51 protein-coding genes, 2 tRNA genes, 1 CRISPR repeat array and 2 riboswitches are annotated in these 57,671 nt (G+C 33.7%); of the genes, 46 read left to right on the top strand and 7 right to left on the bottom strand.

Annotated features, from left to right (window positions below):
• Positions 1-2 precede the first annotated feature (2 nt).
• Positions 3-632: direct repeats of the CRISPR family, unit length 30 nt; unit sequence GTTTAAATCGGACCATATTGGAATTGAAAC.
• 162 nt (positions 633-794) lie between these two features.
• Together A3M9_RS0107260 and A3M9_RS14980 are read left to right on the top strand one after the other, a co-directional pair.
• On the top strand, positions 795-1,967 hold the full coding sequence (locus A3M9_RS0107260; RefSeq protein ID WP_027308638.1) for a peptidase U34: 1,173 nt from the start codon (positions 795-797) through the stop codon (positions 1,965-1,967).
• Positions 1,968-2,033: 66 nt separating this feature from the next.
• Positions 2,034-2,156 (top strand): hypothetical protein, encoded by a 123-nt coding sequence (locus tag A3M9_RS14980; RefSeq protein WP_256379677.1) that lies wholly within the window; start codon positions 2,034-2,036, stop codon positions 2,154-2,156.
• Between the two features lie 89 nt (positions 2,157-2,245).
• Here the strand turns inward: A3M9_RS14980 and A3M9_RS14200 are convergent, their stop codons facing one another.
• Genes A3M9_RS14200 through A3M9_RS14620 form a run of 3 tightly spaced genes read right to left on the bottom strand, consistent with a single transcriptional unit; the run spans position 2,246 to position 2,869 of the window.
• Complete coding sequence (locus A3M9_RS14200) at positions 2,246-2,542, bottom strand: DNA-3-methyladenine glycosylase (protein WP_156897882.1); 297 nt, start codon at positions 2,540-2,542, stop codon at positions 2,246-2,248.
• A complete protein-coding gene (locus tag A3M9_RS14425) occupies positions 2,535-2,705 on the bottom strand; it encodes a hypothetical protein (RefSeq protein WP_084424679.1) in 171 nt (56 codons plus the stop codon). Before A3M9_RS14425 ends, A3M9_RS14200 begins: the two co-directional genes overlap by 8 nt.
• Positions 2,706-2,728: 23 nt before the next feature.
• On the bottom strand, positions 2,729-2,869 hold the full coding sequence (locus A3M9_RS14620; protein WP_156897881.1) for a hypothetical protein: 141 nt from the start codon (positions 2,867-2,869) through the stop codon (positions 2,729-2,731).
• A 283-nt stretch (positions 2,870-3,152) separates the two neighbouring features.
• Positions 3,153-3,252: riboswitch (purine riboswitch) on the top strand.
• 95 nt (positions 3,253-3,347) lie between these two features.
• Between A3M9_RS14620 and guaB the strand changes: the two genes are divergently transcribed.
• From guaB to A3M9_RS0107235, 3 genes are all read left to right on the top strand, one after another.
• Positions 3,348-4,802, top strand: a complete 1,455-nt coding sequence (gene guaB, locus A3M9_RS0107245; protein ID WP_198011948.1) for an IMP dehydrogenase — start codon at positions 3,348-3,350, stop codon at positions 4,800-4,802.
• Between the two features lie 9 nt (positions 4,803-4,811).
• Complete coding sequence (gene guaA, locus A3M9_RS0107240) at positions 4,812-6,344, top strand: glutamine-hydrolyzing GMP synthase (protein WP_027308636.1); 1,533 nt, start codon at positions 4,812-4,814, stop codon at positions 6,342-6,344.
• Positions 6,345-6,509: 165 nt separating this feature from the next.
• Positions 6,510-7,574 carry a S66 peptidase family protein gene (locus tag A3M9_RS0107235; RefSeq protein WP_027308635.1) on the top strand — a complete coding sequence of 355 codons (1,065 nt, stop codon included), beginning with the start codon at positions 6,510-6,512 and terminating at the stop codon, positions 7,572-7,574.
• 19 nt (positions 7,575-7,593) lie between these two features.
• Here the strand turns inward: A3M9_RS0107235 and A3M9_RS0107230 are convergent, their stop codons facing one another.
• On the bottom strand, positions 7,594-8,454 hold the full coding sequence (locus tag A3M9_RS0107230; protein WP_027308634.1) for a transposase: 861 nt from the start codon (positions 8,452-8,454) through the stop codon (positions 7,594-7,596).
• 176 nt (positions 8,455-8,630) lie between these two features.
• On the opposite strand from A3M9_RS0107230, the gene A3M9_RS0107225 reads away from it, so the two are divergent.
• The 15 genes from A3M9_RS0107225 (at position 8,631) to purD (ending at position 27,148) form a co-directional block, all read left to right on the top strand.
• Complete coding sequence (locus tag A3M9_RS0107225) at positions 8,631-9,071, top strand: MarR family winged helix-turn-helix transcriptional regulator (protein WP_027308633.1); 441 nt, start codon at positions 8,631-8,633, stop codon at positions 9,069-9,071.
• Between the two features lie 76 nt (positions 9,072-9,147).
• Positions 9,148-10,875 carry an ABC transporter ATP-binding protein gene (locus A3M9_RS0107220; protein ID WP_027308632.1) on the top strand — a complete coding sequence of 576 codons (1,728 nt, stop codon included), beginning with the start codon at positions 9,148-9,150 and terminating at the stop codon, positions 10,873-10,875.
• Positions 10,876-12,293: 1,418 nt separating this feature from the next.
• Positions 12,294-14,150, top strand: coding sequence for an ABC transporter ATP-binding protein (locus tag A3M9_RS13405; protein ID WP_242826190.1), 1,857 nt, complete (start codon positions 12,294-12,296; stop codon positions 14,148-14,150).
• A 243-nt stretch (positions 14,151-14,393) separates the two neighbouring features.
• Positions 14,394-14,495: riboswitch (purine riboswitch) on the top strand.
• 78 nt (positions 14,496-14,573) lie between these two features.
• The gene (locus A3M9_RS0107210; protein ID WP_035166088.1) at positions 14,574-15,998 is read left to right on the top strand and encodes an NCS2 family permease; all 1,425 of its coding nucleotides are present in this window, start codon (positions 14,574-14,576) and stop codon (positions 15,996-15,998) included.
• Between the two features lie 58 nt (positions 15,999-16,056).
• The gene (gene purC / locus A3M9_RS0107205; protein ID WP_027308630.1) at positions 16,057-16,767 is read left to right on the top strand and encodes a phosphoribosylaminoimidazolesuccinocarboxamide synthase; all 711 of its coding nucleotides are present in this window, start codon (positions 16,057-16,059) and stop codon (positions 16,765-16,767) included.
• Complete coding sequence (gene purS / locus A3M9_RS0107200; RefSeq protein WP_027308629.1) at positions 16,764-17,012, top strand: phosphoribosylformylglycinamidine synthase subunit PurS; 249 nt, start codon at positions 16,764-16,766, stop codon at positions 17,010-17,012. The genes purC and purS overlap by 4 nt, the downstream gene beginning before the upstream one ends.
• Complete coding sequence (purQ, locus tag A3M9_RS0107195) at positions 17,009-17,671, top strand: phosphoribosylformylglycinamidine synthase subunit PurQ (protein WP_027308628.1); 663 nt, start codon at positions 17,009-17,011, stop codon at positions 17,669-17,671. The genes purS and purQ overlap by 4 nt, the downstream gene beginning before the upstream one ends.
• Position 17,672: 1 nt before the next feature.
• The gene (locus A3M9_RS0107190) at positions 17,673-18,785 is read left to right on the top strand and encodes a 5-(carboxyamino)imidazole ribonucleotide synthase (protein WP_027308627.1); all 1,113 of its coding nucleotides are present in this window, start codon (positions 17,673-17,675) and stop codon (positions 18,783-18,785) included.
• 1 nt (position 18,786) lies between these two features.
• A complete protein-coding gene (purE, locus tag A3M9_RS0107185; protein WP_027308626.1) occupies positions 18,787-19,281 on the top strand; it encodes a 5-(carboxyamino)imidazole ribonucleotide mutase in 495 nt (164 codons plus the stop codon).
• Positions 19,274-21,463 (top strand): phosphoribosylformylglycinamidine synthase subunit PurL, encoded by a 2,190-nt coding sequence (gene purL, locus A3M9_RS0107180; protein ID WP_027308625.1) that lies wholly within the window; start codon positions 19,274-19,276, stop codon positions 21,461-21,463. The genes purE and purL overlap by 8 nt, the downstream gene beginning before the upstream one ends.
• Positions 21,448-22,854, top strand: a complete 1,407-nt coding sequence (gene purF, locus A3M9_RS0107175) for an amidophosphoribosyltransferase (RefSeq protein WP_051350647.1) — start codon at positions 21,448-21,450, stop codon at positions 22,852-22,854. Before purL ends, purF begins: the two co-directional genes overlap by 16 nt.
• Position 22,855: 1 nt before the next feature.
• Complete coding sequence (gene purM / locus A3M9_RS0107170) at positions 22,856-23,848, top strand: phosphoribosylformylglycinamidine cyclo-ligase (protein WP_027308623.1); 993 nt, start codon at positions 22,856-22,858, stop codon at positions 23,846-23,848.
• Positions 23,836-24,429, top strand: coding sequence for a phosphoribosylglycinamide formyltransferase (purN, locus tag A3M9_RS0107165; protein ID WP_027308622.1), 594 nt, complete (start codon positions 23,836-23,838; stop codon positions 24,427-24,429). Before purM ends, purN begins: the two co-directional genes overlap by 13 nt.
• Positions 24,404-25,897: a bifunctional phosphoribosylaminoimidazolecarboxamide formyltransferase/IMP cyclohydrolase gene (purH, locus tag A3M9_RS0107160; protein ID WP_027308621.1), complete on the top strand. Its 1,494-nt coding sequence runs from the start codon at positions 24,404-24,406 to the stop codon at positions 25,895-25,897. The genes purN and purH overlap by 26 nt, the downstream gene beginning before the upstream one ends.
• A gap of 9 nt (positions 25,898-25,906) precedes the next feature.
• Positions 25,907-27,148 (top strand): phosphoribosylamine--glycine ligase, encoded by a 1,242-nt coding sequence (gene purD, locus A3M9_RS0107155; RefSeq protein ID WP_027308620.1) that lies wholly within the window; start codon positions 25,907-25,909, stop codon positions 27,146-27,148.
• 323 nt (positions 27,149-27,471) lie between these two features.
• Here the strand turns inward: purD and A3M9_RS0107150 are convergent, their stop codons facing one another.
• On the bottom strand, positions 27,472-28,845 hold the full coding sequence (locus A3M9_RS0107150) for an alpha-amylase family glycosyl hydrolase (RefSeq protein ID WP_027308619.1): 1,374 nt from the start codon (positions 28,843-28,845) through the stop codon (positions 27,472-27,474).
• Positions 28,846-29,027: 182 nt separating this feature from the next.
• Between A3M9_RS0107150 and A3M9_RS13400 the strand changes: the two genes are divergently transcribed.
• From A3M9_RS13400 to A3M9_RS0107125, 5 genes are all read left to right on the top strand, one after another.
• Positions 29,028-29,936: a CPBP family intramembrane glutamic endopeptidase gene (locus A3M9_RS13400; RefSeq protein WP_051350646.1), complete on the top strand. Its 909-nt coding sequence runs from the start codon at positions 29,028-29,030 to the stop codon at positions 29,934-29,936.
• Positions 29,937-29,971: 35 nt separating this feature from the next.
• Positions 29,972-30,592, top strand: coding sequence for an ATP-binding cassette domain-containing protein (locus A3M9_RS0107140; RefSeq protein ID WP_084424675.1), 621 nt, complete (start codon positions 29,972-29,974; stop codon positions 30,590-30,592).
• Between the two features lie 18 nt (positions 30,593-30,610).
• Positions 30,611-33,085, top strand: a complete 2,475-nt coding sequence (locus A3M9_RS0107135) for an FtsX-like permease family protein (protein ID WP_027308617.1) — start codon at positions 30,611-30,613, stop codon at positions 33,083-33,085.
• Between the two features lie 29 nt (positions 33,086-33,114).
• Entirely contained in the window at positions 33,115-33,783 is a 669-nt protein-coding gene (locus A3M9_RS0107130) for an ABC transporter ATP-binding protein (protein WP_027308616.1), read from the top strand.
• A gap of 339 nt (positions 33,784-34,122) precedes the next feature.
• Positions 34,123-35,286: a membrane protein gene (locus A3M9_RS0107125; RefSeq protein ID WP_035166084.1), complete on the top strand. Its 1,164-nt coding sequence runs from the start codon at positions 34,123-34,125 to the stop codon at positions 35,284-35,286.
• 350 nt (positions 35,287-35,636) lie between these two features.
• Here A3M9_RS0107125 and A3M9_RS0107120 read toward each other — a convergent pair whose 3' ends face one another.
• On the bottom strand, positions 35,637-35,822 hold the full coding sequence (locus tag A3M9_RS0107120) for a hypothetical protein (RefSeq protein ID WP_027308614.1): 186 nt from the start codon (positions 35,820-35,822) through the stop codon (positions 35,637-35,639).
• Positions 35,823-35,978: 156 nt separating this feature from the next.
• Between A3M9_RS0107120 and A3M9_RS14975 the strand changes: the two genes are divergently transcribed.
• From A3M9_RS14975 to A3M9_RS0107045, 15 genes are all read left to right on the top strand, one after another.
• The gene (locus A3M9_RS14975; protein ID WP_051350645.1) at positions 35,979-36,593 is read left to right on the top strand and encodes a lytic transglycosylase domain-containing protein; all 615 of its coding nucleotides are present in this window, start codon (positions 35,979-35,981) and stop codon (positions 36,591-36,593) included.
• An 11-nt stretch (positions 36,594-36,604) separates the two neighbouring features.
• On the top strand, positions 36,605-37,936 hold the full coding sequence (locus A3M9_RS14195; protein ID WP_051350644.1) for a patatin-like phospholipase family protein: 1,332 nt from the start codon (positions 36,605-36,607) through the stop codon (positions 37,934-37,936).
• Between the two features lies 1 nt (position 37,937).
• A complete protein-coding gene (locus A3M9_RS0107105) occupies positions 37,938-38,666 on the top strand; it encodes a pseudouridine synthase (RefSeq protein WP_027308612.1) in 729 nt (242 codons plus the stop codon).
• 63 nt (positions 38,667-38,729) lie between these two features.
• Positions 38,730-39,029, top strand: coding sequence for a YerC/YecD family TrpR-related protein (locus A3M9_RS0107100; protein ID WP_027308611.1), 300 nt, complete (start codon positions 38,730-38,732; stop codon positions 39,027-39,029).
• A gap of 101 nt (positions 39,030-39,130) precedes the next feature.
• On the top strand, positions 39,131-41,335 hold the full coding sequence (pcrA, locus tag A3M9_RS0107095; protein WP_035166080.1) for a DNA helicase PcrA: 2,205 nt from the start codon (positions 39,131-39,133) through the stop codon (positions 41,333-41,335).
• 12 nt (positions 41,336-41,347) lie between these two features.
• Entirely contained in the window at positions 41,348-43,342 is a 1,995-nt protein-coding gene (gene ligA, locus A3M9_RS0107090; RefSeq protein ID WP_027308609.1) for an NAD-dependent DNA ligase LigA, read from the top strand.
• Positions 43,339-43,605 carry a hypothetical protein gene (locus A3M9_RS0107085; protein WP_027308608.1) on the top strand — a complete coding sequence of 89 codons (267 nt, stop codon included), beginning with the start codon at positions 43,339-43,341 and terminating at the stop codon, positions 43,603-43,605. Before ligA ends, A3M9_RS0107085 begins: the two co-directional genes overlap by 4 nt.
• A gap of 17 nt (positions 43,606-43,622) precedes the next feature.
• Entirely contained in the window at positions 43,623-43,910 is a 288-nt protein-coding gene (gene gatC / locus A3M9_RS0107080; RefSeq protein ID WP_027308607.1) for an Asp-tRNA(Asn)/Glu-tRNA(Gln) amidotransferase subunit GatC, read from the top strand.
• Between the two features lie 11 nt (positions 43,911-43,921).
• Positions 43,922-45,373 carry an Asp-tRNA(Asn)/Glu-tRNA(Gln) amidotransferase subunit GatA gene (gatA, locus tag A3M9_RS0107075; protein ID WP_027308606.1) on the top strand — a complete coding sequence of 484 codons (1,452 nt, stop codon included), beginning with the start codon at positions 43,922-43,924 and terminating at the stop codon, positions 45,371-45,373.
• A 14-nt stretch (positions 45,374-45,387) separates the two neighbouring features.
• Entirely contained in the window at positions 45,388-46,815 is a 1,428-nt protein-coding gene (gene gatB, locus A3M9_RS0107070; protein WP_027308605.1) for an Asp-tRNA(Asn)/Glu-tRNA(Gln) amidotransferase subunit GatB, read from the top strand.
• Positions 46,816-47,264: 449 nt separating this feature from the next.
• On the top strand, positions 47,265-48,185 hold the full coding sequence (locus A3M9_RS0107065; protein WP_027308604.1) for an ABC transporter permease: 921 nt from the start codon (positions 47,265-47,267) through the stop codon (positions 48,183-48,185).
• A gap of 12 nt (positions 48,186-48,197) precedes the next feature.
• A complete protein-coding gene (locus A3M9_RS0107060; RefSeq protein WP_198011947.1) occupies positions 48,198-49,136 on the top strand; it encodes an ABC transporter permease in 939 nt (312 codons plus the stop codon).
• 15 nt (positions 49,137-49,151) lie between these two features.
• Positions 49,152-50,162 carry an ABC transporter ATP-binding protein gene (locus A3M9_RS0107055; protein ID WP_027308602.1) on the top strand — a complete coding sequence of 337 codons (1,011 nt, stop codon included), beginning with the start codon at positions 49,152-49,154 and terminating at the stop codon, positions 50,160-50,162.
• Entirely contained in the window at positions 50,162-51,133 is a 972-nt protein-coding gene (locus tag A3M9_RS0107050; RefSeq protein WP_198011946.1) for a dipeptide ABC transporter ATP-binding protein, read from the top strand. Before A3M9_RS0107055 ends, A3M9_RS0107050 begins: the two co-directional genes overlap by 1 nt.
• 73 nt (positions 51,134-51,206) lie before the next feature.
• On the top strand, positions 51,207-52,859 hold the full coding sequence (locus tag A3M9_RS0107045; protein WP_027308600.1) for a peptide ABC transporter substrate-binding protein: 1,653 nt from the start codon (positions 51,207-51,209) through the stop codon (positions 52,857-52,859).
• Positions 52,860-53,082: 223 nt separating this feature from the next.
• Here the strand turns inward: A3M9_RS0107045 and A3M9_RS0107035 are convergent, their stop codons facing one another.
• Complete coding sequence (locus A3M9_RS0107035) at positions 53,083-54,456, bottom strand: hypothetical protein (protein ID WP_027308598.1); 1,374 nt, start codon at positions 54,454-54,456, stop codon at positions 53,083-53,085.
• A 137-nt stretch (positions 54,457-54,593) separates the two neighbouring features.
• On the opposite strand from A3M9_RS0107035, the gene A3M9_RS0107030 reads away from it, so the two are divergent.
• The 6 genes from A3M9_RS0107030 to A3M9_RS0107005 all read left to right on the top strand — a co-directional run bounded on the left by A3M9_RS0107030 (position 54,594) and on the right by A3M9_RS0107005 (position 57,652).
• Positions 54,594-55,589 (top strand): AIR synthase family protein, encoded by a 996-nt coding sequence (locus A3M9_RS0107030; RefSeq protein ID WP_027308597.1) that lies wholly within the window; start codon positions 54,594-54,596, stop codon positions 55,587-55,589.
• A complete protein-coding gene (rph, locus tag A3M9_RS0107025) occupies positions 55,586-56,371 on the top strand; it encodes a ribonuclease PH (RefSeq protein WP_027308596.1) in 786 nt (261 codons plus the stop codon). Before A3M9_RS0107030 ends, rph begins: the two co-directional genes overlap by 4 nt.
• On the top strand, positions 56,337-56,939 hold the full coding sequence (locus tag A3M9_RS0107020; RefSeq protein ID WP_035166078.1) for an XTP/dITP diphosphatase: 603 nt from the start codon (positions 56,337-56,339) through the stop codon (positions 56,937-56,939). Before rph ends, A3M9_RS0107020 begins: the two co-directional genes overlap by 35 nt.
• A gap of 12 nt (positions 56,940-56,951) precedes the next feature.
• Entirely contained in the window at positions 56,952-57,434 is a 483-nt protein-coding gene (locus tag A3M9_RS0107015) for a metallophosphoesterase (RefSeq protein ID WP_027308594.1), read from the top strand.
• A 65-nt stretch (positions 57,435-57,499) separates the two neighbouring features.
• Positions 57,500-57,575 (top strand) — tRNA-Pro (locus A3M9_RS0107010).
• 3 nt (positions 57,576-57,578) lie between these two features.
• Positions 57,579-57,652: transfer RNA gene (locus A3M9_RS0107005), tRNA-Gly, on the top strand.
• Positions 57,653-57,671: the final 19 nt, after the last annotated feature.

Below are 57,671 nucleotides of genomic sequence, written 5' to 3'. Positions count from 1 at the left end.
GGGTTTAAATCGGACCATATTGGAATTGAAACTAATATCCTCTCCTTTAATGTAGTGTTATGTATATCCGGTTTAAATCGGACCATATTGGAATTGAAACGATGAAATTAAAAATGAACTTGTTATAGTGTTATTAGTGTTTAAATCGGACCATATTGGAATTGAAACAAAAGTATCTTTAAGTTTAGTCTTCAACTCTTTAGGGTTTAAATCGGACCATATTGGAATTGAAACATATATCGCTTGCTTTTAACAATTCTACTATTTTCTGTTTAAATCGGACCATATTGGAATTGAAACTGAGGTCTTAATAAAAATCTTAAAAGGGAAAATAAGTTTAAATCGGACCATATTGGAATTGAAACATATTAAAAAAGTCGCTCTAAAGCGATTTAAAGTGGGGTTTAAATCGGACCATATTGGAATTGAAACCAATATTATAGTGTTTATCCTTCAATATCAATTTTTCGTTTAAATCGGACCATATTGGAATTGAAACTTTACTGCAACTATGGAAAACTTCTTCTCCCTTAACGTTTAAATCGGACCATATTGGAATTGAAACAACAAATCAGCAATTTCAAATGGATTATTAGTTTTATGTTTAAATCGGACCATATTGGAATTGATAATAAAACTGCGTAGTTTTATAAAACATTTCATTAATTAAGAATTCTTGTGTAATTAATATGAAAAAAATTAATGCGAACAGGTGGGTTCTGCATTAATTTTTTAATATTAACTAAATTTGAAATCATAATAATTTAATTTATATTTTATGGGTGGGGATAAATATGTGTGATACACTTGTTGCATTGAAAAATTCAACTAAAAATGGTTCTGTGATTTTTGGAAAAAACAGCGATAGAGAAAAGAACGAACCTCATATAATAATAAGAACTGATAGAAGGAAGTATAAAAAGGGTGAAACAGTAAAGTGTACTTATATTGAAATACCACAGGCAGAGGAAACCTATGAGTGTATTTTATTTAAGCCCTCTTGGATATGGGGAGCAGAAATGGGGGTTAATGAATTTGGTGTTGTCATAGGTAATGAGGCAGTGTTTACAAAACAAAAACAAGGCCCTCCTGCACTTCTTGGAATGGACATTTTGAGGCTATCGCTTGAAAGAAGCAAAACAGCAGTAGAAGCGCTCGGATATATTGTTTATTTTATTAAAACTTATGGACAAGGTGGAAAATGTGGGTATACAAAGAACTTAAAATACCATAACAGTTTTATAGTTGCAGATTTCAATTCTGCCTATAAAATAGAAACTGCTGGGTATATATGGGCTATCAAAAAAATTGAAGATGTAGACAGTATATCTAATTCTATAAGTATAACTAATGATTATGATATGTTAAGTAATGATGTTGAGGATAATTTTATATACAAAAGAATATTGGGAAGAGAAAATTTCAATTTTAAAGAAAGGTATGAAAACAGATTAGTTGCAAAGGTTGCAGAGGGTGATTTTAGAAGAAACATAACCTATTCTTATTTAAAAAGCAAACAGGGAAGTTTGACAGTAGATGACTTTAAAAGCATTTTGAGACACCACGAAAAGGAAGATGGAAACAGACTAAATGGTTCAATGAAGAATATTTGTATGCACGATGGTAGTTTAATATCAAGTGAAACAACAGGGAGTATGATTGTTGAACTTATAAATGGAGAAATAAATATTTTGGCAACAGGTTCATCGCTTCCCTGCCTTTCAACCTATAAACCAATGTGGTTTGTAGACAGCGATGTGTTCTTCAAAGAAGAGGATTCAGACAGAGCGGTAGAATACTGGAAAAGTGAGAGGGAAAAGATTAGAGAGGTTGAGGAAGGAAGGGTAGATAAAGATAGATTTATAAAAAACAGGGATGAGTTTGAAAATAATTTGAGCAAGTTAGTATCTGCAGCCAAAACAGAGAAGGACAAAATAGAAATAATGAAATATGCGTGGACATCCTAAAAGTGCCACCCAGGTGAAATGTGACATTATTCATATTATGCAAAATAAAACTAAGGAGGGATATATATGGCATCAAAAACAAGACTTAAGGGTAACGTACATATAGCTTTACCTGCAAAGAAAGGAAAGAAAAAAGAAGGTGAAAAAAAGGTTGAAAGTAATCTAAAAGAAGTAAAAAATGATGACTAACTTTTATTATCAAAAACGTCCATATATTTTGTCTTTATGGACGTTTTTAGTTTTGAGAAGAAAGTTAATTTAAACTTAATATATTTGCATCACTTTATTATGACTTTATTTGTTCCGCCCCAAAGACAAAGAGTAACAACAGTTCTATAGAGCTTAAAATTATCACTAAAATTTATGACAAATTCTCTATTTGGTAGTTCAGGAATTATATAAAGCCCCTGAACTGCTTTTTTTATACCCAAATTTTGAAGAGAAAATACATCCATTCTTCCGAGTGAAAATATAAGAAACATTTCCGCGGTCCATTTACCAATTCCTTTAACCTTAATTAGTTCTTTAATAATTTCTTCGTCAGTAAGACTATCGATATTATCTATATTAACCACACCATCTTTTATTTTTTTGAGCAAGATCTTTAATATATACAACCTTACTTTTAGAAAGCCCAACAGAACGTGATGCTTCTTCTTGGCATTTAAGTATGTTATCGAATCTAACCTCATCCAATAAAGTTAATAGCTTATTACAGACAGAATAAGCTGCCTTCATTGATAATTTTGCACTACAATATTTTAAACTAATGATAAAAAGTAGTTTTTATCAAGATTTATTTGTATTTCTTCAACTTCTTTTATCAGTTCCTTTATTTTAAAATCTTTATTTATAACTTTGATAAAAATCTGATTATCTTGAGTTAAAATTAAACTATTCAATTAATCACTCCCTAAATACGTAATACAATTTTAACATACCAGTGAATTGTGTCTAAGCTTATATATTACTAACAATTAATGGATAATGTCACATTTCACCTGGGTGGGAGACCTCCGAAAAAATCAAATTATTTTTAAAAACATACTATATATAGTTGCGCATATTATCTTTTATTCACTATATATAGTGGTGACAATTTTTAAGGTATCATTTTTTCGGAGCTCTTGGTGGCACTTTTTGTCTTGACAAACTACTTCAAAACCTATATAATACTAAAAAATAAATAAAGAATACATGCCTACTCATATAATCCCGATAATATGGTTCGGGAGTCTCTACCGGGGGCCGTAAACCTCCGACTATGAGTGAGGTTGCTTTGCGTTTGCATATTGCACTTCACTCATTTCTTTTTTTGGGGAGCAATATGCTTTTTTGTTTCCCCTAAAGGGCATGTTAAAGGGGAGGAGGATTCTAAAAATGAAAATTTTAAAGCAAGCCTATACCTTTGATGACGTTTTATTAGTTCCACAAAAGTCAGATGTATTACCTAAGGATGTAGAGGTTTCAACATATCTTACAAAAAAAATAAAGCTTAACATCCCACTTATAAGTGCAGGAATGGATACAGTAACAGAGTCAAAAATGGCAATAGCAATGGCTCGTGAGGGTGGAATAGGAATTATTCATAAGAACATGTCTATTGAGGAGCAGGCCTTAGAGGTAGATAAGGTAAAAAGATCAGAACACGGAGTCATAACAGATCCCTTCTTTTTATCTCCAGAACATACAATAGAAGATGCCGATAGATTAATGGCAAGGTACAGAATATCAGGTGTCCCAATTGTTGAAGGTGGAAGATTAGTTGGAATTATAACAAACCGCGACATAAGATTTGAAAAGGACTATTCAAGAAGAATAAGCGAAGTTATGACGAAGGATAATTTAATAACAGCACCAGTTGGAACAAGCCTTAAGGAGGCAGAAGAAATACTAAGACGCCACAAGATAGAAAAGCTTCCACTTGTTGATGAAAACTATGCCCTAAAGGGACTTATAACAATAAAGGATATTGAAAAGGCAGTTAAGTTCCCAAATTCAGCAAAGGATGAAAAGGGAAGACTTTTGGTAGGTGCTGCAGTTGGAGTAACTGTAGATACAATGGATAGAGTAAAGGCACTATATGAAGCGGGTGTGGATGTAATAGTTGTGGATACTGCCCACGGCCATTCAAAGGGTGTTATAGATATGGTATATAGAATAAAAAATGCATATCCAGAGCTTCAGGTAATAGGAGGTAACGTTGCAACTATAGAGGCAACGAGGGATTTAATACTTGCTGGTGCCGACTGTGTTAAGGTTGGCATAGGACCTGGTTCAATCTGCACAACAAGAGTTGTAGCAGGAGTTGGAGTGCCTCAACTTACAGCAGTTATGGATTGTGCAGAAGAGGCAGATAAATACGGTATTCCAATAATAGCAGATGGAGGAATTAAATATTCTGGAGATATAGTTAAAGCCCTTGCAGCAGGTGCATCTGTTGTAATGATGGGTTCACTTCTTGCAGGATGTGAGGAGAGTCCAGGAGAAGAAGAAATATATCAAGGAAGAAGATTTAAGGTGTATAGAGGAATGGGCTCAATTGCAGCAATGCAAAAGGGAAGCAAGGATAGATATTTCCAACAGGATAATAAAAAACTTGTTCCAGAAGGAGTTGAAGGAAGAGTTGCCTACAAAGGACCTGTTGCAGACACGCTTTATCAGTTAGTTGGAGGACTTAGAGCTGGTATGGGATACTGCGGTGCAAGGAACATAGAGGAACTAAAACAGAAGGCTGTCTTTGTTGTTCAAACATCAGCAGGTTTAAGGGAGAGCCACCCACACGATATATACATTACAAAGGAAGCACCAAACTATACAACAGATGCAAAGTAGGAGGGCAATATGAATAGAGAACTTGTTTTGATAATAGATTTTGGAGGACAGTATAACCAGCTTATTGCAAGGCGTGTTAGAGAGTGTGGGGTGTACTCAGAGATAGTACCATACACAGTTTCAATAGAAGAAATAAAAAGAAAGAGCCCAAGTGCAATAATCTTCACAGGTGGACCAAATAGCGTATATGAAGAGGGAGCACCAAGGGTAGATAGGGAAATATTTGAGATGAATATCCCTATACTTGGAATATGCTATGGAATGCAGCTTACCGCATTTATGTTGGGGGGAGAAGTTAAAAAGGCAGATAAAAGGGAGTATGGAAACACAAGTGTTGTTGTAGAAAATGACTGTGCCCTATTTTCAAACCTTCCTAAAGAGAGCATAATGTGGATGAGCCATACTGACTATGTTGCAGAACTTCCAGATGGATTTATAAATATAGCCTATACAGACTCCTGCAAAAATGCGGCAATGGCAAATAAAGAAAAGAGGATATATGGCGTTCAATTCCATCCAGAGGTTAAACATTCACAGTTTGGTTTTGATGTTATTAAAAATTTCTTGTTTAATGTATGCAGCCTCAAGGGGGATTGGACGATGTCCTCCTTTATTGATGAAAAGATAGAGGAAATAAGAAGGACTGTTGGAGACAAAAAGGCAATATGTGCCCTATCAGGTGGAGTTGACTCTTCTGTTGCAGCCTTAATGGTACACAGGGCAATAGGTAAAAATTTAACCTGTATATTTGTTGACCACGGCCTTTTAAGAAAGGGAGAGGCAGAAGAGGTTTATAATACCTTTAAAGAAAAGTTCGATATGAACCTTATTATGGTTGATGCAAAGGATAGATTTTTAGGAAAGCTAAAGGGAGTTACTGATCCTGAGAGGAAAAGAAAGATAATTGGTGAGGAGTTTATAAGGGTATTTGAAGACGAGGCATTAAAAATAGAAGGGGCAGAGTTTTTGGTTCAAGGGACAATATACCCAGACGTTGTTGAAAGTGGAACAGGAACATCTGCAGTTATAAAGAGCCATCACAACGTAGGGGGACTTCCTGAGGACATTAAATTTAAGTTAGTTGAACCACTTAGGGAACTATTTAAGGATGAAGTTCGAGAAGTTGGAAGACAGCTTGGACTTGCAGAAGAATTAGTATCAAGACAGCCATTCCCAGGACCAGGTCTTGCGATAAGGGTACTTGGTGAGGTTACAGAGGAAAAGCTTTCTATATTAAAGGAAGCAGATTTTATAGTAAGGGAAGAAATAAAAAAAGCAGGCCTTGATAAAAAGATATGGCAGTACTTTGCTGTACTTCCTGATGTAAAAAGTGTTGGCGTAATGGGAGATGAGAGAACATATTCTCACCTTATTGCAATAAGGGCTGTGGAAAGTGTGGATGGAATGACATCAGATTGGTTTAAAGTGCCCTACGAAGTTTTAGATAAAATATCAAGAAGGATTGTAAATGAAGTTAAGGGTGTAAATAGAATTGTATATGATATAACAAGTAAACCTCCTGCAACAATTGAATGGGAATAATTTAATAACTGGCAGCCATATCACTTATAACTTTTGATATGGCTGCTTTTTATTGCTGAAGCTTAACCACTTTTTTAAAAACAAATCAATTTAATACTTGCTAAAATATGGTTAATATGGTATCTTAAATATTAAATTTCAATAGATTCAATTGGGGGTATGAATATGTTAAAACCAAAGCCATTAAAAAGGGGAGATAAAGTAGCAATTGTAAGTTTATCAAGCGGTGTATTAGGAGAAGATTTTGCAAGACATCAGCTTGAATTAGGAGTTAAAAGATTAAAGGAGTTTGGATTAGAGCCTATCTTTATGCCAAACTCTCTAAAGGGGATTGAATATGTTAAAAATCACCCTGAAGATAGAGCAAAGGATTTAAAGCAGGCCTTTTGTGATGATACAATAAAGGGGATTATCTGTTCAATTGGAGGAGAAGATACATATAAGACTTTGCCATATCTTTTAGGGGATAGGGAGTTTGTTGATGCAGTTAAAAACAATCCGAAGATTTTTACAGGATTTTCAGATACTACTATTAACCATTTAATGTTTTATAAATTAGGACTGGTAACCTTCTATGGCCCAAGTTTTCTAACAGACATAGCCGAATTAGATAATGAAATGCTTCCATATACTAAAAGGGAATTTTTAAAGTATTTTGAAGAAAAAGATGAGTTTATTATTGAGTCAAGTGATGTTTGGTATGAGGAAAGAAGGGATTTTTCTAAAAATCAATTAGGCATAAGTAGAACTAAACATACAGAAAAACGAGGATATGAGGTGCTTCAAGGCAGAGGAAAGGTTAGAGGTAGATTTTTAGGAGGTTGTTTAGAAAGTATATATGATATATTGACTAAAGATGCATATAAAGAAGTATGCGATAAATACGAGTTATTCCCTAATTTAGAAGAATGGAAAGATAAAATATTGTTTATTGAAACCTGTGAGGAAAAACCAAACCCAGAGTTCTTTGAAAAGGAACTTCTTGCATTAAAGAATAAAGGTGTTTTTGATGTGATTAGTGGTATTATTGTTGGAAAGCCACAAGATGAAACCTATTATGATGAGTATAAAGAAGTTTTTTATAAAGTTATAGATAACAAGGATTTGCCTATCTTATATAACGTTAACTTTGGACACGCATATCCAAGATGTATAATACCTTATGGTGTTGAAGCAGAGATAGATTTAGATAGGAAAATGATAAAGTACTGGCAGCCATATCACATATAACTTGTGATATGGCTTAAATTTATTTGTTACTTGACCTATATAATATATTTGAAATAGCTGTTTGACTAACGTTAAGGAATGAAGCAATTTCTGTTAGAGTATACTTTTCATTTATTGCCTTTTTAATAAGTTCAAGTTTGATAGGAGTTAAATTTCTTCTTCGGCTTCCTGATTTTAATAATATAATATCTTCATCAGGTAATTTAAATGAATCTAGTATTTCTTGAAGAGAAGGTCGCCTTGGGATTTCAAATTTTATATCTTCATGAACATTTTCAGGTTTAAAAAAACTAAAGTTTTTACTTATAAATTTGAAGTCATCATCTAGTGTTTTTTCATTGCCATTTATATTCATAAGATTTAAATAGAGTTCAATAGATTTACTTTTATTACTGTTAAGTAAAGATAATGGAAAGGTAACGTTTACAAAATTTGAATATCCCTTTACATAGAAAAAATGACTACTCCATTTATAACTACTTACATTTGAACAAATACCTGCTCTAATAGGATTTCTATGTATATATCTTATTAACCAAAGGAAATATTCATCTGTTTCAACAAGTTTACTATTATATCTACCTTTAAATATGTGACCAGTATAGCCTAAATAGTCTCTAATAAATTTACTTGTTACATTGTTAATGTGAAACATCACTTCACCTATATTGTTATTAAATGTTTGTATTAACAGGTGGTAATGATTATCCATTATTACATAAGCAAATAGGTTATAGTCAAATTTCTTCTTATATTCTTTTAATTGTTTTATAAAAAATTGTTTTACTTTTGGATCTTTGAAAATATATTCGTTATTATTCCCCTTCTGCCATACGTGGTGAATGGCACCTTCAAAATATCCTCTTTCTCTATTTGACATACAACTCACCTCATATAGATTTTTGCCAAAATAAAACATTCTAAACATAATAAGTTATAAGTGATATGGCTGCCAGTTAAATTTCTCTTGACAGTTAGACGTCTAACTATTATTATAATAATTGTTAGACGTCTAAATAATTTTATAATGTATACAAAGGTGAAAGGAGAATTGTAATGGACTTTTGCAATATTGAAGGCCTTTATCAATCCTTCATAAAGGTTATTAAGGTACACCACCAGTACCTACATAACATACTTGAAAAACTTGATCTATACCCTGGTCAGCCGCCACTACTTTTTACACTATATAAAAATGATGGTCAGAGCCAAAGGGAGATTGCGGATAAACTCCACATAAAGCCTGCTACAATTACTGTAATGCTAAATAGAATGGAAAAGGCAGGGTTAGTTACAAGAAGGCAGGATGTAGAGGATCAGAGAATATCAAGGGTTTATTTGACTGAAAAGGGAAGAGAAAAGTGCGAGCAGTTAAAAAATATTATGGTTGACTTAAATGAGCATTGCTTTGGAAACTTCACAGAGGAGGAAAAGGAGGTTTTCAAAACCCTTTTAGAAAAGATGGCAGAAAACATAGAAAAGGTAAAGGAAAAGTGATTTTATAATTATGCATCGATAGGAAATCATTAAATTTATACTTAAAAACAATTTATTTGTTAGGAGATGATAGGCTGTGTTAAGACTTTATAAGTTTCTAAAACCATATGCTCTAATGATTGTTGGAGTGTTCTTCTTTGTAACACTACAATCCTTAGGGGATTTATATCTTCCAACCCTTATGTCAAACATAATAAACGAAGGAGTTATGCAGGGAGATACTAAGAGAATACTTCAAATTGGTGGAGTTATGCTTTTAGTAGCAGGTGTTGGAGTTATCTGCTCTGTTATTGCAAGCTTTTTATCAGCAAAGGTTGCAGCAAATTTAGGTACAATATTAAGAAGCAAAGTTTTCAAAAGAGTCGAAAGTTACTCACTTAATGAATTTGATAAGTTTGGAACTGCAACATTAATTACAAGAACAACAAATGACATTACACAAATACAAACAGTTACAATAATGATTATGCGTATGATGATAAGTGCACCTATTATGGCAATAGGCGGTTTAATTTTAGCTCTAAGAAAGGATAGACCGCTTACACTTGTTCTTGCTGTTGCAATACCTGTGCTTGCAATCGTTGTTGCAACAATTGCATCAAAGGTTATACCTTTATTTAAGCTTGTTCAAGTAAAGATTGATAAGATAAACCTTGTGCTTCGTGAAAAGTTAACAGGAATTAGGGTAATTAGGGCCTTCAATACAGTTGAACTTGAGAGAAGAAGATTTGACGAGGCAAATGTTGACCTTACAGAAACGTATATAAAAGTAAACAGAATAATGGCCTTTATGATGCCTTCTATTATGCTTGTTATGAACTTTACTTCACTTGCAATTCTATGGTTTGGAGGAATACGTATAAGCAAGGGAAGTATGGATTTAGGTGCCCTTGCAGCCTTTACTCAGTATGCAATGCAGATTATGTTTTCAATGCTAATGCTTGCAATGATGTTCATAATGGTACCTCGTGCACAGGCAGCAGCAACAAGAATAAACGAAGTTTTAGATACAATGCCAGAGATAAAGGATGCAGAAAAAACTGTAGATACATTTACAGGTAGGGGATATTTAGAATTTAGAGATGTAACCTTCAGCTATGAAGGTGCAGAAGAGCCTGCACTTAAAAATATTTCCTTTAAAGCAAACCCAGGGGAAGTTACAGCCATCATAGGAAGTACAGGTTCGGGTAAATCCACATTGGTAAATCTAATTCCAAGATTTTATGATGTGGATAGCGGAAGTATCTTAATTGATGGTGTTGATATAAGAGAGATGAGTCAAGAAACATTAAGAAATAAGATAGGATTTGTTCCACAAAAGGCCATCCTTTTCTCAGGAACAATTGCAGATAATATAAGATTTGGTAAAGAGGATGCAACAGATGAAGAAATAAGGCACGCAGCAGAGGTGGCACAGGCACTTGAGTTTATTGAAAATATGGATGGTGGATTTAATCACGAAATTTCACAGGGTGGTACGAATGTATCTGGAGGACAAAAGCAGCGTCTTTCAATTGCCCGTGCCCTTGTTAGAAAGCCTGAAATATACATCTTTGATGATAGCTTTTCAGCACTTGATTTTAAAACAGATGCAAAATTAAGGGCTGCACTTAAAAAGGAAACAAAGGATTCAACAGTAATTATCGTAGCACAAAGAGTCGCAACTATTATGGATGCAGACAGAATAATTGTTTTAGATGAAGGTAAAATAGTTGGAATTGGAACCCATAGAGAACTTTTAGAGCAGTGTGATGTATATAGAGAGATCGTTTCATCACAGCTATCGGAGGAGGAAATAGCATGAGCCAAAATAGAGGAATGAATAGACCGATGGGAAGAGGCGGCGGACCTGCTGGACTTGGTCGTCCTGTGGAAAAGCCGAAGGATTTTAAGGGGACCTTTAAAAGACTTTTAGGCTATCTAAAACCCCACAGACTAAATTTAATAATAGTGCTTATATTAGCCATTGCAAGTACAACTTTTACTATAGTTACTCCTAAAATATCAAGTAAGGCATTAAATAAACTACAGGATGCCTATATGGCTCGTAAAATGTTAAGTGAAATGGCAAAGGGGCAAGAGGAAGCAGTAAAGCAGTTAAATGAAAAGATGGGTGACGTTCAAGAGGAAGTTGTCGATAAAATTATAAATAATATGCAGGATGGACAAAAGAAGGCTGTAGAGCAGATAACTAATAATATGGCGGATGCACAAAAGAAGGCAGTAGATGAAATGTACAAGGGTGTAGCCATTCAACTACATCAGGGTGTTGTAAGTGGACAAAAGGCTGCAGTAGATAATATAACTTTGCAAATGGGTAAGGCTCAAAGGAATTTAGTTTTAAGTATGCAGCAGCAGAGTGGTATGCAGCAAATTCCACAGGGTGGACAGATGCCATCAATGGATCCTAAAATGCTTGAGGCTATGCAAAAACTTATAAAACTTCCAATGATTGATACAATAACCGATAGACAAAGGAAGATTGAAGTAACTCTTGAGTTTATTGATATTCTTCAAAGTATGCCACAGAATCAGCAAATAGATGCAAAAACTCTTTTATCAACAAAGGAGATACTAAGTCTTCCACTACTTGAAAATGTAAAAAATCCAAATGAAAAGATAAATATAATTAAAAAGTTTTTAAGTCTATCAAAGAATATGCCATCTCAAGGGCAAGGTATGTCAATGCAACTTGACGAAAATACTTTAAATAAAGCACTTGCAAAAATACCAGAGATTAAAAATTTCAATACAAATTCAAGCACTACAACAAATAAAATGGACAAAAAGACAATGGAGGCAGCCCAAAAACTTTTAAAGCTTCCATTGATAAGTGAAATAAAGGATCCTGTAGAAAAGAAAAAGACTTTAATTGATTTGCTTGACATATTTCAAAGTATGCCAAATACTTCAGGGGCAGGAACAGGTAATATAAAAGCTTCAGATTTTAATACACTCAAAGAGCTTCTCTCCTTACCTGATATAAGCAGCATACAGGATAAAGAAGAGAAGAAGAGGACAACTATTAAGCTTATAGATGTTTACAGTAAAATGCCAAATATGAATAGTGATGGCACAGCATCAAATGATATGATGGACAGCGAACAGTTAAAAAATGTAAAAGAGCTTCTTGAACTTCCAATGTTAAATTCAATAAAAGATGCCGATGAAAAGGCAAAGGTTTTAAATAGAATGCTTGATATATTTGGCAAAATGCCAGATATGAAGACAGATAATGCTGATTCTAAAAACAAATTTGATACAAAGAGCATAAAGGCTGTTCAGGAGTTTTTAGCCCTACCAAAATTAAGAACTCTCACAAATGCAGATGAGAAGGCTGATGTGGCTAAGAAGATTTTAGATTTAAGCAAAGAAATGCAAAATACAATGGAAAATGCACCAAAGGATGCAAAAGAGAACATTAAATTTACAGATGAGCAAATAAATGCAGTAATAACTGCAATAAGGGAAACAAATGGAGAGTACGACTTTAAATATATAGGAAGAATAGCTTTAATTCTTATTGCCCTTTATATAATAAGTGCTCTATTTAGCTTAACTATGGGACTTGTTATGTCAGGTGTTTCACAAAAGACAGTGCGTGATTTAAGAAGGGAAGTAGATGAAAAGCTTGCAAGACTTCCGCTTAAGTATTTTGACACTCATTTACACGGGGATATACTTAGCCGTATTACAAATGACGTTGATACAATCGCAACAACACTACAGCAGAGTTTAACTCAAATGATTACGTCTGTAATAACAATAATCGGCTATATTATAATGATGCTTACAATAAGCCCAACATTAACATTAATTGTTCTTGCCACAATGCCTCTTTATGTTATATCAACAATGCTTATTGCAAAGAAGTCACAAAAATACTTTGCAATGCAGCAAAAGGAACTTGGAGAGTTGAGTGGACACGTTGAGGAAATGTATACAGGTCACAAAATAGTAAAGGCCTTTGGACGTGAAAAGGATGCAATAGAACATTTTGAATCTATAAATAATAGACTAAGGGAAGCAGGTTGGAGAGCTCAATTTATATCAGGTATAATGTTCCCACTTATGAACTTTATAGGTAACTTAGGTTATGTTGGAATAAGTATAGTAGGTGGAATATGGATAACAAAGAGCCGTCTTGGAATTGGGGATATAATAGCCTTTATACAATATTCAAGATCCTTCACAATGCCAATAGTTCAAACAGCAAATATAGCAAATGTTATTCAGTCAACAATTGCCTGTGCAGAACGTGTATTCCAAATATTAGATGAAGAAGAGGAGATCCCAGATAGTAAGGATGCTGTTGTAATTGAAGAACCTAAGGGTGAAGTGAAGTTTGAAAATGTATCCTTTAGATATAAGGAGGATGTGCCTCTAATAGAGGATTTAAATTTAGAGGTAAAACCAGGGCATACTATTGCTATAGTTGGGCCAACAGGTGCAGGTAAAACTACATTGGTTAATCTGCTTATGAGATTCTATGAAATCAATTCTGGTAGAATAACTATAGATGGTGTTGATATAAGGGATATTAAACGTAGTGAGCTTAGAAAGATGTTTGGTATGGTTCTTCAAGACACTTGGTTGTTTAATGGAACAATAAAGGACAATATAGCCTATGGAAAAGAAGGGGCAACAATGGAGGATATAGTAAAGGCAGCAAAGGCAGCCCACGCAGACCACTTTATTAGAACTCTTCCACAGGGCTATGATACTGTAATAAACGAAGAGGCGACTAATATATCACAGGGACAAAAGCAGCTACTTACTATTGCTCGTGCAATACTTCACGATCCTAAGATATTGATTCTTGACGAGGCAACAAGTAGCGTTGATACAAGAACAGAGGTTTTAATACAAAAGGCTATGGCAAACCTTATGAAGGGAAGAACAAGCTTTGTAATAGCCCATAGATTATCTACAATACGTGATGCTGAGCTTATAATAGTTATGAATAAGGGAAGAATTATTGAAATGGGTAACCACAAAGAACTGCTTGCAAAGGGTGGATTCTACGCAGATCTATATAACAGTCAATTTGCAAATGAGAATGTAGATGAAGTAGTATAAAAGGCAGCTGCAATGCAGCTGCCTAATTTTCTTCTTGCCTTATTTTTTTATCTGTGTTAAAATTACAAAAATAACTTTTGATCAAAAGTTATATGTGATATGGCTGCCAGTCCATAATTAAATGTTCGTTATATAACGAAATATAAAATGAAATTGATGTTATAAACTTATTTTATTCCGAATAATTAAGTAAAAATTACAAAAAATATATTGACTATGGCGAAATATGGTGTTAATATAATAGTGTAAATTACATAAGTCACTCATATAATTCCGATAATATGGTTCGGAAGTCTCTACCGGGGGACCGTAAATTCCCCGACTATGAGTGAGTCGGGCATTGCTATGTTTATTTAGCATATATATCACCCTGACTTACTCATGGTAAGTCAGGGTGATAATTTTTTAAGGGAGGTTTTGATTATGGATATAACTCAAAGAAGAGAAGAAAACGTATCAATTCTTGAGAGACTATTTAAGCTTCAAGAAAACAACACTACAGTAAAAACAGAAATTATAGCAGGTATTACAACGTTCATCACAATAGCCTACATCATATTTGTAAATCCAAACATACTAAAGTTTGCAGGTATGAATAGTAAAAATGCATTAGGTGATGCAGCGGCAAGCCTTAATGCAATAAACGACCCAGTAGTTGCATCAGTTTTTGCAGCAACTTGTATATCAGCAGCAATAGGTACATTTATAATGGCACTTTATGCAAATGTTCCTTTTGCACAAGCACCAGGTATGGGGCTTAATGCCTTCTTTACCTTCAGTGTTTGTTTAACATTAGGTTATACTTGGCAACAAGCTCTTGCAGCAGTATTTATATCAGGACTTTTATTCATACTAATGACAGTAACTTCTTTAAGAGAGATGATAGTTGATGCAATTCCACAAAACTTAAAGCTTGCAATTTCAGGTGGTATAGGACTTTTCATAGCATTAATAGGACTTAAGAGTGGAAGTATAATAGTTGATAATCCAGCAACACTTGTTGGTTTTGGAAGTTTTACAGATAAGCACGCACTATTAACTTTAATAGGTATTACAATAACAGGAATATTAATGTCAAGAAATGTTAAAGGTTCAATACTTATAGGAATCATAGTTACAACAATAATTGGAATTCCTATGGGAATAACAAACATAGAAGGTATAAAGTTAATTTCTGCTCCTCCTTCAGTTGCACCAACTTTTATGAAGATGGATTTTAAGGGACTTTTAGGATTAGGCCAAGCAGGACTAGTTGGTGCTATAATGAGCGTTGTTATGGTTGTTATATCCTTCAGCTTAGTTGATATGTTTGATACAATTGGAACACTTGTTGGAACAGCTCAAAAGGCAAACCTACTTGATGAAAATGGAAAGATGAAGAATATGAACAAGGCACTTCTTGCAGATGCTATTGCAACAACTTGTGGTGCAATGCTTGGTACAAGTACAGTTACAACATATGTTGAATCAACTGCAGGAATTTCAGAAGGTGGAAAAACAGGTTTAACAGCCTTTACAACAGGGGTTATGTTCCTACTTGCAATGTTCTTTACTGGTCTTGTTGGAATAGTTCCAGCAGAGGCAACAGCTCCAGCACTTGTAATTGTTGGTGCCCTAATGATGGGTGCTATAACTAAGATAAATTTTGATGATTTTACAGAAGCACTTCCAGCATTCTTTACAATTGCAGTTATGCCATTTAGCTACAGCATAGCAAATGGTATAGCTGCAGGTATGATATTCTATCCAATAGTAAAAATAGTTACAGGCAAGTCTAAAGAAGTAAATCCTGCCGTTTATGTTTTAGCAGTTCTTTTCATCATAAGATTTGCACTTCTCCCTCATTAATTAATAAGTCCAGAGCAAAATGCTCTGGACTTCAATTTCAAATAAAAGGGGTGTTAATATGGAAAAATTAAATATGCTCTATGAAGGAAAGGCAAAAAAGGTCTATGAGACTAAAGATGATGATAAACTAATTGTCTACTATAAAGATGATGCAACGGCCTTCAATGGTCTTAAAAAGGATGTAATATTAGATAAAGGAATACTAAACAACAGCATTTCTTCCATCATATTTAAAAAACTTCAAGAAAACAATATAAAAACACACTTCATTGAAAAACTTTCAGATAGAGAACAGCTTGTCAAAAAGGTCAGTATAGTTCCCCTCGAGGTTATTGTTAGAAACTATGCAGCAGGAAGCATAGTAAAAAGACTTGGTTTAAAGGAAGGACAAAAGTTTAATGAGCCAATTCTTGAGATTTCATATAAAAACGATTCTCTACAGGACCCCCTAATAAATGATTACCACGCAATAGCACTTGGATTGGTAGAGAGGAATGAGCTTATCAATATATATAATACAGCCCTTAAAATAAACAGCCTATTAACAAAAATGTTTGAGGGAATAGGAATAATACTAATTGACTTTAAGCTTGAGTTTGGAAGGTATAAGGGAGAGGTTATATTGGCAGATGAAATATCTCCAGATACCTGTAGGCTTTGGGATAAGGAAACTTTATATAAATACGATAAGGACAGATTCAGACAGGATTTAGGAAATGTAATAGAAGGCTATAGAGAGATTTTAAATAGATTGGAGGAGTTAAGATGATTAAGGCATATATAGATGTTACCTTAAAAAAGAGCATACTTGACCCACAGGGTACAGCAGTTAAAAAGGGACTTGAAAAGCTCTCTCTTTATGCAGAGGATGTAAGAATAGGAAAGCACATAGAGGTACTTCTAAAGGAGGATAAAATAGAGGCGGCCCGTGAAAAGATAGATGAGATGTGTAGGAGGCTTCTTGTAAACTTTGAGGTTGAAACCTATTCTGTAAGGTTTGAGGTGATAGAATGAAGGCGGGGGTTATAGTTTTTCCAGGTTCTAACTGTGACATAGATGCCTATAAGGTTTTAGAAAGATTAAATGTTGAAGTTAAATATATATGGCACGATGAAAAGATAGATGATGAGGATTTAATTGTTCTTCCAGGTGGATTTTCCTATGGAGATTATTTAAGATGTGGTGCAATTGCAAGATTTGCAAGGGTACTTGAAAATATAAATGAACATATTGAAAAGGGAAAACTTGTTTTAGGAATATGCAACGGTTTTCAAATTCTAACAGAGCTTAAGGCACTTCCAGGAGCACTTCTTAGAAATAAAAATCTAAATTTCATATGTAGCGACTGTAACTTAATAGTAGAAAACACCGACACTCCCTTTACAAATCTTTTTAAAAAGGGTAATATTGTAAACTTTCCAATAGCCCACGGAGAGGGCAACTATTATATAGATGATGAAGGATTAAGGGAGCTTATAAAAAATAACCAAATAGTATTTAGATATCAAAACAATCCAAATGGTTCAGTAGAAGACATTGCAGGTATTGTAAATAAAAGAGGAAATGTACTTGGAATGATGCCTCATCCAGAGAGGGCACAGGACAAACTTCTTGGTGGTGAGGACGGATTAATGTTATTTAAATCGATAATTGCCTATTTAAAGGAGGCATAGTATGAAAAGGATTGGGATAGTAGGTGGAGGACAGCTTGGAAGGATGCTCTCCTTTGAGGCAAAGAGGATGGGGTTTGAGGTTGTAATAATTGATCCAACTCATAATTCACCCGCAGGACAGGTATCCGATTTTCAGATAGTTTCAAGATATGATGATTTAAGTAGGATAGATGATTTTATAAATGGATGTGATGTTGTAACCTATGAGTTTGAACATATATCAGTGGAGTTTTTAAGGGAGATAGAAAGAAGAGGCAGAGAGGTTATACCATCCTCAAATACCCTTGAGATAATTCAAGATAAGCTAAAGCAAAAGCTCTTTTTAAAGGAAAAGGGCTTTAATGTACCAAGGATTTATAAAAGGGATGAATTAGATAAAATAGACTCCTTTCCCTGTATGCTTAAGTTTTCAAGGGGAGGATATGATGGAAAGGGAAATATTTTGATAGAAAGCCCATCTCATCTTAAGGACATTGTTTCAAATCTTAAGTATGATTTTTTCATTGAAGAACTAATTCAATTTGAAAAGGAAATATCAATACTTGTTGCAAGGAACAAAAGAGGACAGATAAAGCACTTCTCTCCTGTTGAAAACATCCACAAAAACAGCATACTTCACCTTAGCATTTCACCTGCAAGGATAGATAAGGAAACTGAAGATAAGATATATGAGATTGCAGATAGGTTTATAGAGGCAATAGGAGATTATGGAATATTTTGTATAGAGATGTTCCTTGATAAAGAAGGAAATATATATATAAACGAAATAGCACCTCGTCCCCATAATTCTGGACACCATACAATTGAATCCTGTATAACAAGTCAATTTGAACAGCACATAAGAAGTATTTTAAACCTTCCACTTGGAAGTACAAGAGAGATTTCAAAGGCGGTTATGAGAAACATACTGGGAGATAAAGATATAGAGGGTAGATATTATTTAAAGGGTTTTGAGGAACTTTTAAAAACAGAAGGACTCTTTTTACACCTATATGGAAAAAGGGAAGTAAAAAGGGGAAGAAAGATGGGTCATATAACCTATCTTTGTAATGATTTAGAAGAAGGAATAGAGAGACTCTCTAATATGGAGTTTGAATTTATAGGAGGATGTTAATATGGCATCTGTTGCAATTATAATGGGAAGTATTTCAGATTATGAGACTATGAAGGGAGCAGAAAAGGTTTTAAAAGAATTTGATGTTGATTATGAGATAGATGTTGTTTCAGCCCACAGAACTCCAGATAAAATGTATGAGTTTGCAAAGGGTGCAAGAGATAGAGGGATAAAGGTTATAATTGCAGGGGCGGGGGGAGCGGCACATCTTCCAGGGATGGTTGCATCCTTAACTACGCTCCCTGTAATAGGTGTTCCAGTTTCTTCAAGACTTCAGGGTATTGATTCACTTCTTTCAATAGTTCAGATGCCAAAGGGAGTACCTGTTGCAACTGTTGCAGTAGGTGGGGCAGAAAATGCGGCCCTACTTGCTCTTAGGATGCTATCAATAAATGATGAAAAAATAGCAGAAAAGCTTTCAGAATATAAACAAAGATTAGAGATGGAAGTTAGTGCAATGAACCTAAAGCTTAAGGAGGTTTGTGAAAATGAATAGATATGAAAAGGTTGGCTTAACAAAGGAGGAATATAAAAGAATAGTTGAAGGTTTAAACAGAGAACCAAATGATTTAGAGCTCTCTATGTTTGGAGTTTTATGGTCAGAGCATTGTAGTTACAAAAACTCAAGGGCTCTACTTAAATTGTTTAATACAAAGGGAGAGAGGGTTCTTCAGGGACCGGGTGAAAATGCTGGTGCTGTAGATATAGGGGATGATTTGGCAGTTGTGTTTAAAATAGAGAGCCACAACCATCCATCAGCATTAGAACCATATCAGGGTGCTGCAACAGGGGTTGGAGGAATATTAAGAGACATATTTACAATGGGTGCAAGACCTATTGCAAACTTAAACTCAATTAGATTTGGACACCTAAATGATGAAAGAAATAAAAGGCTTCTAAAGGGTGTGGTTAACGGAATAGGTAATTATGGTAACTCTGTTGGAATTCCAACAGTTGCAGGAGAGACTGTGTTTGACGACTGCTACAGTGATAACCCACTTGTTAATGCAATGAGTGTTGGAATAATAAGGAAGGATAAGCTAAAGAGGGCAATAGCCCAAGGGGTTGGGAATAGTGTAATACTGGTTGGACACACAACAGGACGTGATGGAATAGGTGGAGCAAGCTTTGCCTCCTGTAATTTAACAGAGGAGTCAGAGGCTATGCGTTCTGCTGTTCAGGTTGGAGACCCTTTTATGGAAAAGCTTCTACTTGAGGCTTGTCTTGAACTTATGGATAAGGAATATGTAGTCGCAGTACAAGACTTAGGTGCAGCAGGATTAACCTCCTCAAGCTGTGAGATGGCCCTAAGGGGTGGATGCGGAATTAAAATAGATGTTTCAAAGGTTGTTACAAGGGAGGAAAATATGCTTCCTGAGGAGATAATGATTTCAGAATCACAGGAAAGAATGCTTTTTGTTGTAAAAAAGGGGTATGAAGAGGAGATATTAAAGGTATTTAAAAAGTGGAATTTAAACGCAGCAGTTATAGGAGAAATAACAGAGGATAAAAATTTAACTGTGACAGAAGGTGATGTGGTAGTAGGTTGTGTACCGGTTGAACTTTTAGGAGATGGTGCGAAGGCAACCTTAAGACCCTATAGAAGACCTAAATATTTAGATGAACTACATTTGGATATAGATAGCCTTAAAAGAGTAGAGGATTTAAATGATGCATTAATTAAAGTTTTAAAGTCTGAAAACATAGCTTCAAAGGAATGGGTTTACAGGCAGTATGATTATATGGTTAGGACCAACACAATAGTAAGACCGGGAGGAGATGCTGCTGTTGTTGCAGTTGAAGGAACAGATAAGGCACTTTCCTTAACAGTTGACTGCAATTCAAGGTATTGTTATTTGGACCCCTATGAAGGTGCAAAGATTGCAGTGTGTGAGGCGGCAAGAAATATAGCAGCAACAGGAGCAACACCAATTGCAATAACAGACTGTCTAAACTTTGCAAATCCTGAGGATGAGGAGGTCTATTACACATTTAGGCAGGCAATTTTAGGTATAACTGAGGCAAGTAGGGTATTAAACACTCCAGTTGTAAGTGGTAATGTAAGCTTTTACAATGAATCAAATAAAACAAGAATATATCCAACTCCAACAATAGGGATGGTTGGTCTTTTGGAGGACAAAAATAAAGCTTGTACAATAGATTTTAAGGAATTAGGTGATGCGGTTATCTTAGTTGGAGAAACCTTAAATGAAATAGGCGGAAGTGAATATTTAAAGGTTATTTATGGCAAGGTCTTAGGTAGTGCACCAAGGTGCTATCCTGAAAATGAAAAGAATACCATAGAGTGCTTAACAAAGCTAATAAAAGAAGGTTTGATACAAAGTGCCCACGATGTATCAGAGGGTGGAATGATTGTAGCACTTTGTGAATGTGCCTTTAAGAATGAAATAGGGGTAGAGGTAAATGTAAAGACAAGTTTAAGGGAGGATATATTCCTATTCTCTGAAAGCCAAGGAAGGTTTATTCTATCGGCTAAAAAGGAATATGTAGATGAAATAATAACTGAATTTAAAAGATATGGAGTTTTGGCTGAGGTAATTGGAGAAACAAAGGGCAGTAAGATTGAAGTTAATATAAACGGAACAAGGGTTATAGATAAAAGTATCTGCGACTTAAAGAGGGTTTGGGAGGAGGAGCTCCAATGCATTATGGATTAGATAAGTTTAAAGAAGAGTGTGGAGTATTTGGTGTTTTTTCAAGGGAAAAAAAGAAGGTTGGGGAGATAGTCTACTATGGACTTTATGCACTGCAGCATAGGGGGCAGGAAAGTGCAGGAATTGCCTATTCAGATGGTGAGGCAGTAAATCTAAAAAAGGGTATGGGGCTTGTTGGAGATGCTTTAAAAAGGGAAGATTTAGATAAAATGATAGGCTATTCTGCAATAGGTCACGTTAGATACTCAACAACCGGCGATTCAAACCTTCAAAATGCACAGCCCCTTTTGAGTAAATATAAACTTGGAAGTATTTCCATTGCCCATAATGGAAATTTAGTTAATGCAGATATTATAAGGGAGCTTTTAGAGGAGGCAGGTTGTATATTTCAGACATCCATTGATTCTGAGGTAGTATTAAACCTGATTGCAAGGGGTTATAAAAAGGGAATAGAGAGGGCCTGCTTTGATGCAATCCAAGCAGTTAAGGGTTCCTATGCCATTCTTCTTCTAACAGAGGATAGATTAATTGCAGTAAGAGATCCAAATGGTATAAGGCCTCTTTGCATAGGAAGGCTTGGAGATGATTATATTTTATCATCTGAGAGCTGTGCAATAGATGCTGTAGGTGGAGAGTTTTATAGAGATGTAGAACCGGGTGAAATAGTTGTGATAGATAAGGAGGGACTTAGAAGCTATAAGATGATAGAGAGAACCTCCCTTAAAACCTGCTCCTTTGAATATATATATTTTGCAAGGCCAGATAGTACAATAGATGGAATAAACGTTTATATTTCAAGGGTTAAAGCAGGAGAAAACCTTTTTAAAGAAAAGCCCTGTGATGCAGATATTGTGGTTGGTGTACCAGATTCAGGTACCCATTCTGCTGTAGGGTATGCAAAGGCTTCATCAATTCCATATGGAATGGGTTTTGTTAAGAACAAGTATGTAGGTAGAACCTTTATTGCACCAACACAAGAGCTTAGGGAAGCTGCTGTTTCAATGAAATTAAATCCACTAAAAGTAAATATAGAAGGAAAAAGAATAGTATTGGTGGACGATTCTATAGTACGCGGAACGACTATGAAGAGGCTAATTGAACTTTTAAGGAAAAATGGTGCAAAGGAGGTACACGTAAGAATTGCATCTCCTATTGTAAAATATCCCTGCTATTTTGGTATTGATACTCCAAGAAGAAGTCAGCTTATAGGTTCAAACTTAAATGAGGAGGAAATAGGAAGAGAACTTGGTGCAGATAGCATAGGTTTTTTAAGTATAGAGGGACTTTTAGATGCCCTCGATGCAAAAAGCTTTTGTTTAGGTTGTTTTAATGGAATATATCCTGTTTCAGCCCCCTTTGAGGCAGATAAATTTATGTTTGAAAGGAAAGAGTGATATGAGATATTGTGATGCTGGTGTAAACATAGATGAAGGTAACAGACTTGTTTCAATGCTAAAGGGAATGGTTAAGGAAACTTACAAAGAGGGTGTACTTGAGGGTGTTGGAGGTTTTGGTGCCCTATTTGAGATTAAAAATTATAAAAATCCTGTATTGGTATCAGGTTGTGATGGCGTTGGGACAAAGCTTAAGATTGCCATAGATATGAAAAAGCTTGATACAATTGGAATAGATTGTGTTGCGATGTGTGTAAATGACGTTTTATGCCACGGTGCAAAACCTTTGTTTTTCCTTGATTATTTTGCCTGTGGTAAGCTAAGTGCAGAGGATGCCTTTAATGTCATAAAGGGAATAAAGGATGGGTGTATTTTGGCAGGATGTAGTTTAATCGGAGGAGAGACTGCAGAAATGCCAGGTTTTTATGAGGATGGAGAGTTTGATATTGCTGGATTTTGTGTCGGAATTGTTGAGAAGGATAAAATAGTTGATGGAAGCAAAATAAAAGAGGGAGACTTGCTTGTTGGAATAGAGTCTTCAGGATGTCACAGCAACGGATATTCATTAATAAGAAAAATCATTACAGACCTTGAGGAACCATTTAAAGATAAGAGGATAGGAGATGTTCTTTTAACTCCAACTAATATTTATGTAAAGGATGTTCTTCCTCTTTTAGATAAATTCGACGTTAAAGGAATGGCCCACATAACAGGTGGAGGATTTTTAGAAAACATCCCAAGGATGTTTAAGGGAGATTTTAATGCAGTAGTATATAAAGATAGCTATGAAATACCTGATATATTTAAACTTTTACAGCAAAGAGGAGTAGAGGAGACAGAAATGTATAGAACCTTCAATATGGGAATAGGTTTGGTTATTTGTGTGGATAAAAATGAAGCAGAAGAAGTAGTAAGAACAATAGAAGAAGGTGGCAAAAGTGCGTATATAATTGGAGAAGTGGTAAAGGGCGGTGGAAGGGTATGTTTAATATAGCCGTCCTTATATCAGGAAGTGGCACTAACCTTGAGTCAATATTAAATGCAGTGGAAAAAGATGAGATAAAATCAAAGGTTGTTTTAGTAATAGCAGATAGAGAGTGCTATGGAATAGAGAGGGCAAAAAAAAGAGGAATAGAGACATACATTTTAGATAGAAAAGCCTATAGGGATGAGCTTTCGGATAGGATTTATGAATTAGTTAAATATAAAGCTGATTTTATTGTTTTGGCAGGATTTTTATCAATACTAAAGGGAGATATATTAAAGGAATATAAGAATAGAATAATAAACCTTCATCCATCTCTACTTCCAAAGTTTGGAGGTGTTGGGATGTATGGGGATAATGTGCATAGGGCTGTTTTAGAAAATAGGGAGAAGATAACAGGCTGTACGGTTCATTTTGTTGATGAGGGAGTAGATACAGGAAGAATAATACTTCAAAGGACTGTTTCTGTGGATTATGAGGATAAAATTGAAGATATAAAGAGGAAGGTTCAAAGGGAAGAACATATAGCTATAGTTGAGGCTATAAAAAAATTGGAGGTGGCTTATGAGGGCATTAATCAGTGTATATAATAAGGAAGGAATTTATGAGTTTGCTAAATTTTTATCAGATAGTGGTGTTGAGATAATTTCAACAGGAGGAACCTTTAAATATCTAAAGGAAAGGGGAATAGATGTAGTTGAGGTAAGCTCTATAACAGGTTTTGATGAAATATTAGATGGAAGGGTAAAGACACTACATCCAGTAGTTCACGCAGGACTTTTAGCAGTAAGGGATAATGAAAACCACGTTGAACAGTTAAGTAAAAGAGGAATAGAGTATATTGACTTTGTTGTTGTAAACCTGTATCCCTTCTTTGAAAAGGTAGAGGATGATTTAAAGGATGATGAAAAGATAGAGTTTATAGATATAGGTGGTCCTTCGATGTTAAGGTCTGCTGCTAAAAACCATAAATACGTTGTTCCTATATGTGACCCTAAGGATTACGATATGGTTATGGATGAGATTTTAAATTATGGAGATGTAAGATTAGAAAAGAGAAGATATCTTGCAGGAAAGGTATTTAATTTAACATCTGCCTATGATGCAGCCATATCCAATTTTCTTCTTGAGGATGATTTTCCAGAATACCTAACTTTATCCTATAAAAAAATTATGGATTTAAGATATGGAGAAAATCCACACCAAAGGGCAGCATACTATACAAAGACAGTAGGAAGTGGTGCAGTAAAGGATTTTGAAAAGCTAAATGGAAAGGAACTTTCATATAACAACCTAAAGGATATGGATATAGCTTGGAAGGTTGTTTGTGAGTTTGATGAACCCTGCTGCTGTGCAGTAAAGCATAATAGTCCCTGTGGAGTTGCAGTAGGAGAAGACGTATTTGATGCATATATTAGAGCCTATGAGTGTGATAAGATATCCATATTTGGAGGAATTGTTGCATTTAATAGAAGGGTTGACAAAAGAACAGCTGAAAAGCTTATAGATATATTTTTAGAAATAGTAATAGCACCAGATTATGATGAGGATGCACTTATAGTTTTAAAGGAGAAGAAAAATCTAAGAGTTATAAAGGCACTATCGACACCAAAGGATAAATTAGAGTATATAAGCGTAGATGGTGGAATTTTAGTACAGGATGTAGATAGAAGGTTAGTTAGCGAATTTAGATATGTTACAGAGCAAAAGCCAACTGATAAAGAGATGGAGGATATGCTCTTTGGAATGAAGGTTGTAAAGTATGTAAAATCTAATGCTATAGTAGTTGTTAAGAATAAGATGGCTATTGGGATTGCAGGCGGTCAGGTAAATAGAATATGGGCAGCTTGTCAGGCATTAGAGAGGGGTAAAGGGGCTACTTGCCTTGTGTCGGATGCTTTCTTCCCCTTTGAGGATGTTGTGGAAAAGGCAAATGAATATGGTATAAGGGCTATTATGCAGCCTGGCGGTTCAATAAGAGACAAGGAATCCATAGATGCCTGCAATAGATATGGCATTGCAATGGTCTTTACTGGAGTTAGACATTTTAAACATTGAGGTGATTTTATGAAGATTTTAGTTTTAGGTTCAGGTGGAAGGGAACACGCACTGTCTAAAAAGTTAGCAGAGAGTTCATTGTGTTCTAAAGTATATGTATGCCCAGGAAATGTAGGAACAATGTTGGAGAAAAAGTGCCAAAATGTTGATTTAGAAGACATAGATGATATAATACACTTTGCAAAGAGTGAAGGAATAGATTTGGTAGTTGTAGGGCCAGAGAAATATCTTATGCTTGGGGCTGTAGATAAATTTAGGGAAAATGGGATTAAAATATTTGGACCAAGTAAAAAAGCTGCCCTTCTTGAGGGAAGTAAGGCCTATGCAAAGGAATTTATGAAAAGGTATGGAGTAAAAACGGCCTCCTATGAGGTTTTTGAGGAATTTGAAAAGGCCAAAGAGTATTTAAATAAGGTTAAATATCCTGTTGTAATAAAGGCAGATGGCCTGGCACAGGGTAAAGGAGTTGCAATCTGTAGTAGTAGGGATGAGGCAGAGGATACTTTATTTAGCTTTATGGTGGAGGATTTATTTAAAGGTTCTGGCAAAAGAGTTGTGATAGAGGAATATCTTGAGGGAGTTGAAGCTTCTATTATATGCATAACCGATGGTAAAAGTATAAAGCCCTTTGTTTCAGCAAAGGATCACAAAAGGCTTATGGATAATGATAGGGGACCAAACACAGGAGGAATGGGGGTTGTTGCACCTAATAGGTATGTAACAGATGATGTCTTTGAAAAGTTTAAAGAGGATATAATGGAAAGAACGCTTTTAGGAATAAGAGAGGAAAACTTAGATTATAAAGGCTTTATTTATTTTGGAATAATGATAACAAAGGAAGGTCCATATCTTCTTGAGTATAATGTAAGATTTGGCGATCCTGAGGCTCAGGCAATTTTGTCTCTTTTAAAGAGTGATTTAGTAGAGGCTATTTTAAAGACATTAGATGGAAGATTAGATGAATGTGATTTTAAATGGATAGATGGAGCCTCCTGTAATGTTGTTTTAGCAAGTAGAGGATACCCTATATCACCAATATGTGGCGATGAAATATTTGGAATTCAATCTATAAAAGATGTAGATGTATATATTTCAGGTGTTAAATTAGAGAATGGAAGATTTTATACAAATGGTGGACGTGTTTTATCTTTAACAGCAGTTGGAGAGACCTTAGAGTTAGCAAGGGAGAAGGTTTATAAGGAGATAGAGAAGATAAAGTTTGAGGGGATGCAATATAGGAGGGATATATAGGTAAAAGGTGCTACGCACCTTTTACAGGCTGGTGAAAAATTTATATATTAATTAGCCCCATAAAGGATTTCTTGGCATTCGTTCGTTTCGCTAATCAATTCTAAGCTTTTCTTTGTTTGAAAAAGTGCTACCCTCGCGATGCCATCGTCCTGATGGCCGCTCGGCTCGGCACGTCCTGTGCCGAATTACGGACTTTTTCAAAGTCGAAAAGCTAAGAATTGCTAAAGCTCACGAAAGAGCCTATTGAAATCCATTTATGGGGCTTTTTCAGATTTTAGCTTACAATTAGATTTGTCAACAATCTGATAGGTAATATTTACATTTTACTTACTACTTACATATATTGTATAACTCCAAGGAGAAAATTTAACTAAATGGTTCTTCTTTAATTTTACTTTATCATTAGTATTAAAATCAGTATATTTTCCTGCATATTCATTTAGTGGAACCTCTAAATCGAAGCTCTTATCTGAAAGGTTTGCAAAAACTAAAACCCTATTGCCCTCATTTTCACGCACAAAGGCAAGAACGTTATCATTTTTAACATCAATGAATTTTATACTTCCTCCGTGTTCTCCATTCCAAAGAGCTTTGTTTTCCTTCTTTAGTCTAATTAAATTCTTATAGAAATCTTGCTTAGGATAGTTTTTCCAGTCTATTTCATCCTTTTCAAAAAAATTAAGTCTCTTATTTGAGGCAGCCTCTTGTCCAGAGTATATAAGAGGAATTCCAGGAAGTGTGAAGGTTAGCATTGCCATAACATCAACAGCATCCTTCATTCTTTCAAATTCAGTTCCATTCCAGGAGTTTTCATCATGGTTTGTGATGAAGTTCATTGGGTAGCTACCGTTTGGATAGATTTTATCAAAGTTTTCAGCAAAACGTCTTATTCCAAAGGCATCAGCTCTTCCGTTTGCTATACTCTCCATAAGGTGCATAAGCCTCCAGTTGTAGTTGCTGTTGAAGGCTTTATTTAAATATTCTCTATTACCTTCATCCTCAGCAAGCATATAAACAGGCTTTATTTTTTCAAGCTCCTCCCTTGCTTTTTCCCAAAAATCAACAGGAACTCTTCCTGCAACATCGCATCTATATCCATCAACTCCAACCTCTTTTACCCAAAATACCATTGCATCAATCATTGCTTTTCTCATCTCTTCATTTTTGTAGTTTAATTGTGCAACATCTGTCCAGTCGGTTCCTGGAGGATTTACTATATTTCCCTCACTGTCTGTTAGGTACCAGTCCTTGTTCTTAATCCAAAGGTGATCCCAACCTGTATGGTTTGCTACCCAGTCTAATATAACCTTAAATCCCATTTTATGACATTCGTCAACAAGTTCTTTAAATTCTTCAAGTGTACCAAATTCTGGGTTTACTGCCTTGTAATCCTTTATTGAGTAGTAGGAGCCTAAGGTTCCCTTTCTGTTTTTTTCTGAAATAGGGTATATTGGCATAAACCAAAGAACATCAACGCCCATTTCCTTAAGCCTTGGCAGATGCTCTCTAAAGGCTTTGAATGTACCCTCCTTAGTGTACTGTCTTACGTTTACTTCATAGATAACAGAGTTTTTTATCCACTCTGGTTCTCTAATAAGTGTCTTTTTTGTTTCTGTTTTTGTAGCTTTAAAGCCACACCCAGCAAGGTTAATAATAGTTAAAATGATAATTAAAAACAATGCAATACGCTTTTTCATTTTGTTCCCCCTTTTACATAATTTTCTTAAAATAGTTTATCACAGATAAACAGGTAGTACAATAATTTATTAATTTAATTTACAAATATGATAAATTTTATAATAAATTTTTACCTTATTTTGCTTGATTTAAGAAAGATATTATAATATAATTTACTAAAATTGTAAAAAGGGGGATTGTGATGAAGATATTTAAGAATAATGAGGGAAAAATAAGATCAGGTTGGAGGATTGCATTTGTCCTATTATTAAGTTTTGTCTTCCAAGTTGCGTTTGGGGCTTTTGTTGGAATGATTGGAGCTGTATTATTTGGTTTTAAATCTGTGCTTGAAGGAAATTCTTTAACATCAGAGGAAGTAGTAGGATCGATTTTAGGAGAAAACACTATATCTTGGTTCGTTATTAAAATATTATCAATGACTGCTGTAATACTATCTGTATTTATTATACTTAGTGCAATAGATAAAAAGAGATTTAGGGATATAGGTTTAAAGTTTAATAAAAACAGTTTGAAACATTTATTTATAGGGTTACTAATGGGTGCGGTTTCAATGACCTTCATTTTTGCTGTAATAAGCTTGACAGGCAATGTAACAGTAGAAGATGGATTTAATTTTTCGATATATAATATAACTGGACTTATTATATTTATTTTAGTTGCTTTAAATGAAGAATTGTTTAGTAGAGGATATTGCTTATATGCCTTAAAGGAACAAAACTCAGAAAAGATGGCTATAATTGTATCATCAATAATATTTGCACTACTTCACGTATTTAATCCAAATTTAAATTGGTTTGGTATATTTAATATTTTTCTTGTGGGAGTTCTTTTTGCATATATGACGCTAAAGACTGATAATCTAATGATGGCAATTGGTTATCATTTAACTTGGAACTACTTTCAAGGAAATGTATTTGGGCTTTCAGTAAGTGGTCAAGAGGCGAAGGGAATAATAACTGTTTCAAATTTAAAGGATAATATAATTACAGGTGGAGCTTTTGGACCAGAGGCAGGAATACTTACAACGTTTGTTATTATAGTGGGATTTTTATTTGTATATAGATTTGTAAAGGAGTCATCATTTTCATAATATGAACTTGGATTTTGTGAACTGCCACCACTTCTATAAGTGGGGGTAGTTCACAATTACTTTTAGGTTTTTACAAACCTTTGTATGGAGATATAAAAATTGGGGGGAAAAGTATATATGAAATAGGTGTAAATTCATTGAGAGAAAAAATAAGTTTTGTTCCTCAAGATATAGAACTACTTAATACTTCTATTAAAGAAAACATTAAATGTGGTAAAATGAATGCTTCAGATGAAGAAATTATTGATATATGTAAGAAATTAAAATTACATGAAAAGATTATGTCATTGCCGCAAGGATATGACACTATAATAACAGAAAGAGTTAATTTATCAGGTGGAGAAAAGCAACGTATTGCTATTGCAAGAGCATTAATAAAACATCCACAAATTTTCATATTAGATGAACCAACTTCTGCATTAGATTTAGAGAATGAAACTATAATAAGAGAAATAATCGAAAATTTATCAAGAGAATGTACGGTTATAGTTGTTGCTCATAGAATAACAACTATTGTCAATGCTGATAAAATATTTGTATTTGATAATGGAAGAGTAGTAGAAGAAAGAACCCATAAAACTTTGATTAACAATAAAGAAACCTATTATAATTTATTACTAAATAGTAAAGAACTTAATCAAGTTAATATTAAATAATCAGTGAGGTGCTTGTAGGTGAATGCAATTATTAAACTAAGTTTACGTAATATTGCACAGAAAAAAATAAAGTTTTTTATACTATTTCTAACCTTTATGCTATCAACTTTAACTTTAATAACTACAGTATGTTTAAAGGATTCTGCAATAGAGTCAAGAGAACAACAGCTTAGAAATAATACATTAAATAGTCAGATAGTTATTAGGACAAAAAGTGATAAAGATATATATTTCAACCCAGATTATATTTTAAGTAAACTGCAAAATATAAAGGATATAAAATATGCAGTAGAACGATGTGGTGGAATTGCAATAAATAAATCTTTAAAAAATGAATTAATTAATGTAATTGGAGTTAATTTTGATAAACAATCCAAGGTATATTCCTTTAATCTTGTCAAACAAAGCAGATTAACTGATATTCAAAATCCAATAATAATAAGTGAATCATATTCTGCAAAAAATAATTTAAAAGTTGGAGATACTGTAGTATTGGCATATAAAGATAAAGAATTAAATTTCAAAGTTGCAGGAATAGCTGAAAATAAGGGGATTTTTGAGAATAGTAATATTGTAGTTTTAAAAATAGAGGATGCCCAAGAGCTGTTTAGCAAAAAAGGGTTAGTATATACTATTGGCATTACATTAGACAAGCTTGATAATATTTCAAATGTAGTTAATCAATTAAAAAAAATAATTGATGAAAAATATGAGGTGGAACAAAGATATGATATTGAAAGCTATAGAGCATATGTAGGAACAATTGATATTGCTTTAAGAATATTTAGCTCATTTGCTATTTTTATAACTTTATTTTTAACCTATTCTACATTTAAAACATTATTATATGAACGAATATCGCAAATAGGTACTTTACGAAGTGTTGGTGCTACTAAATTACAAATTTTTCTTTCAGTATATTTAGAAAATTTTATTATTGTTTTATTCTCATCTTTTATAGGTACTATTTTAAGTTATCCATTCATAAGTTTTGTACTAAAATTAATTGCAGGAGATGATATTAAAATTAATATTAGTTTTATAAAAATTTTAATAGTATTCATGGTAATGGTTTTTGTAGGTTTATTTAGTGTAATCCTTTCTATCCTTGATATGATGAATTTTTCTATAGTAGACATAATAAAAGGGAATATTACCAAACCAAGAACTGAAAAGTTTAATACTAAGTTTTTGATAGGATTTATCATGCTATTAGTATCTATTGTTTTATATGTCGTAAGTATTTATTATTTAATAAACGTATATGTTCTAATATTAGGAATTGTATTTTTTTCATTGTCATTTATATTATTAATAGAGTTTTTACATAATATAATAAATAATACATTATTTAACTTAATTAATTTATTTGGTACAAAAGGTAGATTGTTGTATAAAGAATTCAAACGAGATTTTATTAAAACTGCTGAATCAATAACATTGATTAGTATAGTAGTTGGGATAGCATATTTAAGTTTCACTATATCGTATCTTATTAGAAATAGTGTAAATAATGTATATAATGGAATTAGTTTTGTTATTACTACTGATAATTCGATACAAATGTTGGAAAATAAGCTCAGTAGTATAGAAGGTATAGAAGAAGTAATTTCACAATATAGAATAAACAAAAATATAAAAGATATGGAAGTAGAAATTTCTGGAATTGATGCAGATGAATATGAAAGAATCTCGTTTGAAACTTTTAAAATAGGTTCGAAATATGATACCTTCAGGCAGTTAACTCAAGGAAGAAATATAATAATTACAACTACATTTGCTCAGAATACAAATACAAAAGTTGGAGATTTTATAAAAATAAAAACAGATGAAAAAGATGTTGATTATAAGGTTATTGGTGTTGTTAGTAGTTTTGAAAATATGGGGAAGGTTTTGTTTGTTTCTAAAAATTATTTTATAAAAGATTTCAATCACCCTAATTATAGTTTGTTTTTAGTAAAAACTAAACCAGACTATAACATAGCTGATGTTGAAGTTAGAATAAATAAATTGCTTGAAGGTAATAATGGATTTTATAATGTTAGTTCACTAAAGAAAATGCAAGAAGAAAATTCTAAGGACAATAATAAGTTGTTTTTTATAGTTAATATATTATTTTTTATAACAATATTAATAAGTATAATAAGCTTAAATAATAACTTTATAATTAATATATTAACTCAAATTAGAGTTTTTGCAGTAAAAAGAACAATTGGTATGTCACTAAAACAGCTTATTTTTAATATATTTGGCAAGGGAATGTTAATAGGATTAGAAGGTGGAGTATTTGGAATTTTGTTTGGATTTAGTTTAAATTTATATATGATAAGAATTTTATCATATTATATAGGTGAACTGTCTTTTGGATATAAATTTTCTATATTTTTAATGCTACTATTAGTATCTACAAGCATAGGTTTTTTAGGATCTATTTATCCAAGCTGTAAAATTAGAAAAACAGATCTAATTCAAGCAATAAAATCAATAGAGTGATAAAGTTTAGAATATGTGGAGGGGATAAAGTGGTTGTTTTAAAAGCCCAAAATCTATTTAAAGATTATAGTACAAAGGAAAATACCACGAGGGTTTTAAAAGGCATAAATTTAGAGGTTAACGATGGTGAATTTATTTCTATAATGGGGCAATCTGGTTCGGGCAAAAGTACATTACTTTATGTTTTAAGTGGGCTTGATAAGCCAACATCAGGAAAGGTTATTTTTAATGGCGAAGATTTAGCAACTTTAAATGATGAAAAATTGAGTAAAATAAGAAGAACTAAATTTGGTTTTATATTTCAATTCTATAATTTAGTACCGCTTTTAAATGTTGAAGAAAATATAATGTTACCATTAGAGCTTGAGGGGCTCAATAAGAAAAATTATAAAGATAAAGTTGAAAATATTTTAAAGGTTGTAGGATTATTTGATAAAAGAAAAAAGTATCCTTATCAACTATCAGGGGGAGAACAACAAAGAGTTGCAATTGCACGAGCGTTAATTATTGATCCTCAGATTATATTTGCTGATGAGCCAACTGGCAATTTAGATTCTAAAACAGGAGAAGAAATATTAAAATTACTACTGAATTTAAGCAAGGAACATAAGAAAACTATTTTAATGGTGACTCACGACAATTATGCAGCATCCTTTAGTGATAGAATAATTAAGATAAAAGATGGATTAATAGAATAATTTCAAATTATATAAAAAAATAGAATAGTATTTTTATATGCCCTGTAAATGGATTAAAAGCATAACTTATAAGAATTAGCAATTTTAGATTAGTAGATGAAAAAGCCAGTTATTATTGAATATTATAAAAATTTGAAATGACTACATTGGGTTTTATAACTGTGACTTTTTCAATATAAAAATCTAAAGTTGCCTATCTTGAAATGACAAATAAATCCATTATGGGGCTAATTTAATTTATTATGAGTGAATTATATTTTAAAATAGAAAAAATGTACTACTAAAATATTGGGGTATATGTTAAAATAATTCTGTAAACTTAGGGGGTAACAAAATATAATGGCAAGGAGTGATATTGTGCAAAAGAAGTATGTTAAGGCAATCAATGCAGAATCTTTTATTTTTCTTGGAATTTTAGCAATATGTTTTACTTTTTTATCAAGGGTTATGGGGCTTGCCAATATGTTTAGCACTATGATGAAGACAGCCCACGACCTATTATTAAACACGGTATTTTTTATTATGGCAATAGCAGTTCTTGCTGGAGCCTTTGGTGCACTTTTAACTGAGTTTGGAGTTGTTGCACTTATTAACAAGATATTATCTCCACTTATGAAGCCTCTTTACGATATGCCGGGGGCTGCAAGTATTGGGGTAATAACAACATATCTTTCAGATAACCCAGCTATCATAACTTTAGCAAAGGATAAGGGATTTACAAGATACTTTAAGAAGTATCAAATACCTGCATTAACTAATTTAGGTACAGCCTTTGGAATGGGACTTATAGTTACTACATTTATGATAGCCCAAGCTCCAAAGGGTGAGAGCTTTTTTCTACCAGCACTTATTGGAAATATTGGTGCTATTGTAGGTAGTATAGTAAGTGTAAGAATAATGATGCATTTTACAAAAAAAGAATATGGAACTGAAATGATGGCATATGAAGGCGAAGAGGGAGTAGATTTAACTCAATATAGAGAAATAAGAAGTGGAAGCTTATTTCAAAGAGGCCTTGAAGCAATATTAGACGGAGGAAAAACAGGTGTTGAGATGGGATTATCCATCATACCTGGGGTTATTGTAATATGTACACTTGTTATGATGCTAACTAATGCACCAAAGGGTGGGGTATATACTGGTGCAGCCTACGAAGGTGTACCAGTTCTACCTTGGCTTGGAAGTAAAATTAACTTCATACTAAAGCCACTTTTAGGGTTTAAATCACCTGAGGCTATAGCCTTTCCAATAACTGCACTTGGTGCTGTTGGTGCTGCAATTGGTCTTGTTCCAAAGTTTTTACAACAAGGACTTATTGGGGCAAATGAAATAGCAGTATTTACAGCAATGGGAATGTGCTGGAGTGGATATTTATCAACTCACGTTGCTATGATGGATGCACTTGAAAGTAGACAGCTTACAAATAAAGCTATATTATCCCATACAATAGGAGGTCTTGTTGCAGGTATAGTTGCACACCTACTTGTTATGATTTTTATATAATAAAAAATATCCACTTGTAATTAAAGTGGGTAGAGATTGTTGACAAACTTACTTGTTAGATAGATTATGAAAAGCCCTATGAATGGATTTTAATGGGCTTTTTAGTGAGCTTTAGCAATTCTTAGCTTTTCGACTTTGAAAAAGTCCGTAATTCGGCACAGGACGTGCCGAGCCGAGCGGCCATCAGGACGATGGCATCGCGAGGGTAGGACTTTTCAAACAAAGAAAAGCTTAGAATTGCTTAGCGAAATGAACGAATGCCCAAGAAATCCTTCATAGGGCTAATCAAAATATAACTTTTTCAACAGCCTGAACCCACTTGACCCACTTGTATTCCAAGTGGGTATTTTTTATGGCAATATACCTTTATTTTTAAGCACATCAATATTTTCCATTGGAGTATCTGGATCCTTTGGGACAGAGGATATTTCATAAGTATCCACTAAATCAATTCCACCTTTGATTGTTTCTGGCCAAAGAAGTGCATTGTTTGTATGTTCAATAATTGGGTATTTACCATTTGATTCAATTTTCATACTATCACCTCGAAATTTATTTTTTATATTATTATTAGAAATAAACCGATAAACTATGCAACCAAGAAAAAAGGAAAAATATGAATAAAAATGTAAAAATATTTTTTATATTAACTTAAAATAATATGCTATAATATTCTTAAAGGAGTGATAGTATTGAGAACAGAACAAATAGCACAACTTTTAGCTGTATATTTATTACAAACAGCGTATGCTTCAAGTAATGAACAAACAGGAATGATGTTTGGAGCTATTTTAGATAAAATGCTGGAATCTCAAAATACATTAGGTGGACAAGCATATCAAAATAATAGTAAAAATTCAACTGAAGTTTTTAGTGATATAAAAAAAATAATTAATGATAGCCCAAAGGATTTAGATGAGGCGATAAAGGAAGTTTCAAGAAAATATGGGGTCGAAGAAGAATTAATTAGAGCCGTTATAAAACAAGAATCAGGGTTTAATCAAAATGCAGTATCAAAGGCAGGAGCAATAGGACTTATGCAGCTTATGCCAAGCACTGCTAAGTCTTTAGGGGTAAACCCTTATGATGCTTTAGAAAACCTTGATGGGGGAACAAGATATCTAAGAAATCTTTTAAACAGTTTTTCTGGAAATAAGGCTTTAGCTCTTGCTGCATACAATGGTGGAATAGGCAGAATGAAGAGGTTAGGTGTTGACACTGTAGAAGAGATTAGCAAGATGCCGACCGAAACAAGAAACTATGTAAACAAAGTTCTTAAAAATTATGAGCAGTACAAGAAACTATAAGGAGTGGTTATATGGCTTATGGTTTGGTTTTAGGTGGTGGAGGTGCAAAAGGGGGATATGAAATAGGAGTATGGAAGGCTCTAAGGGAGCTTAATATTCCTATATGTGCTGTTTGTGGGACATCGGTTGGGGCTTTAAATGGGGCACTTATTGTGCAGGATGAATTTGAGAAGGCAGTTGAAATATGGACAAGTATAACTATGGACACGGTAATAAAGCTTGAGGGAGAGATAGCAACATCCCAAGATGCCGAAAACAAAATATCAAATAAAATAAGAAATATAAAGGCGGCAATAAAATCAGGTGGATTGGATGTTACGCCTTTAAAAATGCTAATAGATGAGGTTGTTGATGAGGATAAGATAAGAAATTCAGATATTGATTTTGGACTTGTTACCTTTTCTTTATCTGAATTAAAGCCAGTTGAAGTATTTAAGGATGAAATACCTTATGGAAAACTTAAGGATTATCTACTTGCAAGTGCTTGTTTTCCAGCCTTCAAGCCCCACGAAATAGATAATAAAAAGTTTATTGATGGAGGGGTATATAATAATATTCCTGTTTCAATGATGAGAAAAAGAGGTATAAAGGATATAATTGTAGTTGATGTCTCGGGAATAGGAATAACTCAGAGGACAAAATATAAGGATTGTAACATAATAAAAATAAAAAATTCAGAGGATTTAGGAAGAACGCTTAATTTTGATAGTGAAAAATCAAAGACTAATATAGAGATTGGATATTTAGATACACTTAAGGCCTTTAAAAGGGTTGTAGGATATAAATATTATATAAAAAATAATAATGAAGGTATAGGAAGTAGTTATATTGGAAAACTAGATACTGAAGATTTTAAAAACCTATATAGATTTTTAGGATTAGAATGGGGAAGAGCTAATAAAAATAATAAAATTATAATAGATAAAATTTTAAGGGTAATTCAGCAATATACCCCTTCCAATTTAACTGCAGATAGTGTAATATTAGCTATGGCGGAAATAACAGCAGAACAGCTTGGAATCAATAGAAGAAGAGTATATGAATTAGATGAATTAATTGATGTAATTTATAATACCTACAATGAAATTAAAACAAGCAGTGATTTTAATGAATACGTTACAGGGCTTAAAAAATTAATATTAAGCAGAAACGAAATAGAGTTTGATAGGGAAATGAAGAAGGTTTTTATGGAGGCAAAGTTTTTACTTTCCTTCTATCCAGGTATGCAACAAGGTGAAGATATAAAAAGATTTAGAAGGCTGCTCTCTGTTTTTATGCCAAAGGTTGTTGTAGCAAACCTCTTTATATCATTAATACTTCAAAGAAAAGGCGTGGAGGTTTAAGATGTCTAAAGAAAGATTAGATAAAGTTCTTGCAAATATGGGATATGGTACAAGAAAAGAGGTTAAATCTTTAGTAAGATCTGGTGTTGTTTTGGTTAATGGAAATAAAGTTAAGGATTTTTCAATGCATGTTGAACCAGAAAAGGATATAATCGAAGTAGATGGAGAAATTCTTCAGTATAAGAAATATATTTACGTTATGTTAAACAAGCCTCAAGGGGTAATAAGTGCAACTGAGGATGATTATGATGAAACGGTTGTTGATATATTACCCGATGAGTATAGAATATTTATGCCAAGTCCTGTTGGAAGGTTAGATAAGGATACAGAGGGACTTTTGATATTAACAAATGATGGAGAATTAAATCATCTACTACTATCACCTAAAAGGCACGTTCCTAAGAAATATTTTGCAAAGGTGCAGGGTGTGGTTACAGAGGATGATGTTAATAAATTTAAAAAGGGTGTAGTTTTAGATGATGGTTATAAGACTATGCCTGCAGAGCTTACTATATTAAAATCAGACGAGATATCAGAAATAGAGCTTGTTATATATGAGGGAAAATATCATCAAGTAAAAAGAATGTTTGAGGCAGTCGGTAAAAAGGTTATATATCTAAAGAGAATTGAGATGGGTCCACTAAAATTAGATGAGAACCTAAAACTTGGTGAGAGTAGGGAATTGACTGAAGAAGAAGTTGAACTTTTATATAGTGCAGTTAAAAAGTAGAGGGAGTTTTTCCCTCTTTTTTATGGTATAATGTATTTGAATAATTTTTACGAGGTGATAAGTGTGAGGGAATATACATCAAAGCTTAAAAGTGAAGAGATGGATTATCTATTTAATGCAATATTAAATCTTGAGACACTTGAGGAATGTTATAGATTTTTTGAAGACCTTTGTACAATAAATGAGCTTCAGGCAATGTCCCAAAGGCTTCAGGTTGCAAAAATGCTTCTTGAAAGAAAGACCTATATAGATATAGCAGAGACAACAGGTGCAAGTACAGCAACTATAAGTAGGGTAAATAGAAGTTTAAATTATGGACAAGATGGATATAAAATTGTTTTTGAAAAGATGAAGCAAAAATAAAGGGTAGCAATTGCTGCCCTTTTTGATTGTTAAGTAGCAGCAATTTAAAAATAATGGTATAATCTATAATATTGAAGTCGTATTAGGAGGAATATATAGGTATGTTGGATTTGAGTGTTTTAAATAAAGAACAGAGAGAGGCAGTTGAAACTTTAGAGGGGCCTCTTTTAATACTTGCAGGTGCAGGTAGTGGTAAAACAAGGGTTTTAACGTATAGAATAGCAAATTTAATTGAAAATGGAGTGTATCCTGGCAATATCTTGGCAATAACCTTTACAAACAAAGCAGCACAGGAGATGAAGGAAAGAATAATTCAGATTGTTGGAGATGAAGCAAGAAATATATGGATAAGTACCTTCCACTCAGCCTGTGTAAGAATATTAAGGCAGGATATTGAAAAGATTGGCTACAACAAGGATTTTGTAATATATGATACGCAGGATCAAGAAAAGATAATAAAGGAATGTTTAAATGAGCTTAATATAGATGAAAAGGCAATGCCTCCTAAGGATGTTTTATCAAAGATAGGTTCTCTAAAGGATGATCTTATTGATGCAGAAACCTATTATAGCAGATATGGTATGGACTTTAAAACAAGAAACCTTGCAAATATATATAAAATGTATCAAAGAAAACTTAAAAAAAGCAATGCATTGGATTTTGACGATATAATAATGCTTACTGTAAAACTATTTAAGGAAAATGAAGATGTATTGAATTATTATAGAAGGAAATTTAGATATATTTTGGTAGATGAATATCAAGATACAAATAGGGCTCAATATGAGTTTGTTAATATACTTGCAAAGGAACATAGAAATCTTTGTGTCGTTGGCGATGATGATCAGTGCATTTACAGTTGGAGACATGCTGATATAAGAAATATTTTAGAATTTGAAAAGGATTTTCCAGATGTAAAAGTTATTAAACTTGAACAGAACTACAGATGCACAAAGAAGATACTGGATGCTGCAAATTATGTGATACAGAATAATGAAAATAGAAAACATAAGAGGCTCTGGACACAAAATGAGCTTGGAGAAAATGTGAGATTTTATAAAGCAGAAAATGGAGAAGATGAGGCACTATTTATTGTAAAGGAGATAAAGAGGCTTGTTCAAGAAGGATATAGTCTGTCAGACTTTGCAGTGCTGTATAGGACAAATGCGATGTCCCGTATTTTAGAAGAAGCCTTTGTTACATCATCTGTTCCCTATAGGGTTGTTGGAGGACTAAAGTTCTATGATAGAAAAGAAATAAGGGACATTTTAGCATATCTTAGAGTTATAAATAACCCTCTTGATAATATAAGCCTTGAGAGAATTATAAATGTTCCAAGAAGGGGGATAGGACAGGCAACAATTGACAAGGTAAAGGAGTATGCAAACAGCAGGGATATTAGCCTGTATTCTGCCCTTCTTGAGATAGACAGAATAGATGGAATTACAAAACGTGCAGCAAATGCTATTGAGAAGTTTATAAGCCAGATGAACTACTTTATTGTAAGTAAAGATAGAATGACTGTATCAAGCCTTATTTCAGAGATACTCGATACAACAGGTTATATAAAGGAACTACTTGAGGATAATACAAAGGAGAGCCAAGATAGAATAGAAAACTTAAACGAATTTAAATCAGCAGCTGTAGAGTTTGAAGAACAAAATGAGGATAAGAGTTTAGCTGCATTTTTAGAAAGAATTGCACTTGTATCAGATCAAGACCAAATTGAAAATATAGATGCAGTTACATTAATGACACTTCATACAGCAAAGGGACTTGAGTTTAATATTGTTTTTATTGCTGCAATGGAGGAGGGAATATTCCCACACTTTTCAGCAAAGGACGATGAGGATGAACTTGAAGAGGAAAGAAGGCTCTGTTATGTTGGTATAACAAGAGCGAAAAAGAAGCTCTATTTAACCTGTGCACAGCAGAGGATGATGTATGGAAGAACTATGTTTAATAATGTATCAAGTTTTATTGAGGAGATACCAGAACATTTAATAGATGATATATCTCCAAAGCGAATGAGCTTTAATAGGGTTTATAATTATGATGACTATAGGGCACCAAGTAAGACAATATCAACAGTTAATAAGATAAATACAACACCTGTTATTCAAAAGCCCAATTTAAATAAATCTGCAAACTACGATGTTGGAATGCTTGTTAAACATAAGATATTTGGAGTTGGAAAGGTTGTAGCAGTTAAGGAGATTGCAGCGGATAAAATGATTACTGTTGAATTTGATAAAGCAGGAGTTAAAAATTTACTTGCATCTACTGCACCCCTTGAAAAAATATGATGAGGTGATTTTATGGAGGATGTAAAGTCAAGAATAGAGGAGTTAAGAAGATTAATTGAGTATCACAACCATAGATACTATGTTTTAGATGATCCTGAAATTTCCGATGCTGAATATGATAAGTTGATGAAGGAACTTGAAAAATTAGAGAAGCAGCATCCAGAATACTTTGATGTGAACTCCCCAACCCAAAGGGTTGGCGGAGCTCCTTTAAAGGAGTTTAAAGAAGTAAGACACAATGTACCGATGCTTAGCCTTCAGGATGTGTTTAGTTTTGAGGAGTTAAAGGATTGGGATAGAAGAGTAAGAAGCGAAGTTCCTGAAGTGGAATATGTTGTTGAGCTTAAGATAGATGGACTTTCTGTATGTTTAAGCTACGAAAATGGACAGTTGAAAACTGCAGCAACTCGAGGTGATGGTGTTGTAGGAGAGGATGTTACAGCAAATGTTAGAACAATAAAGAGTGTTCCTTTAAAGATTGATTATTTAGAGCCACTTGAAGTTAGAGGAGAAATCTATATGCCAAGGGATGCCTTCTTAAAGCTTAATGCACAAAGGGAAGAAATGGAGGAACCTTTATTTGCAAATCCAAGAAATGCAGCAGCAGGTTCAATAAGACAGCTTGATTCAAAGGTTACAGCAGAGAGAAAACTTGATATATTTATATTTAACATACAGAGAATTGAGGGAAGGGAATTTGAAAAACATTCAGAGGCTCTTGAGTTTTTAAGGGAGCTTGGCTTTAAAGTAAGTCCAAAGAGAATTATTTGTAAAAACGTTGAAGAGGTTATAGAGGTAATAAAGCAGCTTGGAGATACAAGAGGAGAGCTACCCTTTGATATAGATGGAATAGTGGTTAAAGTAAATAGTCTAAAGCATAGAGAAAGGTTAGGCCAGACAGCAAAGGCACCAAGATGGGCAGTTGCATATAAATACCCTGCAGAGAAAAAGAAGACAAAACTTGTTGATATAATTGTTCAAGTAGGTAGGACAGGTGCTATAACACCTACTGCAATTTTAGAGCCAGTTAGAATAGCAGGTTCAACTGTTTCAAGGGCTACACTACATAATGAAGACTATATAAGACAAAAGGACATTAAGATTGGGGATAGCGTAATAATTCAAAAGGCAGGAGATATAATACCTGAGGTTGTAGAGGTTGTATTTGAGGACAGAGACGGAGATGAAGTAGATTTTAAAATGCCTACAAAATGCCCAGAATGTGGTGGAGATGTAGTAAGGGAAGAGGGTGAAGTTGCACTTAGGTGTACAAATATGTCCTGTCCTGCCCAGATAAAAAGAAGCATCATTCACTTTGCATCAAGGGATGCAATGAATATAGAGGGGCTTGGCCCTCAAATAGTTGCACTCCTAATAGACAATGGGCTTATAAAGGATGCAGCAGACCTTTATTATTTAAAATTTGAAGATGTAGTTAAACTTGAAAGAATGGGTAAAAAATCTACAGAAAATCTTCTTAAGGCGATAGAAAATTCGAAACAAAACGATATAGATAAGTTAATATTTGCATTAGGTATAAGGTATGTTGGAAGTAAAACTGCAAAGAATCTTGCAAAACAATTTAAGAGTATAGATGCATTAATGAATGCAACCTATGAAGACTTAATATCAGTTGAAGAAGTTGGAGATAAGATGGCAAAAAGTATAGAGGCCTTCTTTAGGGAAGAACATAATAGAGCCCTTATAGAAAAGTTAAGGAGTGCAAATGTTAACTTTAATTCAAAGGATGAAGGGGAAAAATCTGACCTATTTAACGGACTTACATTTGTTTTAACAGGTACACTTTCAAAATATACAAGAAATGAGGCAAGCGAGCTTATTGAAAAGTTTGGGGGTAAGGTATCATCAAGCGTATCTAAAAAGACAAATTATCTATTATGTGGAGAAGATGCAGGAAGTAAGCTAAAAAAGGCACAGGAGTTAGGTGTAAAGATTATTTCAGAGGATGATTTTGAAAAAATGATAAATGAAGGGGAACTGGTATGAAGTTGTTAAATTATTTAATGTGGGTCAGTTTTTTATTTACAAGTATAATCTCAATATTTACCATAATCGTTTCCTTTGGTATAGTGTATATAAGTGAATTTTCAACTTTTATTCCTCTTGAAATTTCTTTATCACTATCGCTTATATTATGGGGAATAAATTGCAGATACAATCAGGATGTATGCTATACTAAAAATAATTTTTATATTAGCTTTTTATTAGCTTTTATACTACTTTTGTTTTCTATTTTAGGAGTTTATTAAGAAGGGAAGGTGTTTATATGTCAGTTACTGTACGCGATGTAGAGTACGTTGCAAAACTTGCAAGACTTGAGTTTACAGAAGAACAAAAGCAAAGGTTTACAGAGGATTTAAATGGTATTTTAAACTATGTTGAGATGCTAAACGAGGTTGATACAGAAAATGTAGAAATAAGCATAGGTGCCTACAGAGTAGAAAATGCATTAAGGGAGGATGTAGTTAAGGATTCCTTCAATAGAGATTCTCTACTTAAGAACGCACCAGATTCTCAAGATGGATTTGTTAAAGTACCAAAGGTTATTGAATAGGAGGGATATAGGTGCATACTAAAACACTTCACGAAATAAGAGAACTTATAAATAAAGGTGAGGTAAGTTGTGTAGAGCTTACTAAAAATACATTAGATAGAATAAGTAGCGTAGATGATAAGATAGGTGCATATCTTCAAATAGATGAAGAGGGTGCATTAAATAAGGCAAGGGAAGTAGATGAAAAGATAAGAAGGGGAGAAGAAGTTTCCTTCCTTGCAGGTATTCCAATGGCTATAAAGGACAATATATGTGTAGAAGGTCTAAAGACTACCTGTGCTTCAAAGATGCTACAGGATTTTGTATCACCCTATGATGCACACGTTACAAAGCTTTTAAAACAAAATGATGCTGTTATTTTAGGAAAGCTTAATATGGATGAATTTGCTATGGGTTCTTCTTCAGAAAACTCAGCCTTCAAGAAGGTAAGAAATCCATATGATTTAGAAAGAGTTCCTGGTGGTTCATCAGGTGGTTCCGCAGCAGCTGTTGCAGCAGGTGAGGCTTACTATACTTTAGGTTCAGATACAGGTGGTTCAATAAGACAGCCTGCTTCCTTATGCGGTGTTGTAGGTTTAAAACCAACCTATGGAAGAATATCAAGATATGGTCTTGTTGCCTTTGCTTCATCCCTTGACCAAATAGGACCATTTACAAAGGATGTTGAGGACTGTGCTCACGTTTTAAAGGCGATTGCAGGATATGATGAGATGGATTCAACAAGTGCAAAGAGGGAAGTTGAGGATTATACAAAATATTTAAATCAAGATATAAAGGGATTAAGGATAGGCATACCAAAGGAATGTTTTGCAGAAGGATTAAATGAAGATGTAAGAAGAGAAATAGAAAATGCAATCGAAGTTTTAAGAAGGCTTGGAGCAGAGATTAAAGAAATAAGCCTTCCAATGTCAAAGTATGCCCTTGCAGTTTACTATATTCTTGCAAGTTCAGAGGCAAGTTCAAATCTTGCAAGATTTGATGGTATAAGATATGGATATAGAGCAGAGGATTTTGAAGATGTTGTTGATCTTTATGTAAAATCAAGAAGCCAAGGTTTTGGAGATGAAGTAAAGAGAAGAATTATGCTTGGTACATATGCACTTTCTGCAGGATATTATGATGCTTACTATAAAAAGGCACTTAAGGTTAGAACTTTAATTATAAACGAATATAAGAGGGCCTTTGAGGATGTTGATGTAATACTTACTCCTACATCACCAACTGTTGCCTTTAAGATTGGAGAAAAATCTAATAACCCACTTGAAATGTATCTATCAGACATCTATACAGTTCCGATAAATATTGCAGGAGTTCCAGCAATTTCAATACCAGCAGGTTTTGTTGGAGGTCTTCCTGTTGGTATGCAGCTTGTTGGAAATTACTTTGATGAGGGAACATTAATTAAGGTAGGCCACGCCTTTGAAAGAGAAACAGAGTTTTCAAAGGTTAGACCAAGCATCTAATAGGAGGTGTAAAAATGGAGTTTGAAGCAATTATTGGACTTGAAGTTCACGCTGAACTTTCAACAAAAACAAAGATATATTGCGGTTGTACAACAGAGTTTGGTGGAGAACAAAATACCCACTGTTGTCCTGTATGTATGGGACTTCCAGGTGCCTTACCTGTTCTAAATAAAGAAGTTGTAACCTATGCTATGAAGGCAGGGCTTGCTCTAAACTGTGAAATAAATAAAGAAACATATATGGCAAGAAAAAATTATTTTTATCCTGACTGCCCAAAGAACTATCAAATAACTCAAGACGAAACTCCTCTTTGTAAGAATGGATATATTGAAATTACAACAGAAGAGGGAACAAAGAAAATAGGAATTCAAAGGATACATATTGAAGAGGATGCAGGAAAGGCTCTACATAGAGAAGATGGAACCTATGTTGACTTTAACCGTTCAGGGGTACCTCTTATTGAGATTGTTTCAAAGCCTGATATGAGAACTGCTCAAGAGGCAAAGATGTACTTAGAAAATTTAAAGGCTATACTTCAATATACAGAAGTTTCAGACTGCAAGATGGAGGAAGGTTCACTTAGATGTGATGCCAATGTTTCAGTAAGACCAAAGGGTTCAAGTGAATTTGGTGTAAAGACAGAAATAAAAAATATGAACTCCTTTAAAGCAGTAGAAAAGGCAATTGAATATGAAATTAAAAGACAAATAGAAGCTATAAATAGAGGAGAAAAAATAGTACAGGAAACAAGAAGATGGGATGAGGCAAAGGGCGAAACTATAGTTATGAGAAGTAAAGAAGAGGCCCACGATTATAGGTATTTCCCAGAACCAGATATGGTTTATTTAGTTGTTGATGATGAATGGATAAACAATGTTAAAAATACACTTCCAGAATTACCAGATAAAAAGAGGGCAAGGTATATAAGCGAATATGGCCTTCCAGAGTATGATGCCTCAATACTTACTTCATCTAAGGCACTTGCAGCCTTCTTCGAAGATACAGTTAAAGAGGGAGCTTCACCAAAGGATGCAAGTAACTGGATTATGGGCGAAGTTTTAAGAACTTTAAACGATAGAGAGATGAGTATAGAGGATATTAAAGTTCAACCTAAACATCTATCAAAGCTAATTGAACTTATAAACAATGGAACAATAACAGGCACAATAGCAAAGAAGGTATTTAAGGATATGTTTGAAACAGGAGATGATCCTGAAAAGATAGTTAAGGAAAAGGGAATGGTTCAAATCTCTGATGAAAATGCCATAAGGGATATAGTAAATAAGGTTTTAGATGAAAATCCACAATCAGTTGAAGACTTTAAGAATGGAAAGACAAAGGCTATGGGTTTTGTAGTTGGTCAAGTTATGAAGGCATCAAAGGGAAAAGCAAATCCACAGCTTGTTAATAAGTTAGTGGAAGAAGAATTGCAAAAAAGATAGGGTAAAAACCCTATCTTTTATTTTTATATAAAATTCAGAAAAATAAAAGCAAAAAACATAAAAATTGAAGAAAAAAATTAAAATATTAAAAAAAATTAACATTAATTAATATGAAATTATTAAATTATTTAATTTATTAAAAAGAATAAATATGCATTAAAAATATGTAAAAAACTAAAATTTAGTTGCATAAAAATAATTTATGTGCAATAATATCATCTATAAAATATTATAATTTTAACATTTGTAAATAAAACCATAAAAATACAGAAGGATATAATGAAAAAATATAGTATAATAATATTACTAAAAGAAAATTAAATTAATTTTAAATTCAAGTGTCGCAATACACAAAAAATTTTATTGATTTTTTTTAGGTTTTAGTTTAATATTTATTTAAAATCTGTTTAACCTATGAGGGGGAACATTATTTTAAGGAGGAGAGAAGAATGATTAACTACATCATCAAGAGACTGGTTGCAAGCGTTATCACACTATTTGTAGTACTTACTGCAACATTCTTTTTAATGCACGCATTGCCAGGTGGACCATTCGACAATGAAAAACCATTGCCACCAAAAATAAAAGCAAATCTTGAGGCAAAGTATGGATTAAATAAGCCTCTATATGAACAATATGTAATGTATCTAAAGAATTTAAGTAGAGGAGATTTAGGCCCTACTTTAAAGTATGAAGGTAGAACGGTTAATGAAATGATAGCATATTCATTCCCAGCTTCTGCAAAGTTAGGAGCAGTTTCAATAATATTTTCATTGATTTTAGGAATTTACTTAGGAGTTGTTGCGGCACTAAACCAAGGTAAATGGCAGGATAGATTAGTTATGGTTATTGCGACACTGGGAGTTACAGTTCCAAGCTTCGTTATAGCAACATTACTTATGTATGTATTTTCAGTTAAATTAAGATTATTACCATCATCAGGCTTTGCAGGACCTAAATATATGATATTACCTGCACTTGCACTTAGTGGTTATTCATTATCCTTTATAGCAAGACTTACTCGTTCAAGCTTGCTTGATGTTATAAGACAAGACTATATAAGAACTGCAAAGGCAAAGGGGTTATCAAGAAACGTTGTTATATATAAACACGCCCTAAGAAATGCACTTATACCTGTAGTAACTTATCTTGGACCACTTGTAGCGGGTGTTTTAACAGGTAGCTTCGTTATAGAAAAGATTTTTGCTATACCAGGACTTGGTAGAGAATTTGTAACAAGTATTGGTAACAGAGATTTTATGCTTATTATGGGTACAACAATTTTCTACAGCACCCTTCTTGTAGTATGTAATCTAATAGTAGACTTGCTATATGCTGTGATAGACCCAAGAATTAAATTAGAGGCATAAGGGGTGATATAGATGGATATAAATATGGATATAACTAAGGATATGTTTGAAAGAGTTCCTGAGAGTGAAAAGGATTTAAATACAATTGTAAGACCAAGTGAAACATATTGGCAGGATGCTTGGAGAAGATTAAAACAAAATAAGCTTGCAATGTTTGGTTTATATTTTGTTTTATTCATAACACTTTTAGCAATAGTAGGACCACCACTTGTTAAGATGTTTAGAGGTATAGATTATGCAACACAAAACTACAAATACTCAAACCAACCTCCAAATTCAAAGTTTTGGTTTGGAACAGATATGTTTGGTAGAGATATATTTGTAAGAGTACTTTATGGTGCAAGAATATCATTAACAGTTGGCTATGCAGCAAGCGTGCTAAACCTTGTTATTGGAGTTCTATATGGTGGTATATCAGGTTACTTTGGAGGAAAAGTTGACCTTATAATGATGAGAATAGTAGATATACTTTACTCAATTCCAATGATGATATATGTAATTCTACTTATGCTTATATTTAAACCAGGACTTGGAAGTATACTTGTAGCTCTTGCAATAGCATATTGGCTTTCAATGGCAAGAATTGTTAGAGCACAGATTCTTTCATTAAAGCAACAGGAATTTGTACTTGCAGCAAGAACCCTTGGTGCAAGCAACGCAAGAATACTACTTAGACACTTAATACCAAACAGTATGGGACCAATAATAGTAACACTTACGCTATCAGTTCCATCAGCTATATTTACAGAATCCTTCTTAAGTTTTATAGGGCTTGGAGTTTCAGTTCCAAAGGCATCCTGGGGAACATTAGCATCAGAAGCATTGGAAGGATTGCAAGTTTATCCATACCAATTATTGTTCCCAGCACTTGCAATTTCACTTACAATACTTGCCTTTAATTTCCTTGGAGATGGTCTAAGAGACGCTCTGGATCCAAAGATGCGTAAGTAGTTAGGGGGTAACATAATGGAAAGATTGCTTGAAATAAAAAATTTAAGAACATCATTTTTTACACACGTAGGAGAAGTTCAAGCTGTAAGAGGAGTTAGTTTTCATTTAGATAAAGGTGAAGCTATAGGAATAGTTGGTGAATCAGGTAGTGGTAAGAGTATTACTATGATGTCTGTTATGAGGCTTTTAGCTGATAATGGTAAGATAGTTGAAGGAGAAATTCTATTTGAAGGAAGGGATTTAGCAAAACTTCCTGAAAATGAAATGCAAAAGGTTAGAGGAAATGAAATAGGAATGATATTTCAAGATCCAATGACATCTTTAAATCCAGTTTTAACAGTTGGGGACCAATTAATGGAACCACTTATAAAACATAAAAAGATGTCAAAGGAAGAAGCCTTTAATAGAGCTGTTCATATGTTGGAGCTTGTTGGAATACCAAGCCCAAAGAGCAGAATGAGTCAATATCCACACGAATTTTCAGGTGGTATGAGACAGAGAGTTATGATAGCAATGGCGCTTGCCTGTGAACCAAAGCTTCTTATTGCAGACGAGCCAACAACAGCTCTTGATGTTACAATACAAGCACAAATTTTAGAATTAATGAAGGACTTAAAGCAAAAAATAAATACATCTATTATATTAATAACCCACGACCTTGGAGTTGTTGCAGACCTATGTAGTAGAATAAATGTAATGTATGGTGGACTTATTGCAGAAACAGGTTCAACAAGGGATATTTTCTATAATCCAAAGCATCCATATACTTGGGGACTTTTAAACAGCGTACCAAACCCAAAGAACCTTGTTAAAGAAAGACTTAAGCCAATAGATGGTCAACCACCAGATCTTCTAAAACCACCTGCAGGTTGTCCATTTGCACCAAGATGTCAATATGCAATGAGAATTTGTATGACACAAAGGCCTCCTTTATTTGAAATAGGAGAAGGGCATAAAGCAGCGTGCTGGTTGAATCACAAGGATGCACCAAAGGTTGAAGCACCTATAAGAAGGGGGGACCTATGATGAATAAGCCTCTTTTAGAGATTAAAAATTTAAAGAAATATTTTCCTATAAAAAAGGGTTTGTTTAATAGAACAGCACATTACCTAAAGGCAGTTGATAATGTTTCCTTTTCTATAAATAAGGGAGAAACATTAGGCCTTGTTGGTGAATCAGGATGTGGAAAGACTACCTGTGGTAGAACTATAATAAAGCTATATGAACCAACAGATGGTCAAATAATCTATGATGGTGTTGATATTGCAAAGTTTAGTGACAAACAAATGTTAGAATATAGAAAAAAGATGCAGATGATATTCCAAGATCCCTATGCTTCTCTTGACCCAAGAATGACAGTTGGTGATATTATAGGTGAGGCAATAGATATTCATAAGCTTATGGGAGCAAAGGAAAGGGAAGAGAGAATACAATATTTGTTAAATAGAGTAGGATTAAACAGCGAACACGCAAGTAGATACCCACACGAATTCTCAGGTGGTCAAAGACAGAGAATAGGTATAGCAAGGGCACTTGCAGTTCAACCAGAATTTATAATATGTGACGAGCCTATATCAGCACTTGACGTTTCAATTCAAGCACAGGTTGTAAATATGCTTGAGGATTTACAGGCAGATTTAGGATTAACATACCTATTTATAGCACACGATTTATCAATGGTTAAGCATATATCAAATAGAGTTGGGGTTATGTATCTTGGTAAGTTAGTTGAACTTGCAGACAGCAATGAACTATACACAAAACCGCTTCATCCATATACACAGGCATTGCTTTCAGCAATACCAATACCAGACCCAGATGAGTCAGCAAAGAAGAAGAGAATAGTTCTTGAGGGAGAAATCCCATCACCAATAGACCCACCACCTGGATGTAGGTTTAAGAATAGATGTAGATATGCAAAACCAATATGCAGCGAACAGGAACCAGTGTTTAAGGATATGGGTGGAGGACATTTTGTTGCTTGTCATTTATATTGATAATTTCGGCAGCATAAACGCTGCCGAAACATAATAAAATTATATTAAACTATATTAAAGGGGAGGAATTGAGATGTTAAGGAAGAAAGCAGCTAAGTTTTTGACTTTAGCATTAACAGCTGTGCTATCAGTATCACTGTTTGCAGGCTGTGCTAAGTCAGGCAAAGAAGGCGAAAAGAAGGCAGAACAAGTAATTAAGTACAACTTAGGTTCAGAACCTAAGACACTTGACCCAGCATTAAACAGTGCAGTAGATGGTGCAACTGTAATTGTTAACACATTTGTTGGTTTAACAAGACTTGATGCAAAAGATCAACCAGTTCCAGGTGTTGCAGAAAAGTGGGATGTTTCAGCAGATGGAATGACTTATAAGTTCTATTTAAGAAAAGATGTTAAGTGGTCAGATGGAAAGCCAGTTACTGCTAAGGATTTTGAATATGCTTGGAAGAGAGCACTTGCTCCAGAGACAGCAGCAGAATATGCTTACCAATTATACTACCTAAAGAATGCTGAAGCTTACAATACTGGTAAAGGAAAGGCAGAAGATGTTGGAGTTAAGGCACTTGATGACTATACACTTGAAGTAACTCTTGAGTATCCTACACCATACTTCCTATCACTTACTGCATTCCCAACTTATATGCCTGTAAGACAGGATATAGTTGAAAAGGATAAGGAAAAATGGGCAACTAATCCAGAAACATACATAGGAAACGGTCCATTCAAGTTAAAGGAATGGAAGATAAAAGAGGCTATAATTCTTGAAAAGAATCCAAACTATTTTGATGCAGCAAACGTTAAGTTAGACAGAATAGAAATAAAAATGATTGATGACCAAAATACTGCATTAACATCCTTCCAACAAGGAGAATTAGATTTCATTGAATCACCACCAACACAACAAATTCCAACGCTACTAAGCCAAGGAGTAGCTAAGGTATATCCATATCTTGGAACATACTTCTATGTAATTAATTTAACTGATAAGGCAGATCAAATTGATGCAGCTGCTGCAAAGGCTCTAAAGGATGTTAGAGTAAGAAAGGCATTAACACTTGCAATTGATAGAAAGGCTTTAATTGAAACAGTTACAAAGGCTGGTCAACAACCTGCTACATCATTTGTACCAAGTGGTATAATAATGGCTGATGGAAAGGACTTTAAGAATAAGGATTACTACAAGGCTGAAGGTGATGTACAAGAAGCAAAGAGACTACTTGCTGAAGCTGGCTTCCCAGATGGAAAGGGATTCCCAAAGATAACAGTTATGTACAATACAAGTGCTGGACACCAAAATATAGCACAAGCAATTCAAGCTATGTGGAAGGAAAATTTAGGAATAGATGTAGAGCTTGCTAACCAAGAATGGAAGGTATTCCAATCAACAAGAAATAAGAAGGAATATCTAATTGCAAGACACGGTTGGATAGGTGACTATAATGACCCAATGACATTCCTTGATATGTGGACTTCAAAGAGCGGACAAAACGATGCAGGATATAATAATCCAGAATATGACAAGAAGGTTGATGCTGCAAAGAGAGAATCTGATCCAGTTAAGAGAATTCAATTACTACACGAAGCAGAAGACATTCTTATGAATGATATGCCAGTTATCCCACTATACTACTATGTAAATGTTGCTTGTATTAAGGATTATGTAAAGGATGTTCATAAGTCACCACTTGGATTTGTTTACTTTGATAGAGCATATGTTCAAAAGTAATAAAAAAGCCCACGCAATGTGGGCTTTTTTATTTTTCAGGAGGAGTCTCTTTTCTTGGTGTGTAGTAGGCACAATCGGTACCGTGACCTATTGCGTTTACAATAACGCTGATATGACTAAGTGTGCATTTGCCGTTTTTTTCGTGCACACAATTTGCTGAACAGTTAATATTTGTCATAAATAATCCCCTCCTTAACTTTAGTATGATTCATATAATTATTTTTTAATCAGAAGGTTTCTCTAAATTTAAAAAGATGTATGAGCTATATAGTGAGTATTGAGTATTAACATATTTAGAGGCCTTTATTTGTATATTATTTTTAGAGTTTATTCTAAAGCTTTTTAGAAAAACAGGAGGCTTTGTGCTTACCTTCATATTATCAAATATATCCTCAATCTCATCTGTAATTAGCATATCATCTTGCATAACACCTGAAGGTTTTATAACGTTATAATATGTTTTATTTAATCTATTTAGAGAATCAAAGTCTTTATTTATTATATATTGGTAATTAAATAGTTTAATCATCTCTGCAATGTCTCTTATTGAAATGCTTATCTTATTATCGTATTCGCGTATATATAAAGAAAGGTCGTTATTATAATAGGAAGAAATATATTTAATTATTTTATTTGAAGCATCTAAGAATTTATCAATACCTGTGACTAAATAACCTTCAAAAAGTGCATTTGCACATCTCAAATTAGTGTAGAAGGATACTGGTTCAAAATTATTTTCGCCCTTTTCCACTTCGCCGCTTGCCTTAATTCTGTTTATAATTTCATCACTTAAAAGAGCGATAAATTCCCTATACATTTCTATGTTTTCTGCTTCTTTATCTAATTTACTACATTCATATAATGTATTTATAAATTGTGACAGCTGTCTTGATGGAAGGGACAGTATAGCCTCTATAGAATCGGATATAAAATTTAGGATACTATTTAATTCAGCAGGGTATCTCTCTATATTTAAGTCCTTTGCATACTTTTTATATATTTCATCATTATACATTTTATTTAAATATAGTAGACTGAGGTAAACAAGTATTTGATCTGAAAGTTTATAGTTTGATTTATTAGGTTTGATACTTATTTTTTCGTCGCTACTTTTAGTTTTGTTTTTAACATCTATAAAAAGACCAGCTTCATTTCGCATAAAACTAACTAAAAATTCATAAAAAAGTGAGGAGTAATAAATAAGAAGTTGAGAAAGATAAGGACGGGACTCTTTATATTTTTCTGCTAATTTAAGCATAGATAAAATAGCATAGCATTGTGCTTCAACCTTTATAACCTTATTGAAACTTGAGATATCCCACATATATATTCCAAAATTGACATATTCATCTGTTGGTGTCAAAAAAATTGGTTTTGCCTTTTTATAGATACATTGAATGGGTATAGCATTGTCGAATAGTTCGTGTAGTTTTCCATCTGAGTGCCTATATATTTTTTCGATTGTTTTGTCATCTTCCTTTATCAAAATACCGCAACCTGACAAAATAATAGTGTTAAGTACATTTATTTCGCTGAATTTTTTTAGTTCTATATATATATTGCTGATTTGTTGTAATAAATTATTATTCTCCTCCATTAATACACCACCAGTTTATATTCTTTAGTAAATATATTATGTATAGTGGACAGGTTAAGTGACTATATTTTAAAAAATATTTGTAAATATACATATACAAAATGTATAATTATAGAAGATAACAAGGAGGGGATATTATGGATATTGGTAAGTTGCCAAATGATGTTTTAAAGGAGAATATACTTAATAGATTTGAGATAAAAAATAGGGAGGTTTTAGTAGGACCAAGTTTAGGTGAGGACTGTGCAGCAATAAGCTTTGGAGATGATGTATGTGTTTTGACTACTGACCCAATAACTGCAGCCACAAAAAACATAGGTGAGCTTGCAGTTAACATAAATTTAAATGATATTGCATCATCTGGAACAAAACCATTAGGTGTTTTAGTAACTATGCTTATACCACCTACAGAATCAATAGATAACATAAAAAGAATTGTTGAAGAAATAAATGAAACCTGCATAAGACACGGTGTGGATGTTTTAGGGGGACATACAGAGGTTACAGACGCTGTAAATAGAATTATAATTTCTGTTACTGCAATTGGAAAGGGGAAAAAGGATAAGTTTGTAAAAACAGGTGGAGCAGAAGTAGGTGATGATGTAGTTTTAACAGGATATGCAGGACTTGAGGGAACAAGTATATTGGCCCACGAATATGAAAAGTATTTAAAAAATAAATTAGATGGTGATATAATTGAAGGAGCTAAAAAATTACTTAAGGATATAAGTGTAGTTAAAGTAGCAGAAGTTGCAGTAGAGTATGGCGTGACAGCAATGCACGACGTTACAGAGGGTGGAGTATTAGGTGCTATTTGGGAGATAGCGGAGGCGTCAAATAAGGGAATTTATATTATAAAGGAGAATATTCCTATACTTGAGGAGACTAAAAAAATATGTGAAATATTTAATATAGATCCGTATAGGCTAATTTCAAGTGGTAGTATGGTAATAACCTGTAAAGACGGGGTAGGCCTTTGTACAAAACTTAAAGAGAATGGTATTAATGCAGAGGTTGTAGGGAAAATTATTGAATATGATAGAATATTAGAATCAAATAATATAATTGAAAAGCTTACACAGCCATATTCGGATGAGATTTATAAAGCTTCAGTTAAGGAGGATAATATATGAGAGTAGACGGAAGAGAATACAATCAAATGAGGGAAATAAAGATAACAAGAAACTATACTAAATACGCAGAGGGTTCTGTATTAGTTGAGTTTGGAGATACAAAGGTTATATGTACTGCCTCCTTTGAGGATAAGGTTCCACCATTTTTAAAGGGAACAGGAGAAGGCTGGATTACTTGTGAATATGGTATGCTTCCAAGGTCAACACAAACCCGTAAACCAAGGGAGTCAAGCAAAGGCAAATTAGATGGAAGAACTGTTGAAATTCAAAGACTTATAGGAAGGGCTTTGCGTTCCGTAGTAGACCTTAAGGCAATCGGAGAAAGAACAATATGGATAGATTGCGATGTTATACAAGCAGATGGAGGTACAAGAACAGCTTCAATAACTGGTGCCTTTATTGCCCTTGTTGATGCTGTAAATAAACTTGATAAGGAAGTAAATTTTGAAGTTTATCCAATTAAAAACTATGTTGCAGCAATAAGCGTTGGTATAGTTGACGATATACCTATGATAGATTTATGCTACTTAGAAGATTCAAGTGCAAAGGTTGATATGAATGTTGTTATGACAGATAAGAACGAGTACATAGAAATTCAGGGGACAGGAGAAGATAGACCATTTTCAAAGAAGGAACTTACAAAGTTATTAGAACTTGCAGAGGCAGGACTTAATGAAATATTTATGTTACAAAAGAAGGTATTAGGTGAAGATGGTATTAGAGTAGGAGAGAGAAGGGAGATTGCAGATGAGGTTAATAGTAGCGAGCAACAACGATCATAAGGTTAAGGAAATTAAGGATATACTAAAGCCACTTGGATTAGAAGTTGTATCATTAAAGGATGCGGGAATTGACGTTGAAGTTGTAGAGGATGGAAAAACCTTTGAGGAAAATGCATATAAGAAGGCAAAGACAATACACGATTTAACAGGGGAGTCAGTTCTTGCGGATGATTCAGGCCTTGAGGTATATGCATTAGATAATGCTCCTGGTGTATATTCTGCAAGGTTTGCGGGTGAAGAATGTAATTATGACAAGAATAATGAAAAATTATTAAAGTTGTTAGAAGATGTGGACGATAAAGATAGAGGCGCAAGATTTGTTTGTACAATGATTCTTATAACAAAAGATGGAGAAGTAATAAAATCAGTTGGTACCGTTGAGGGAGTTATCTCAAGGTATAAAAGAGGAAATAATGGCTTTGGATATGATCCGCTGTTTATAGTTCCTGAGATAAATAAAACCTTTGCAGAACTTTCAGAGGAAGAAAAAAATAAGATTAGTCATAGAGCAAGGGCATTAGATAATTTAAAGGAGCTTTTAGAAGATTATTTTGCAAATAGGTCATAGGGGGGAAATATTTTGAAGATTGCAGTGGTCAGTGATTCTCACGGAAATTTATACTCCCTTGATAGAGCTTTAAGTAAGATAGGGGAGTTTGATATGATAGTTCATCTTGGGGATCATTTTAATGATATTATTAAGGTTAATGAGAAATATAAAAAACCAATAGAATATATATGTGGTAACAACGATTATGGTAAGGATGTGAAATATGAAAAGATAATAGAAGTGTGTGGTAAGAAAATATTATTGGTACACGGCCACCGATATGATGTTTATTATAATATATTAAAGCTTTATTTAAAGGCTCTTGAGGAAAAGGTGGATATTGTTTTATATGGACATACCCACGTACAAAGGATAGACAGAGAAGGAGATGTTTTATTTGTAAATCCAGGAAGCACATCAAGACCAAGGGATGGTATGCCAGGTGCAGCAGTCCTTAATATTAGTGAAGATGGAGAAGTAGAGGTTAATACCTTAAGATTTACGATAGAGTAAAAAAATAACATCAAAAAAGGGTATTGACGAATTTATTTTTATGTATTATACTTTATTATGTCAGTCGGGGTGTGGCGCAGATGGGAGCGCGCGTGGTTTGGGACCATGAGGTCGCAGGTTCAATCCCTGTCACCCCGACCACTTGCGGGTGTAGCTCAATGGTAGAGTCCCAGCCTTCCAAGCTGGTTGTGTGGGTTCGATTCCCATCACCCGCTCCAAGATATGCGCCTTTAGCTC

The sequence above is a fragment of the Caloramator sp. ALD01 genome, from assembly GCF_000472625.1.
GTDB classification, from domain to species: domain Bacteria; phylum Bacillota; class Clostridia; order Clostridiales; family Caloramatoraceae; genus Thermobrachium; species Thermobrachium proteoclasticum.
Note: the sequence above shows the minus strand (reverse complement) of the source record. Positions and strands in the feature narration are given on the sequence as shown.

Bases quoted from the DNA above. Each gene is read 5' to 3' on its own strand.
- A3M9_RS13400 (WP_051350646.1), top strand. From the start codon at position 29,028: ATGAAGATATTTAAGAATAATGAGGGAAAAATAAGATCAGGTTGGAGG.
- guaB (WP_198011948.1), top strand. From the start codon at position 3,348: ATGAAAATTTTAAAGCAAGCCTATACCTTTGATGACGTTTTATTAGTT.
- A3M9_RS0107230 (WP_027308634.1), bottom strand. From the start codon at position 8,454: ATGTCAAATAGAGAAAGAGGATATTTTGAAGGTGCCATTCACCACGTA.
- A3M9_RS0107190 (WP_027308627.1), top strand. From the start codon at position 17,673: ATGAAAAGGATTGGGATAGTAGGTGGAGGACAGCTTGGAAGGATGCTC.
- A3M9_RS0107045 (WP_027308600.1), top strand. From the start codon at position 51,207: ATGTTAAGGAAGAAAGCAGCTAAGTTTTTGACTTTAGCATTAACAGCT.
- gatC (WP_027308607.1), top strand. From the start codon at position 43,623: ATGTCAGTTACTGTACGCGATGTAGAGTACGTTGCAAAACTTGCAAGA.
- A3M9_RS0107050 (WP_198011946.1), top strand. From the start codon at position 50,162: ATGAATAAGCCTCTTTTAGAGATTAAAAATTTAAAGAAATATTTTCCT.
- A3M9_RS0107210 (WP_035166088.1), top strand. From the start codon at position 14,574: ATGGATATAACTCAAAGAAGAGAAGAAAACGTATCAATTCTTGAGAGA.
- guaA (WP_027308636.1), top strand. From the start codon at position 4,812: ATGAATAGAGAACTTGTTTTGATAATAGATTTTGGAGGACAGTATAAC.
- A3M9_RS14195 (WP_051350644.1), top strand. From the start codon at position 36,605: ATGGCTTATGGTTTGGTTTTAGGTGGTGGAGGTGCAAAAGGGGGATAT.
- A3M9_RS0107150 (WP_027308619.1), bottom strand. From the start codon at position 28,845: ATGAAAAAGCGTATTGCATTGTTTTTAATTATCATTTTAACTATTATT.
- A3M9_RS0107260 (WP_027308638.1), top strand. From the start codon at position 795: ATGTGTGATACACTTGTTGCATTGAAAAATTCAACTAAAAATGGTTCT.
- A3M9_RS0107030 (WP_027308597.1), top strand. From the start codon at position 54,594: ATGGATATTGGTAAGTTGCCAAATGATGTTTTAAAGGAGAATATACTT.
- A3M9_RS0107125 (WP_035166084.1), top strand. From the start codon at position 34,123: ATGGCAAGGAGTGATATTGTGCAAAAGAAGTATGTTAAGGCAATCAAT.
- A3M9_RS13405 (WP_242826190.1), top strand. From the start codon at position 12,294: ATGAAGACAGATAATGCTGATTCTAAAAACAAATTTGATACAAAGAGC.
- A3M9_RS0107055 (WP_027308602.1), top strand. From the start codon at position 49,152: ATGGAAAGATTGCTTGAAATAAAAAATTTAAGAACATCATTTTTTACA.
- A3M9_RS0107035 (WP_027308598.1), bottom strand. From the start codon at position 54,456: ATGGAGGAGAATAATAATTTATTACAACAAATCAGCAATATATATATA.
- A3M9_RS0107235 (WP_027308635.1), top strand. From the start codon at position 6,510: ATGTTAAAACCAAAGCCATTAAAAAGGGGAGATAAAGTAGCAATTGTA.
- purN (WP_027308622.1), top strand. From the start codon at position 23,836: ATGTTTAATATAGCCGTCCTTATATCAGGAAGTGGCACTAACCTTGAG.
- A3M9_RS14980 (WP_256379677.1), top strand. From the start codon at position 2,034: ATGGCATCAAAAACAAGACTTAAGGGTAACGTACATATAGCTTTACCT.
- pcrA (WP_035166080.1), top strand. From the start codon at position 39,131: ATGTTGGATTTGAGTGTTTTAAATAAAGAACAGAGAGAGGCAGTTGAA.
- gatB (WP_027308605.1), top strand. From the start codon at position 45,388: ATGGAGTTTGAAGCAATTATTGGACTTGAAGTTCACGCTGAACTTTCA.
- purF (WP_051350647.1), top strand. From the start codon at position 21,448: ATGCATTATGGATTAGATAAGTTTAAAGAAGAGTGTGGAGTATTTGGT.
- A3M9_RS0107120 (WP_027308614.1), bottom strand. From the start codon at position 35,822: ATGAAAATTGAATCAAATGGTAAATACCCAATTATTGAACATACAAAC.
- A3M9_RS0107060 (WP_198011947.1), top strand. From the start codon at position 48,198: ATGGATATAAATATGGATATAACTAAGGATATGTTTGAAAGAGTTCCT.
- purL (WP_027308625.1), top strand. From the start codon at position 19,274: ATGAATAGATATGAAAAGGTTGGCTTAACAAAGGAGGAATATAAAAGA.
- A3M9_RS0107225 (WP_027308633.1), top strand. From the start codon at position 8,631: ATGGACTTTTGCAATATTGAAGGCCTTTATCAATCCTTCATAAAGGTT.
- ligA (WP_027308609.1), top strand. From the start codon at position 41,348: ATGGAGGATGTAAAGTCAAGAATAGAGGAGTTAAGAAGATTAATTGAG.
- A3M9_RS0107020 (WP_035166078.1), top strand. From the start codon at position 56,337: ATGAGGTTAATAGTAGCGAGCAACAACGATCATAAGGTTAAGGAAATT.
- purM (WP_027308623.1), top strand. From the start codon at position 22,856: ATGAGATATTGTGATGCTGGTGTAAACATAGATGAAGGTAACAGACTT.
- A3M9_RS14425 (WP_084424679.1), bottom strand. From the start codon at position 2,705: ATGAAGGCAGCTTATTCTGTCTGTAATAAGCTATTAACTTTATTGGAT.
- A3M9_RS0107105 (WP_027308612.1), top strand. From the start codon at position 37,938: ATGTCTAAAGAAAGATTAGATAAAGTTCTTGCAAATATGGGATATGGT.
- purC (WP_027308630.1), top strand. From the start codon at position 16,057: ATGGAAAAATTAAATATGCTCTATGAAGGAAAGGCAAAAAAGGTCTAT.
- A3M9_RS0107085 (WP_027308608.1), top strand. From the start codon at position 43,339: ATGAAGTTGTTAAATTATTTAATGTGGGTCAGTTTTTTATTTACAAGT.
- purH (WP_027308621.1), top strand. From the start codon at position 24,404: ATGAGGGCATTAATCAGTGTATATAATAAGGAAGGAATTTATGAGTTT.
- purD (WP_027308620.1), top strand. From the start codon at position 25,907: ATGAAGATTTTAGTTTTAGGTTCAGGTGGAAGGGAACACGCACTGTCT.
- rph (WP_027308596.1), top strand. From the start codon at position 55,586: ATGAGAGTAGACGGAAGAGAATACAATCAAATGAGGGAAATAAAGATA.
- purS (WP_027308629.1), top strand. From the start codon at position 16,764: ATGATTAAGGCATATATAGATGTTACCTTAAAAAAGAGCATACTTGAC.
- purE (WP_027308626.1), top strand. From the start codon at position 18,787: ATGGCATCTGTTGCAATTATAATGGGAAGTATTTCAGATTATGAGACT.
- A3M9_RS0107065 (WP_027308604.1), top strand. From the start codon at position 47,265: ATGATTAACTACATCATCAAGAGACTGGTTGCAAGCGTTATCACACTA.
- purQ (WP_027308628.1), top strand. From the start codon at position 17,009: ATGAAGGCGGGGGTTATAGTTTTTCCAGGTTCTAACTGTGACATAGAT.